Source organism: Pseudomonas parakoreensis (assembly GCF_021602155.1).
Taxonomy (GTDB): domain Bacteria; phylum Pseudomonadota; class Gammaproteobacteria; order Pseudomonadales; family Pseudomonadaceae; genus Aquipseudomonas; species Aquipseudomonas parakoreensis.
The window spans coordinates 173015-229194 of record NZ_BQHY01000011.1; the positions used below are offsets into that span (position 1 = coordinate 173015).

Consider the following 56180-nt stretch of genomic DNA (forward strand, 5'->3'; position numbering starts at 1 on the left):
CGAGCCGCGTGCCACGGCTGAACACCTGAGTGCGCTGTTCTTCGGGAATCCCCGGGCCATCGTCTTCCACGCTCAGGGCGAAGCCGTCCGTTCGTTCGATCACGCTCAGGCGCACCTCGGCATCCGCCCATTTGCAGGCGTTGTCCAACAGGTTGCCGAGCAGCTCCAGCAAGTCCTCGCGATCCCAAGGCAATTGCAGCCCCGGCGGCGCGACGTAGCTCAACGTCAGATGCTCGCCGTGAATCATGTTCAACGTCGCCAGCAGCCCCGGCAGTTCCGCATCACAATCAAACAGCGCGCCGGGCAGTGCATCACCGGATAAACGCGCCCGATTGAGTTCACGATTGAGCCGCTGCTGCACTTGCTCCAGTTGCTCCTTGAGGATCTTGCGCAGCTCCGGATGGGCGTCGAGTTTTTCGTTCGAGGCCAGACTCAGCAGCACCGCCAGCGGGGTCTTCAGCGCATGTCCCAGATTGCCCAATGCATTGCGCGAGCGCTTGAGACTGTCTTCGGTGTGCGCCAGCAAATGGTTGATCTGCGCCACCAGCGGCTCGAGCTCGACCGGCACCTGATCGTCCAGTTGCGAGCGCTGGCCCTGTTGCAACTGGGCGATCTGCTCGCGCGCGCGTTCCAGCGGCTTGAGCGCGCGACGCACCGTCAACCGTTGCAGCAGCAGAATCAGCAGCAAGCCGGCCAGGCCCAGCCCGAGGCCGATCTGGCGCATGCGCTGGAAACTCTCGCGCACCGGGGTGTAGTCCTGGGCGACGCTGATGGAGATTGACTGCCCCAAACGCCGATAATCCGAACGCAACACCAGCAACTGCTGACCGTCCGGCCCCAGTTGCAAATTGCTGTGCAAACCCGGGTGCTCCAGCAGTGGCAGATCCTGATCCCACAGCGAACGCGAGCGCCAGTGGCTGTCGGCAAAATCGATGCGGAAGTAATGCCCGGAAAACGGTCGCTGATAGGCCGGCGACAGGTGCCGCTCATCCAGTTGCAAACCTTGTGGGCCACGCACCAGCGCCACCAGCAGGCTTTCGCTGTCGTTGCGCAGGCCGGCTTCGAGATAACGCTGCAAACCGACTTCGAACAACCACAGGCTGGTTTGCGCCAGTACCAGGCCGACGATCACCATCACGCTGATCAAACCCAGGCTCAAACGGCGCTGGATCGACCTCACGAAGCCTGCCCGCCGAACAGGTAACCCTGGCCGCGACGGGTTTCGATCACCGATTTGCCGAGCTTGCGCCGCAGGTGGTTGACGTGGACTTCGAGGACGTTGGAGTCACGCTCGGTCTCGCCGTCGTAGAGGTGCTCGGCGAGGTGGGTTTTCGACAGGATCTGTTCCGGGTGCAGCATGAAATAACGCAGCAGGCGGAATTCGGCGGCGGTCAGCTGAATCTCGCTGCCGTCACGAATCACGCACTGGCGACCTTCGTCCAGATGCAGGCCGGCGGCCTTGAGCGTCGGCTGGTTGGCCTGGCCCTTGGAGCGGCGCAGCAACGACTGCACGCGCAGGTGCAGCTCTTCAGGGTGAAACGGTTTGGTCAGGTAATCGTCGGCGCCGGCCTTCAGGCCTTCGATGCGCTCGGCCCAGGAATCGCGGGCGGTAAGGATCAGCACCGGAGTCGACAGGCCACCGGCGCGCCATTGCGCCAGCACCTCCAGCCCGGGAACGCCAGGCAGACCAAGGTCGAGAATGATCAGGTCATAGGGCTCGCTGCTGCCCTGATACACCGCATCGCGTCCGTCCGCCAGCCAGTCCATCGCGTAGCCTTGGCGCTGCAGGCCGGCGATCAATTCGTCAGCCAGCGGCACGTGGTCTTCCACCAGAAGCAAACGCATCGGTCAATCTTCCTTGTCTTTAACTAATTCGCCAGTATCGGCCTTCAGGTGCAGCTCGCGCGCCACGCCCTCGACGGTCAGCAGCTCGACTTCATACACGTAGACGTCGTGCTTTTCCTCCAGCTCGACTTCCAAAAGTTTCGCGCCGGGGTAGCGATCCAGCGCCTGTTGCAGCACCTGCTCCAGCGGCAGGATCACCCCCTGCTGCCGCAGCCGCAGCGCCTCGTCCTGATCGAGATCGCGGGCCATCGCCGCCGAGCAAACAATCACAAGCGCCAACGCCGTGCGGCTGGTGGCGCGAACATTAACCTTCATTACGTATCCTGATGATCCTTGAGAACCTGCCCAGTCACCGCGTCTAATTCCAGATCCCACTCCAGCCCTTGTGGATCACGCATTTCGACCTGGTAGACGTACTTGCCGTACTGCTCTTCCAGCTCGGTATCGGTGATGGTCGACCCCGGATGACTGGTCAGCGCCGTGGCGTTGAGCTTCTCGAAGGAGACGATAGTACCAGCGTCGCGCAGGCGCAGGGCTTCGTCGGGGCCAAGATCGCGGGCATGGGCGAGGCTGGCGGTCAGACCGATGATCGCGGCAATGGACAGGGCAGTCAGGGTTTTCATGGATGTCTCCGTATTTTTATGTGCAGCTACGGTGGGCACCTTAGCGGGATCAACTTAACTGAAACTGAATTGCCATCATTGCCCCTGAAGGAGCTGCCGCAGGCTGCGATCTTTGATCTTGCCTTTAAAAATCAAAAGATCGCAGCCTGCGGCAGCTCCTACAGAGATCGGTAACATGTGCTTATAATTGTTCGCGTGCTAACGATCGAGACCGGTATGACTGCCATTCACATCAAGTTCCCCGCCCTCACCCTCAAGGCCGGCCCTCGGGCCATGGCGCGCATTCGTGCCCAAGGCCTGAACGCCGCCGACGTCGGCACCCTGCCCGGTGCGGCCGGCGGGCCGAAGGCGCTGGGGATTCAGGGGCTGGACCTGGCGTTGTTCGGCGAATGGCTGCCGAGCGCGCCGCGTGAGCGCTCGCTGATCGGTGCCTCGGTCGGTTCCTGGCGCTTCGCCAGCGCTTGCCTGCCGGACGCTGCCGAAGGCATTCGCCGCCTCGGCCAGTTGTACGCCGAGCAGAATTTCAACAAAGGCGTGACCATGGCCGAGATCAGCGCGAGCTCGCAGCGCATGCTCAATGACCTGCTCGACGGCCGCGACGCCAGCATCCTCAACAACGCCGACTACCGCCTGAACATCATGGTGGTGAAAAGCCACGGGCGCCTGGCCGACGATCATCGCGGTCGCCTCGGCCTGGCGCTGGGCTCGGTGATCGCCGATAACCTGCGCGGTCGCGCACGGCTGTCGCGGCACTTCGAACGGCTGATCGTTCACGATCCGCGCCTCGCCCCACCGGTGAATGCGTTGAATGACTTTCCGTCACGCTTTGTCGCCCTCAATGCGGGCAACCTGCGCCAGGCGCTGCTGGCGTCCGGTTCGATCCCGATGGTCATGGAAGGCGTGCGCGACCTGCCGGGTGCCGGTGCCGGCACCTTCCGCGATGGCGGTCTGCTCGATTATCACCTCGACCTGCCCTACAGCGGCGATGGCATCGTGCTCTATCCGCACTTCACCGACCGGGTGATCCCGGGTTGGTTTGACAAGACCCTGCCTTGGCGCCGCGCCTCGGTCGAGCGCTTGCAGGACGTGCTGTTACTGGCGCCTTCGAAGGACTATCTGGCGCGCCTGCCCTACGGCAAACTGCCGGATCGTAACGACTTCAAGCGCTTCATGGGCGATGCGCCGAGCCGGCAGAAATACTGGCACGCGGCGATGGACGAAAGCCGCCGCCTGGGCGACGAGTTTCTCGAATTGACCGCCAGCGGTCGCCTCGCCGAGCGCTTGCTGACCCTTTAGTCAGTGTTTTCCCGCATCGCCAAACACAAGCTGGTAAACTCGCCGCCTGCCCGAATCGCTGCGGCGAACGCCACCTGAACAGAGCCGAAAATACTGTGGAAATCTTCAAGGAATTTACTTTCGAATCCGCCCACCGCCTGCCGCACGTCCCGGACGGCCACAAGTGCGGACGCCTGCACGGCCACTCGTTCAAGGTGGCGATTCACCTGAGCGGCGACCTCGATCCGCACACCGGCTGGATCCGCGATTTCTCCGAGATCAAGGCGATTTTCAAGCCGCTGTACGAGCGTCTGGATCACAACTACCTGAACGACATTCCTGGCCTGGAAAACCCGACCAGCGAAGTGCTGGCCAAATTCATCTGGAATGAAATGAAGCCTCTGCTGCCGGAACTCAGCGCGATCCGCATTCACGAGACCTGCACCAGCGGTTGCATCTATCGCGGTGAATGATTGAACACAAATCCCCCTGTAGGAGCTGCCGCAGGCTGCGATCTTTTGACCTTGATCTTTAAAAACAAGATCAAAAGATCGCAGCCTGTGGCAGCTCCTACAGGGAAGAGTGTGTTGTCAGGGAAATAGAGAACAGCCTTCACGGCTGTTTTTTTATGCCTATGCTTTTTGGCTCAAACCCGCCAAGAGGACACCTTGTCCAGGAAAACGCCCCGGAAGCGGTCATCGCCGCCCTGCTCAGATTCCTCTGACCCAACACCCAGCCCTTGTGGGAGCGAGCCTGCTCGCGAAAGCGGAATATCAGCCATTGCAGATGTCGCCTGACGCGCCGCCTTCGCGAGCAGGCTCGCTCCCACATTGGGCCCGGGTGCATTCGGTTGCACCGCTTTCGCGCCAATCCACGTGTCTCGTCTCTACATAACCCGCGCCAACCGGATTTGGCACGACCACTGCAACCTGCTTCGCGTCCCCCCCTCTTCAGCAAGGAACGCCCCATGACGCAGAACGATCCCGGCAACGACTACCCCCTCAGCGAAGTCCCGATGCATGCGCGAAAAGGCCTGGCCTCGACCGCCATGGTGTTACTGGGATTCACATTTTTCACCGCAACCATGTTTGCCGGCGGCAAGCTCGGCGTGGCCTTCAATTTTGGCGAGATGATGGCAGTGATCATCGTCGGTAACCTGCTGCTCGGGCTGTACGCGGCGGGGCTGGGTTATATCGCCTTCAAGAGCGGGCTTAATTCGGTGCTGATGGGGCGTTTCTGTTTTGGTGAGGTCGGCAGCAAACTCAGTGACCTGATCCTGGGATTTACCCAGATCGGCTGGTACGCCTGGGGCACTGCAACCGCCGCGGTGGTGATTGGCAAATACTTCGCGCTGGAGCAAGGCACGGTGCTGGGCCTGATGGTGCTGTTCGGCCTGGTGTTCTGCGCCACGGCGTATGTCGGTTATCGCGGCCTGGAGATCCTCTCGTACATCGCGGTGCCGGCGATGATGCTGCTGCTGATGCTGTCGATGTGGGTGGCGACCGTGAAAGTCGGTGGCCTCGATGGTTTGCTGGCGGTGGTGCCGAGCGGTTCGCTGGACTGGTCGACCGCGATCACGCTGGTGTTCGGCACCTTCGTCAGCGGCGCGACGCAGGCCACCAACTGGACACGTTTCTCACGCTCGGCACGGGTTGCCGTGCTGGCGAGCCTGATCGGATTTTTCATCGGCAATGGCCTGATGGTGCTGATCGGTGCCTACGGCGCAATCGTCTATCAGCAGCCCGACGTGGTTGAAGTGTTGCTGCTGCAAGGCTTCGCCATGGCCGCAATGGCCATGCTGTTGCTGAATATCTGGAGCACCCAGGACAACACCATCTATAACTTCGCCGTCGCCGGTTGCAACCTGCTGCGCACCGGGCGGCGCAAGACTGTGACCCTGGCCGGCGCGGTGATCGGCACCCTGCTCGCGCTGCTGGGCATGTACGACATGCTGGTGCCGTACCTGATCCTGCTGGGCACGGTGATTCCACCGATTGGCGGGGTGATCATGGCCGACTTTTTCTTCCGCTGGCGCGGGCGCTATCCGCGTCTGGCCGACACACGGCTGCCGGCGTTCAACTGGCCGGGGCTGGGGGCTTACGCGGTCGGTACGCTCGCCGCGTTCCACTCGCCGTGGTTCGCACCGCTGGTAGGGATTGCCGCCGCCGCGCTAACGTATGTCATCGTTACCGGCCTGCTCGGCGCCCGTCGCGCCAGTGCGCCACTACCAGACCTATAAGAAGGATTCGCCTGATGCATATCATCAACGCCCGGCTGCGCAACCAGGAAGGTTTGCACGAATTGCACCTGGAAGACGGCCTGATCCGCAGCATCGGCCGCCAGACCGAAGCCCCGACCCTCAACCCCGGCGACCTCGACGCCGGCGGCAATCTGGTGGTGCCGCCCTTTGTCGAGCCACACATCCACCTCGACGCCACGCTGACGGCCGGGGAGCCGCGCTGGAACATGAGTGGCACACTGTTTGAAGGCATCGAGTGCTGGGGCGAACGCAAGGTCACCATCACCGAAGAAGACACCAAAACCCGCGCCAGGAAGACCATTCAAGCCTTGGCCGCTCACGGCATTCAGCACGTGCGCACCCACGTCGACGTCACCGACCCGCAGCTCACCGCGCTGAAGGCGATGCTCGAAGTCCGCGAAGAAACCCGGCATCTGATCGACCTGCAAATCGTCGCGTTCCCACAGGAAGGCATCGAGTCGTACCGCAACGGTCGCGAGCTGATGGAAGAAGCGATTCGCATGGGCGCCGATGTGGTTGGCGGCATTCCGCATTTCGAGTACACCCGCGATCAGGGCGTCAGTTCGGTGAAGTTTCTGATGGACCTGGCCGAACGCACCGGTTGCCTGGTCGATGTGCATTGCGACGAAACCGATGACCCCCATTCGCGCTTTCTTGAGGTACTCGCCGAAGAGGCCCGCAGCCGCGACATGGGCGCGCGGGTCACGGCCAGCCACACCACGGCGATGGGCTCTTACGACAACGCTTACTGCGCGAAATTGTTCCGTTTGCTCGGTCATTCCGGGATCAGTTTCGTCTCGTGCCCGACCGAAAGCATTCACTTGCAGGGGCGTTTCGACAACTTCCCGAAACGCCGGGGCGTGACCCGGGTCAACGAGCTGCTGGAGGCCGGGATGAACGTGTGTTTTGGCCAGGATTCAATCGTCGATCCGTGGTACCCGCTGGGCAATGGCAACATCCTGCGCGTACTCGAAGCCGGGTTGCACATCTGCCATATGCTCGGCTACCGGAATCTGCAGAATGCGCTGGACCTGGTCACCGACAACAGCGCCAAAGCCATGCATCTGGGCGAACGTTATGGACTGGAACAGGGGCGCCCGGCCAACCTGCTGATTCTGTCGGCGGACAGCGATTACGAAGTGATCCGCAGCCAGGGGCTGCCGCTGTATTCGATTCGTGACGGAAAAGTGCTGATGCAGCGGAAAATGCCGGTGGTGGAGTTCAGCAGCCCTCTTGATTGACCGCCATTTCCTGTAGGAGCTGCCGCAGGCTGCGATCTTTGTTTTTGATTCTAAAAACAAGATCAAAAGATCGCAGCCTGCGGCAGCTCCTACAGAATGCTCGCGATCCTGCATGGCTATGCATTGCCCTGTGGGAGCTGGCTTGCCAGCGAAGGCAATCACCGCTTCAACCGATCAAGCAAGCCGTGCCAAACAACCTGACCCGCATCAATTCGCCCCGCTCTTCTTCAAGCAACACCGGCGCCGTCCCGCCCGGCATGACGACGTGCACCTCCCCGCTCGCCACCCAACCCACTGCCCATGCGGCACAGGCCACTGCACTGGCGCTGGTACCGGAAGACGCCGTCGGTCCTTCACCACGCTCGAACACTCGGGCGACGATGCGCTGCGCTGACTCAAGCGCGGCCCATTGCAGATTGACGCCCGCCGGGCATGGCTGGCCGGCGCCCGTCGGCATCGCGTAGGCGATTCGGGTCAGGCCTTCGGCCCATGGCGATTGGCGCATTGGTGAGTTGCTCGGCAATTCGGCGATGTCGGTCAACAACGTTACGCAATGCGGATTGCCGATGCGCACGAACTGACTGTGCTGCCACGCGGAATCGAGTTGTGCCAATGGTGCTACGTGGCTCACCTCATGACCATTGAACACGCACTTTTCAACCTGCTGCGCACCCACCGCTGAAGGCCCGAAGCCCGGTTGACCAAGGTCCAGCCAGAACCCGTTCACGCCTTCGACTACGGCCGGTTTCACCGAGGTTTCCACGGCAACACCCTTGTCGTGATGCACTCGCAGCGACGCCCCTTCCGGCGGCATCAGCCCTTGCTCCAGCAACGACTGGGAAAAAATTGTCAGGCCATTGCCACTGCGCTCGGCCAAGGTGCCGTCAGTGTTGACGATCAGCACGTCGAACGGCGGCGCTGACTGGAACGGGCCGATCAACAGACCGTCGCTGCGGTGCGACTTGCTCCCCACCGGACGCTGGCCCTCGGGCCAGTCGCAACACAGGGCAATGGCCGCCTGACTCCAGGACGGTCTCGACACCGCACACTGCGCGGCTCCCATCGGCAAATCGATCCCCGACTCACGAAGTGCCTGCGGCGAAATCACCCCGTATATATTGCCCCGCGCATCGTAGAACTGCGTCATCACCGCCCCTGTTCGTCTTGTGGAAGCACTCACTTTAAACCGCGATCCCCTGTCGGCGTGAGCCTGCTCGCGATAACGGGCTGTCAGGCGCCCTGTTCATTGCCTTATCCACCGCTATCGCGAACAGTCTCATGCCTACAGGTTAGGATGTCGGCTGCCCCGCCCCGAGACCTGCGATCGAACCTCGCCGCGCGATGACTGTCATTCGGGGGACGCGACGTTTTTTGCCAAGGATCGATATGACCAGCCTCAACCCCCAAGACACTTTTGTCCCCGGACGCCTGCAGCAGATGTCGACGCGCATCGCTTTCTTCATCGCCGGCCTGGGCATTGCCGCGTGGGCGCCATTGGTGCCGTACGCCAAGGCCCGCGCCGGGCTCGACGAAGGTACGTTGGGCCTGCTGCTGTTATGCCTCGGCGTCGGCTCGATTCTCGCAATGCCACTGGCGGGGATTCTCGCCACGCGCTTCGGCTGCCGCAAAGTCGCCACCGGCGGCACCCTGCTGATCTGCGCGGCGCTGCCGTTGCTGGCGACGGTATCGTCGATTCCGGCGCTGATCGCCACGCTGTTCATGTTCGGTGCCGGTCTGGGCACGGTGGATTCGACCGTCAACCTGCAAGCGGTGATCGTCGAAAGGGCCAGCGGCAAGCACATGATGTCGGGCTTTCATGGCCTGTTCAGCCTTGGCGGGATTGTCGGCGCAGCGGGGGTCAGTGCCCTGCTCGGCCTCGGTCTGACGCCGCTGGCAGCGATGCTGGTAGTGGTAGCGGTGTTGGCCGGCGCGCTGTTCAAGTGTGTACCGCACATGTTGCCGTACGGCAGTGAAAGCTCGGGACCCGCCTTCGCCATTCCCCACGGCATTGTGCTGTTCATCGGCGGCATGTGCTTCATCGTGTTCCTCACCGAAGGCGCGGCGCTGGACTGGAGTGCGGTGTTTCTTGCGCAGGAGCGCGGGATCGACACGGCGTACGCGGGATTGGGTTATGCGGCGTTTGCATTGACCATGACGGCCGGACGTTTGATGGGTGACCGGATCGTGCGGACTGTCGGTGCAACGCGGATCATTCTGTTTGGTGGTCTGTTGGCAGCTGCAGGTCTGTTTCTGGCGACATTCGCGCCGAGCTGGGAAGCGGCATTGGTCGGTTACGCACTGGTGGGTGCGGGTTGTTCGAACATCGTGCCCGTGCTGTACACGGCGGTGGGCAAGCAGACGGTGATGCCGGAGAGCATCGCGGTGCCAGCCATTACCACCCTGGGCTACGCAGGGATTCTGGCGGGACCGGCGGTGATCGGCTTTGTCGCGCATGCCAGCAGTCTGAGTTTTGCCTTCGGGTTGATGGCGCTGCTGTTGGTGGCCGTCGCCATCGGCGGCAAAGTTCTCAAGGTCTGAACCCCATCATTGTGGCGAGGGAGCTTGCTCCCGCCGGGTTGCGGAGCGCCCCGAAAAAATCGGGCCTGCTGCGCAGTCCAGCGGGAGCAAGCTCCCTCGCCACAGGGTCAGGCGTTATCAGAAACCGACACTGGCCTGTACAAAGAATGTCCGTGGCGCACCGACATACATCCCCGAGTTGTTGTCGCTGGAACGGGTGAAATACTGCTTGTCGAAGACGTTTTTCACCCCGGCGCCGAGCTTCAGGTTCGACACCTGCGGCCCGAAGTCATACCCGCCGCGCACGTTCCACGTTACGTAGCCGGGAATATCGCCGTACTGCCCGTCTGCCGAGCCTTCGGTGATGTAATTGCCGTTGAAGCTGCCGTCGGCGTTCATGCCGGTGCCAGGGGCGCGCTGTTTGGACTGGGCGAAACCGTCGATGTTGTAGGTCCAGCGGTTGACGTCGTAACGCAGCCCCACGGTCGCCACCTGCCGCGAATAGAAAGGCAGATCACGGCCCTTGAAGCCCGGAATCTCACCCTCGTAGGTCGCGCGGGTGTAAGTGAAACCGGCGTTGGCGGTCAGCCCGTCAAGGCGTGGATCGAGCGCGGCCATGTCGTAATGCACCGACGCTTCGATGCCCTGATGCTTGGTCGCGCCGAGGTTGGTCCAGCCGACATCGTTGCTGATGTATTGCAGTTCGTCATCGAAGTCGATGTAGAACAGCGTCACTTCCCCGCCCCACACGTCATCGTTGTAGCGTGTGCCGATCTCGTAGGTCTTGGCCTTTTCCGGCTCCAGGCCGTTGGCGGTCTGGTCACCCGAGCCGCCCTGGCCGAGCTGGAAATACTGCAGGCTGCCAAACGAGGTTTCGTAGTTGGCGAACAGTTTCCATGCATCCGACAGGTGATACATCACGCTCAGTGCCGGCAGCGGTTCGTTGCTTTCGATGCTGCGGTTTTTCTCCGGCACGCGCTTGCCTGCGGTGTCGAGCACGGCGCGGTCATGCCAGTCGGTGCTGATGTGTTCGAAGCGAATGCCCGGGGTGATGGTCCAGTTGCCGACGTCGATCTTGTTGTCGACGTACACCGAGTTGGCTTCGGTGCCACCGGTACGATCCTGGAACACATGGCCATCGGAGGTCGGGGTGACCACCGGCTGATTGTTGACCAGCGCCAGACGGCTCGACTGCTCGTGCATCGCCTCTTTCAGGTAGCGATAACCGACGCTGACTTCCTGAGTGGTCGGGCCGACATCAAACACCCGCGACACACGCGGCTCGACACCGAGGGTGTAGTAGGAACGCGGGTACGAACTGAGGGTTTTCTGGTCGCGGGCGGCGATGGTGCTGCCGCGAAAGCTGTCGGTGTAATAGGTCAGGATTTCTGCCTGGGTACGCTCGTCGATCTGGCGAATCCACTTGAACGATACGTCCTTGCGCCGACCGCTGAAGTTGTCGTAATCGCGCACCGAGTCGTACGGCTTGTCGTCGTACTGTTTCTGCGTCAGACCGCCGGGCATGTCGGCGCTGGCGTCGTAGTAATGGAAGTTGAGGCTGAAATCGTCCTGATCGGTCGGCGCCCAGTGCGTCTTGAGCAGCACATCGTCGATGTCGTTACCGTTGTTGCGCTCGCGGTAACCGTTGCCGTTGACCCCGGAATACAACAACGCCACACCCATGCCATTGTCGGCGGTGCCGCCGAGGAACGCCGTGTCGATGTGTTTCCAGCCGCCGTAACGGGAGGTTTCCAGGGTGGTGCCGATTTCCCCGGTGGCTTTTTCCGGGATGGCGCGGGTGACGAAGTTGATTACGCCGCCGACGTTCTGCGGCCCATAACGCACGGAACCGGCGCCACGCACCACATCGATGCTGTCGAGATTGCCGGAAGAGATCGGTGCCATCGACAGTTGCGGCTGGCCATACGGTGCGAACGCGGCCGGCACGCCGTCGATCAACACCGTGGAGCGTGGCGACAGTCGTGAAGTCAGACCACGCACGCCAACGTTCAGCGCGATGTCGCTGCCGCCGGTGCCGTTGGAGTCCTGCACCTGCACGCCGGGCACGCGCTTGAGCACATCACTGACGTTCATCGCGCCCTGCTCGACCATGGCTTCGCGGCGGATCACCGTACGCGCACCCGGGTGGTTCTGCACCACTGCGGCATCAGCGTCACCGAGCCAGTCGCCGACCACTTTGATGTCGGTCACACCCAGTTCCAGCGGGCCATTGCTGGCAGCGGTCGCGGCCGGTGCAAGGGTCACCGAGCCCTCATTGATCTGATACTCCAGGCCGCTGCCCTGCAACAACTGACGCAGCGCCTGCTCGGGAGAAAGGTTGCCGTCGACCGCCGGTGCCTGTTTGCCAGCAACCAGCTCCGGGCTGAAGAAAACCTGCAGCGAAGTTTGCTGGCCAAGTTCGCTCAGGGCCTGGCCCAGCGGCTGGGCGCGGATGTGAATGGCTTCAGCGGCGAAGGCCAGCGGTACGGCGGCATTGACCGCCAGCGCGAGAGCCAGCGGCAGCCAAGGGGATTTTTTGTTGTGGGCTGAGGTGTTTTTCACGTCGAACGTAGTCCTGTGGATCGCAAGAGTGTGCGTCTGTTAATGCAAACCAGTTGCAGTTGAACAGGAAGACGATGAACTCGAAAAAAACCTGAATGTTATTTGGAAATTATTTCCTGACTGCCATCGGCCAAGGTGCGTACGGCCACCGGCAGGATGTTTGGCAAGGCCTTGAGCAAGGCGTCGGTATTGTCGGATTTGAACACGCTGGTCAGGCGCAGGTTGGCCACCGTCGTGTTGGCGACCTTCAGCGGTTTGTCGCGATAACGCGAAACCTCCGCCACCACTTCGCTGAGGCTGGCGTTGTTGAACACCAGTCTGCCGCTGCGCCATGCCGTCAGTTCGACGGGGTTGACCGCATAGGCCGCAGCGACTTTGCCCTCGGCGTCGACATGGGTGCCGAAGCCTGCGGTCAGGTTGATGAAAGCATTGTCCGGTGCATTGCGCCCCTGCACCTTGACCGTGCCCTGCTCCACCGCAACCCGGGTTTGCGTGGCATCGCGGCGCACATCGAAACGGGTCCCGGTGACCGTGACCTTGCCACTACCGGTCTCGACCACGAACGGTCGCGCGGTGTCGTGCTGAACGCTGAACATCGCTTCACCTTCACTCAATTCGATGAGGCGCCGATCCTGCTCAAAACGCACCTGCAGACGGCTGCGGCTGTTCAGATCAATCACTGAACCGTCCGGCAACGCCACGTGCTTGCGTTCGCCCAGCGCCGTGGCGAACTCGGCGTGATAGCCGCCCGGATGATTCAAACCACTGAACAGACCGAGCCCTAGCGCCACCGCCAACACACTGGCGGCCACGGCATAACGCAGTAAAGGACGTCGCTCGCGGCGGGTTGACGGTGTTTCAACAAGCGCCTTGAGGCGTGGCGCCGGTAACAGATCGGCGGCGGTCCACAGACCTTGCAGCAACTGTAATTCGTCAAGGTGCTGCGGATGCTGGTTCAGCCAGGCGTCGAAGCGCTGCTGCTCGTCGGCACTGATCAGCGGTTCCTGCAAACGCACAAACCAGCGTGCCGCCTCATCGCGCACCGTTGTTTGCCCGCACGCGCAATCACGGGTATCCATCATGGAATGTCCTGTCGGGCTGGGGATGAAAAGCGGCGGCCGCTCATGACTGCATGCCATCGAGACGGTCGCGCAGGTGCCGCAGGGTGCGAATCATATATTTTTCGACCATGTTCCTGGACAGTCCCAGGCGTTCGGCGATTTCGGCCTGAGTCAGCCCTTCGATCTTCTGCCAGACGAAAATCCTCCGGCAATTGAGCGGCAGTTCCTGCAGCGCCCGTTCGATGGAGTCGGCCAACTGGATCGCCTGCATGTAATGCTCCGGGTCGCCGGTTGACGACACACTGTGATCGATCGCCTGTGACTCCATGGCTTCCCGCCGATCCTCACGCCGATAACCGTCGACCGCGATATTGCGTGCGGTCTGGTGCAGATACGCCCGTGGCTGCTGCACCGCTGCCGAATCGGATTCGAGCACCCGCACGAAGGTGTCGTGCGCCAAATCCTCGGCCTGCGCGCGATTGCGCAGGCGCCGGGTCCAGGTGCCGATCAACTCTTCGTAATGCTCGAAAAAGCCGGGTCTGCGGGGCAGCATGGGGTTCATGACAGCGTGCTGGGGGAAAGAGGCGTGAATAGTAATGCTTCCTATTAAGCCCGGCAATTCATTCCTTGGAAACGCTCGATTCAAGGGTAATCGTCAGTAAAAACGCGCCTTCCCCCACCTATTGTGTAAAATGCCGCCCGGGTGCCACCGCAACAACGCGGCAGGGCAGGTTTAATTCAGCGCAGGTCGGGCCGCCGCGCGGAGTTCCCGTGCCTATGAGCCACGATCCGTCACGCCTGCAGGCTGCCCCTGCCCGTCAGCAGTCGCCGTCTGCTTTGGCCTTTCTTTCCCGATTTTTCGCCGCCGAGTCCGCCGGTGGCCTGATCCTGATGGCCGCCGCCCTCGCCGCGCTGCTGGTCGCCAATTCGCCTTGGGCGGCCACCTACTTCTCGACCCTGCACATCAAAGTCGCTGGTCTGTCGATCGAACATTGGGTGAATGATGGCCTGATGGCGATCTTCTTCATGCTGGTGGGCCTGGAGATCAAGCGCGAAATGCTCGCCGGTCAGTTGTCGACCTGGGGGCAGCGCGCGCTGCCGGGCTTTGCCGCGCTGGGCGGGATGCTGGTGCCCGCCCTGATCTACGTCGCGATCAACTGGGGCAATCCGCAGACCCTCAGCGGTTGGGCGATCCCCGCGGCCACCGATATTGCTTTCGCTCTGGGCGTACTGTCGCTGCTGGGCAAACGGGTGCCAGTGTCGCTGAAAATCTTCCTCTCTGCGCTGGCCATTCTTGATGATCTGGGTGCAGTGGTGATCATCGCGATTTTCTACACCAGCGGCCTGTCGATAAGCATGCTGTTGGCCTCGTTGGCGGTGATCGCATTGCTGGTGATCCTCAACCGCTGCGGCGTCAGAAAGCTGTGGCCGTACCTGATCGCTGGCGCCCTGCTGTGGTTCTTCATGCTGCAATCGGGGATCCACGCGACTCTCGCCGGGGTGATTCTGGCCCTGTGCATTCCGCTGGGTAACCCGGAAGACGAGCACAACTCGCCGCTGCTCTACCTCGAAGAAAAAATGCATCCGTGGGTGGCGTTCGCCGTGGTGCCGATCTTCGGCTTCGCCAACGCGGGCGTGTCATTGAGCGGCATTTCCCCGAGCAACCTGCTTGAGCCGGTGCCGCTGGGCGTCGCGTTGGGCCTGTTGTTCGGCAAGCAGATCGGCATCCTCGGCCTCGGCGCCCTGGCGATTCGCAGTGGTCTGGCGCAACTGCCGCAAGGCGCGAGCTGGCTGCAACTGTACGGCGTCGCCCTGCTCTGCGGGATCGGCTTCACCATGAGCCTGTTCATTGGCGCACTGGCCTTTCCGGGCGCGCCGCATCTGGTCGATTCGGTGAAGGTCGGTGTGTTGCTGGGTTCGATCCTGTCGGCGCTGCTGGCGGTGGTCGTGCTGATGAATGCGGGTAAGGCGAAGGCGTCGAACTGACCTCAAGGTCTCATCGAAATAAATAACAATGTGGGAGCGAGCCTGCTCGCGAAGGCGCTGGTTCAGTCAACAGTTTCGCTGACTGAACTGACGCTATCACGAGCAGGCTCACTCCCACAGTTTTTTACAGCGGTAATGCTCAGCCTTTTTCGTCGATTCCGGCCTGCAGGGTCTGGCTATCCAGGTTGCCACTCAGGGTCACCGGACCGACTTTCAGGTTGCCGTTATCGAACGACACGTTCGGTGCTTTCTCCTCGGCTTTCTGCGGCAGGTCCAGTCCGGCTTTCACGCCGTATTCACGGTTGACCAAGTCACGGCTACCGACCTTTGAACCGCCCAGATCGACCTTGCCTTCAGCCGATGAAATCCGCGCGCCGGTCAGCTGTGTCGCGCCGTCCACCGCAAGGTTCACACCCTGATTGCCACTGATGCCGGACGCCTGCGCCACGCTGTCCTTGTGCGCGTATTCGCCCTGCGCCTTCAGCGTTGGTTTGTAGTCGGTGCCGGCGAGTTTTTCCTTGTCACTCGGCGGATTCTTCTTCGCGGTCAGGCCCAGATCGACATCGACCCTGGCTTGCGTCTTCGAGTCCTGACGGCTGTCGACGGTCAGGTCACCGGCAACCTTGCCACTGACAGTGTTCGCGTCGATCCGCGCGCCCGACAGTTGTGCATCGCCTGCGCTGTTGAGGACCACGCTGTCAGCCTTGATCTGGCTGTTCTGCTGAGTGGTGCCTTGCAGGTAATCGACGCCGACCTTGGCCCCGGCGTTGAAGCCGTGGTCGCTGCTGGCCTTCTCATCGGCAGCGGTCGGAGTCTTGCTGCTCAGGTTGCCACCGGCATTCAGCGCGACGTTCCAGTTGTTGCGCGTCTCGGTGGATTGCGCCGACTCCTGAACCAAACCGCCCTTCTGTGCATTGATGCTGACGTTCGGTGCGCTGACTTGCGTGCCTTGCAGGTGCACCGCATCACCGCTCAACACGACGTTACTCTGGCTGTTGAGCTGACCACCGGTCAGGGTTTGCGAGTGTTCATTGACCCGACCGATGTTGAAGTTGCCGCTCAGATTAGCGCCCTGATCGCGACTCTTCTCGCTGCTGGATTTGCTGCCGCCGCCCTTCAAACCGCCGCCGAGATTGCTGCCGGTCGCGGTGTGCGTATCGGTGGCCGCTTGCAGATCAAGCTTGCCGTCAGCGTGCAGATCGATGCCGCCGGCACTGTCGATCTTCGTACCCTGGTGAACCTGATTGCCACCGCTGCTCAGTTGCACCGGGCCATTACCGCTGATGCTCGCGACGTGAGCCTGAGTGTCAGTGGTCTGCTTGCCGGTGTGATCGAGCTGGAAGCCTGCGCCGAGGTCAACGTTGGTGCCGTCGGTGCCCGGCAAGGTGCCGACCGTCAGCGAGCCGTTGCCGCGCAGGCTGGAGTCGCTGCTGCTCTGGCGGTCACTGGCCTGATTCAGCGCCAGATCGCCGCCGGTCTTGATGCTCACACCGCCCTGCCCGCCGTCGAAACGGCTGCCAGCGAACTGCGCATCTGCGCCAACGTTGATGTTCACGCCCTGATTGCCGGCATACCCGCCGACTACCGCCGTGCTGCTGTCCTTGCTGCTGTAGCTGTTGCCGCCCGCACCGCTGCCGGCGACGTTCACGTCTTCGCCGGTCTTGGTGTAAACGCGCACGTCGACCTTGGCATCGACTGAGTTATCGGTGCTGCCGTGAGTGTTGCTCGCGGCATCGGCAACCAGTTTGTCGACGCTGATGTTGACCTTGCCGTTGCTCGCGCTGTACTGAGTGCCCTGGTCGTGCAGGGTGCCGGCGGTTTTCACCTCGACACTGCCGCCGTCGAAACGACTGACCACGGCGTTGCTGTTGTGCTCGGTCTTGTCAGCGCTGCCGTGACCGATCGCCACGTCGAGACCAACGTTTGGCTGGCCGAGATTGCTCAGGGCTTCCTTGTCCGGCACCTTGCCGTTGAGCACATCCTTGACCGCACCGGCAATCGGGCGGGCGATGTCCTTGTACTCGACATTGGCGCCGATGTCCGCCGACCAGTTGCTCTGGTTATGGCTGCTGCTTTCGGTGTTGCTGGCGGCGCGGTTGTCGATTTCGTTGGCCGCGACGTTCAGACCGTTGCCAGCCTTGACCTGCGCGCCTTCGGTCACCAGCTTGTCGGCATTGATGTTCAGGCTGCCGCTGCTTTGCACGTGGGTGGTTTGCGCGGTGGTTTTGCTGCTGCTGTCTTGCGTGGTGCTGTGGGCAAAATCGACACCACTGCCGGCGCGGTCGAGGCCACCGGTGTAGTAGAAACCACCGCCGGTGCTGGAGGTATCGGTCGAAGTTTTGTGGCTGTCCTGTTCGGCCAGCAACGACACATTATTGCCGCTCAGTGTGGTGTCGCCGGCCGTGGATTTGACTTCACCGCCCTTGATGGTCAGATCGCCGCCGGCCTTTACCTGCACGCTGGCGCCGCTGAGGCTGGAGCCTTGCTGGTTGACGTCGTTGCGGGTGACGGTCTGCTGCTTGTCTTCGTAGTGCACCCCGGCGCGGTATTGCTCCGGCGTTTGCTCTTTGGCGTAGGCATCGAAGCCACGGGTCTCGGTGGTAGAGCTGCTGTCGTGGCTGTTCTGCGTGGAATGCACGTTCACATCACCCGCTGCGTCCGCCGTCAGCGCGCCGCCAGCCTTGACCGTGGAGCCGGCCACTTCGATGTCCTTGGCGCTTTTAAGCTTGAGGTTGCTGTCGGAAACCAGCTCGCTGCGCACCGTGGTGCTGTCCCTGGCGTTCTGCCGCGATTCGTCCTTGGTGATGCCGAAGAACTTGCTGTCCTTGTCGTGGTTGTTGCTGTGCGAGGTGTCCTGCACGCCGTCGATCACCAGCGAACCCTGATCACTGATCACGCTGGCCTCGGTGCCGCCACGGACCTGGCTGCCGCTGATGCGCACATCATCAGCCTTGACGATCAGTTTGCCGGCCGCATTGATTTTGCTGCCCTGATGTCGGGTCTGGCCCTTGTCGGCGTCTCCGGTCTTGCCGAAGAATCCGCCACCAACCAGGTCGCCTGAGTAGCTGTTGTCATTACTGCGACTGGTGCGCGTGGCGGTGGTGACGTCCACTTGCTTGCCCGCCAGTTTCACATCGCCGGCGCTGTTCAGTTCGGCGCCTTCGGAACGCAACAACGCCGCGGTTTGCAGCGCGATATTGCCACCCTTCAACTGGCTGCCAAGGCTGCGCTGCTCCTCGCTGCTGCTGTTCCAGTCAGCCTTCCACAAATGCTTGCGATGGTTGCCCTGATCGGTCTGAGTATGGCGTTCGGTGGCCGCAGTCAGGCGCAGATCACCGCCGCTGTGCACATCGAGATTTTTCGCCGCTTCAACCTTGGCGGCTTTGAGTTCGGTGTCTTTGCCGGAAGACAATTTCGCATCGCGGCTGGCGACGATCTGGCTGCCGTGCTGGCGAGTTTCACTGTCGGTCTGGGTGCGGTCGTAGGTTTCCCAGGTGATGCCGATGGTGCTGTTGCTCCATTTTTCGCGTTTTTCCTGAAGCTTGCGGCTTTCGACGGTACTCAAGGTCAGGTTGCGCTTGGCATTGACGCTGACGTCGCGACCACTGACGTCGGTGGCGGCCAATGTCAGATCGTTGCCGCTGTGCAGGCCGACATCGCCCTGACTGCTGCGAATGCCGGCACGGGTCACGTCGAGGCTGTTGGGGATCGCTTCACCGCTGACGCTGAGGTCGCCAGCCGAACGGATCTGCACGCCGTCACGCCCGGCCACTTGTACCGCGCCCACACGCACGCCCGCGCCTTCGGCGGTGCTGACGATATTGATGCGCCCGGCCTGCATCGCACCGAACAGGCTGGCGTCGATGCGTTGATCGGTGGTGTTGCCCACCGGGTCCACGGTTTTTACCTGACCGCTGGCGTAGTCCACCTGATTGCGCCCCGCCGTGAGGTTGAGTTGATCGCGGGCGTCAATGCGGCCCTGGCTGTCGATACGCGGGGCAATCAGGTTGACCGAACCCTCGGCATTACGCAGGCCGCCACTCTGAATCTGCAACTGACCACTGGCGTCGCGGGTGTTCAGCGCTTGCAGTTTGCCGTCGTTCAATTCAGGACGACCGACCAGCAGACTGGCGTTCGGCGTGTTGATGAAGCTGCCGCCGTTCACCGAGATGCCGTTGGGGTTGGCCAGCACGTAATCGGCAGCGCGGCCGAAGATTTCCTGGGCGCCATTGATCGCCGAAGGGTTACGGCTGATCACCTCGTTGAGGATCACGCTCGCCGCCTGCCCCTGCAGTTGCGGGTTGGCCGCCAGTTGCCCGGCGAGCTGCGATTGCCCGGCCTGCAAGGCGTTGTTCAGCACCAGACCCTGACGGTCGACGTTGTAGTCGAGGAACTGGTTGTGCGACAGGCCCGAGCCGTTGGGCGCGACGATATTGACGATGGGCACGCCGCCCTGAGTCTGCAATTGCGCGGTGCCGCCGGGGCCGGGTGCGACCACCACACCGCCGGCGATAGCGGTCGGCAGGTGCACGGCGAAGAACAGGCTGGCGATCGCCCAGCGCAGTTTGCCCCGAGGAGAAAGATGAAATGCAAAGGTGTGTGCTGGCATAAAAACGTCTCCATGTAAGTACGGCATCACGGCGCGCGATTGAGTGTTGGCCGTGGCTGTCGCGCTCAGATCCGACGGCTGTTTGTTCACTGCTTGATGAGTCTCGGTGGTGCTCATATCTGCAACCCTACGCGCATCAGCCAGGTCTCTGGCTCGTGCTGCAATCCGTTGGGGGTGTTGAGGGCGCGCTGGTAATCGACGTCCACTTGCAGATTCTTCCAGCCCAGATTCAGCCCGACGCTGGCGCCGCTCAGGCGTTGGCGCTGGGCACCGTGATCGGCCTTGAGCCAGCCGTTGTCCAGCGCCACGCGCGGGGTGATCTGCAGCGGCCAGTCGTTGCGCAGGGGCAGACGCAAGGTGTTGCGCCAGATCGCGCCGCTGGCGGCGGATGCGCTGTTGACCCGATAGCCGCGCACTGCCGAATCGTCGGTGCCGAGCAACTGTTCGATGGCCGGCAACGGGTCGGGGCTGTATTGCAAATTGAGCTGACTCTGCCACTGCCACGCTTGCGCGCCGAACTGGCCGTTGCGCCATTGGCTGAGGCCAGCGCGGTACTTGCGAAATTGCGCTTTGGGCAGGTTGTTGACCGCGTGATGGGCGTCGTCATCGGCGCCCAGCCAGCGCAGGCCTTGCGAGTAGGTGAAGTCGAGGTTCCACACCGCACGGTCGAGCCAGAACAGATTGAGTCCGGCTTCGGCCACGGTCAGAGTCGGGCTTTGAATGCCCAGACGGACATTTTCCAGATAGCTGTCGACGTCCTTGTGCGCCAGTTGCAGGTTGGCGCTGAGCTGGCGGCTCTGGTCGCGCCACAACACGCGGTCGGCGCGCAGGCTCAGTTGATCGGTGATGCCGGTGCTGTACAGGGTCGCGCTGGGCAGTTTGAACGGCGCACGATACTCGGCGTGGCTGGCGAACGCGCTGTAGGTCCAGTAGCCGTAGGGAATCGCGTAATACAGGCTGGCGTTGCGACTGTAGCGGTCGCCCTGATTCAACGTGTCGCTGGCGCTGAGGCTCAGCAGGTCGTTGAGTTGCAACGGACTGTCGAAGCTCAGGCTGACGCTGTTGCGATCCCGCCCGGTGCTGGCGCTGCCGAGGTTGTCCATGCCCAGCCCCAACGCCCAGCGCGACTGTCCGGAAGTGCGCGAGCGCAGGATGATTCGCGACGCGCCAGGCTGGCTGCCGGGGGCGATGTCGGCGGTCAGGTCAAGCGAGCGCAAGCGGTTCAACTGATCGAGGCCTTGCTCCAGATCGCGCAGGTTCAGCGGCTGGCCGAGCATGTGCGGGAACGCGCCGCCCAGCGAAACGGGCAGGCTCTGATCGGCCAGTTCGATCGACTCGATGTAGCCTTCGTCCACCATGATGTCCAGCGACTGCCCCGCCGCCGGCGCACTCAACAGGTACGGGCGGCTGGCGATGTAGCCCTGCTCGACATAGATCGCGGTGATAGTCGCCAGCAAATGATTGATCTGGCCGACGCCCATGCACGGCGCCAGCAGCGGTTTGATCCGCGTGTTGAGCTTGTCGCTGTCGAGCAGCGTAACGCCGCCGATACGCGTGCCGCTCAGTGGCCAGCAGCGTTCATCGGGGGTGACGGTTTGCGGGATGGCCGGTGTGGCCGGTGCCGGACCGAACGCACCGCGCTCCAGTTGGCGCTTGCGTTGTTCCATCTGCAGTTGTTGCAAATCGCGCTGTTGCTGTTGCTGCTGGCGCAGCACTTCCTGGCCCGGCGCAACAGAGTCAGCCGCTTGAATCGAGGAGGCACACACACTCAACACAAAGGCCGACAACAGCGGGCAAAGCGTGAAGCGACGACGAGAAACAGCGCAAAGCAAATACGGCACGCAACATCCTTGCAAGCATGAAATGGCGTAATGCCACTTCATCAATGCGAGTGATAGTCAGAGCCTTCCTACACAAATGCAAGACGCTTCCTACAGCGCTTACATTTCTTAAACATTTGATTTTGCTGCGTTCAACGCTAGGCCATCAGGGTTTCCCCGAGGGCTCTCATCGAGTTCTCAAAGACCTGCCCCGCATTACCGGGACTGTCATTTCTCGAAACCGCTCCAAACCCCGAGGCCGGGTAAGCAACTGACGATCGGCACAAAAACATAATTGCCACAAAATATTACTTGCGTCATATTACGACTGTAATAACCACTCGTTACCGCAGGTATTACGCCATGACCGCCATGTCCACCCTCGAGCCCGACCTGTCATCCCCGGTCACCCCCGCCAAACCGCCTTTGCGCAAGCGCCTGCTGCTGACCGGCTCTGGCCTGATCGCGCTGGTCATGGTCGGCGTGTACGCCAGTCATTGGTGGAGCACCGGGCGTTTTCTCGAGGAGACTGACGATGCCTACATCGGTGGCGACGTCACGGTGATCGGGCCGAAGGTTGCCGGCTACATCGAAGAAGTGCTGGTCAGCGACAACCAGTCGGTGAAAGCCGGCGATGTGTTGATCCGACTTGATGCGCGCGACTATCGCGCCAACCTCGCCAAAGCCGAAGGCGCAGTAGCCGCCGAAGAGGCGCTGCTGGCCAACCTCGACGCCACCGAGCAACTGCAGCAAGCAGTGATTGGCCAGGCCCGCGCCGGCATCGATGCCGCCGGTGCCGAAACCGCCCGCTCGCGGGACGACAACGCGCGCTATAAACGCCTGGTCAGCAGCAATGCCGTGTCGGTGGAAAGCGCCCAACGCGCCGACGCCAGCTTCAAGACCGCCCAGGCCTTGAGTGCCCGCGCCCAGGCCGAACTGCTCGCCGCCCAGCGCCAACTGGCGGTGATCGACACCCAGAAACAACAGGCCCGTGCCGCCCTGCAACAAGCCCGGGCCGAGCGTGATCTGGCGCAGTTGAACCTCGGCTACACCGAACTGCGCGCGCCGGTTGATGGCGTGATCGGCAATCGCCGCGCACGGGTCGGCGCCTATGCCCAGGCCGGGTCGCAACAGTTGTCGGTGGTGCCGGCCAGCGGTCTGTGGGTGGATGCCAATTTCAAGGAGGACCAACTGGCGCGGATGAAACCCGGGCAACGGGTGAGCATCCGCGCCGACGTGCTTTCCGGCCAGGAGTTCCACGGCCGCCTCGACAGCCTCGCCCCCGCCACCGGCTCGCAATTCAGCGTGCTGCCGCCAGAGAACGCCACCGGCAACTTCACCAAAATCGTCCAGCGGGTGCCGGTGCGAATTCTGCTCGATCCGGCGGACGGCGTGCTCGGGCATCTGCGGCCAGGCTTGTCGGTCACCGCTGAAGTCGACACCCGCGCGCCCGCTGAATCCAGCGCCGTGGCCGTCGCACCATGAGCACCGCCCTCACCGCCCCGGCGCAACCGTTCAACGCCGCCGACATGGCCACCGCGACCAAAGTATTCGCCTTCGCCACGATGTGCATCGGCATGTTCATTGCGCTGCTGGACATCCAGATCGTCTCGGCCTCGCTGCGCGACATCGGCGGCGGACTCTCGGCCGGCACCGACGAAACCGCGTGGGTGCAGACCAGTTACCTGATCGCCGAAATCATCGTGATCCCGCTGTCGGGCTGGCTGTCGCGGGTGTTCTCCACCCGCTGGCTGTTCTGTGCTTCGGCGGTCGGCTTCACCCTGGCCAGTTTGCTTTGCGGTGTGGCGTGGAACATCCAGAGCATGATCGCCTTTCGGGCGCTGCAGGGCTTTCTCGGCGGCTCGATGATCCCGCTGGTGTTCACCACCGCGTTCTTTTTCTTCACCGGCAAACAACGGGTAATCGCCGCCGCGACCATCGGTGCCGTGGCGTCACTGGCGCCGACCCTGGGTCCGGTAATCGGTGGCTGGATTACCGACATTTCCTCATGGCACTGGCTGTTCTACATCAACCTGGTGCCGGGAGTTTTCGTCGCCGTGGCCGTGCCGATGCTGGTAAAGATCGACCAGCCGGAACTGGCGCTGCTCAAGGGCGCGGACTACTTGAGCATGGTATTTCTCGCGCTGTTTCTCGGCTGCCTGGAATACACCCTCGAAGAAGGCCCGCGCTGGAACTGGTTCAGCGATCAAACGATTCTGACCACGGCATGGATCAGCGGTCTGGCGGGTTTGGCCTTTATCGGGCGCACCTTGCACGTGGCCAATCCGATCGTGGATTTGCGCGCCCTCAAGGATCGCAATTTCGCCCTCGGCTGCTTCTTTTCCTTCGTCACCGGGATTGGTCTGTTCGCGACGATTTACCTGACGCCGCTGTTTCTCGGCCGGGTGCGAGGCTACAGCGCGCTGGACATTGGTCTGGCGGTTTTTTCCACCGGGGTGTTCCAGATCATGGCGATTCCGTTGTACGCCTTTCTCGCCAATCGCATGGATTTGCGCTGGATCATGATGCTTGGGCTGGGCTTGTTTGCGGTGTCGATGTGGGAGTTCAGTCCGATCACCCACGACTGGGGTTCCGCTGAGTTGATGTTGCCGCAAGCGCTGCGCGGGATCGCCCAGCAACTGGCGGTGCCGCCGGCAGTGACGCTGACCTTGGGAGGCTTGGCACCGGCACGCTTGAAGCACGCTTCGGGGCTGTTCAACCTGATGCGCAATCTGGGCGGAGCCATCGGCATTGCCGCGTGCGCGACCATTCTCAATGACCGCACCAACCTGCACTTCACCCGCCTGGCCGAGCATTTGAACAGCAGCAACGAGGCGCTGAATCAGTGGCTGGCGCAGGTCGGTGGCAACCTGGAAACACTGGGTCAGAGTGGTGACGTCGGGATCACCGCCGGTCTGCGTCAGCTGTGGCTGCTGACCTACCGCGAGGCGCAGACCCAGACCTACGGCGATACCTTTTTGATGATCATGCTGTGCTTCATCATCGCCACGGCGATGGTGCCCTTGATGCGCAAGGTGCAACCACCGGCTGCGCCGAGTGCAGATGCGCATTGATGCCTCGCCCGTGTAGGAGCTGCCGCAGGCTGCGATCTTTTGATCTTGTCTTTAAAAGATCGCAGCCTCGTTTCACTCGACAGCTCCTACAGGGTTATGGGTTGCGGCTTAGAGCTGCGGGGTTTTGCGGAAGCCCACGGCCAGGCGGTTCCAGCTGTTGATGGTGCTGATCGCCACGCTCAGGTCGACCATTTCCTTGGGCGTGAATTGCGCGGCGACGATGTCATAGTCTTCGTCCGGGGCGTGGGTCAGGCTCAGTTGGGTCAGCGACTCGGTCCACAGCAGTGCAGCACGTTCGCGCTCGGTGAAGAATGGCGCTTCACGCCACGCGGTCACGGCGAACAGCCGGCGCGGGGTTTCGCCGCCCTTGATCGCGTCAGCGGTGTGCATGTCAATGCAGAATGCGCAGCCGTTGATCTGCGATGCACGCAGCTTGACCAGCTCGATCAGGGTCTTTTCCAGCGGCAGTTTCGAGACCGCAGTTTCCAGGGCCATCATCGCTTTCAGGGCGTCTGGGGAAGCAGTGTAGAAATCGGTACGAGCTTTCATGGTGGAGTTTCCGGGGGCCAGTGAATGTGTGACTAAGGTAGTCCCGCCACTGCCCCGGACAAATAGCCAATCTCCCGGAAGACGAGTAGACCACCGCGTCACACGCGCTGGCGCAACCAGTGCAGAAACCCGGTTTTCGCCACCACGGTCGGCACGTCCTGGGTCAGGGTCTGAGCCTTGTGCAGGCGATAATCGAGCAAGGCTTTCATCGCCTCGTTGATGTCGTGGCGGGCATCCAGGCACGGCTTCAGGTAGGTCTTCTCGATGCGATACAGCGCGCAGAAGGTTTTTGCGGCGAAGGTCGCCGGCACCGACGAATCGGACAGAATACCGGCCTCGCCAATCACTTCGCCCGGCCCCATGCGCCCGGATTCGAACGGGCTGCCATGGCGGGTCAGGGTTACGCTGACCACGCCGGATTCGATGATGAACAAATGATCGCTGACCTCCCCGGCCTCGAGGATCGTTTCCCCGGCGCGGAAGGTTTGCAGGGTCATGTTCTGGCTGAAGGTGTCTTTCTCTTCCTGGCGCAGGGTGGAGAAAATCGGTGAGCTGTCGAGCAGCGCCCGCGGCCGCGAAAGGTTGCCGGTGACGATCGGTTCGACACTCGACAACAGATTGACCCCGGACGCCTGCAGATGCCGGTAAGCCAGATCGAACAACTGATTGCGCACCGGACGTTTCTGGTCCATCGACGACACAAAGCCGCTGATTTCGTATTCGACACCGGTGCTGCTGGCGCTTTTTAGTGCGACGCTCGGCGCGGGATTGTCCAGCAGCGGACGGCAGCCCTGCATCGCCCGCTCCAGCGCATCGATCACCGTATTGGGCCGGGCATGCGGGCTGACCTGGACACTGACGGCCAGGCCGAACATGTTGCTCGGCCGGCTGAAGTTGATGATCTTGGCCTTGGCCGCCAGCGAGTTGGGAATCACCGCCATGCTGCCCTGGCTGGTCTGCAGACGCGTAGCGCGCCAATCGATGTCGATGACCCGGCCTTCGGTGCCGTCGATGGAGATCCAGTCATCGATCTGATACGGCTTGGTAGTGTTGAGCACGATCCCGGAAAACACATCACTGAGGGTGCTCTGCAACGCCAGACCGACAATGATCGCCAAGGCCCCGGACGTCGCCAGCACGCCTTTGACCGGCAGATCGAGCACGTAGGCCAGTGCGGCGATAATCGCGATCAGGAAAATCACCGCCCCGAGCAGATCCTGCAACAGCCGCCCGGTGTGCCCGACCCGCTGCATCATCACCGCGCCGATCAACACGGTCAGGGTGCGCGCGCCGAACAGCCACCAGCCGATCTGCAACCCGGTCGCCGCCAGATGCAACGGCACATTGTCCGCCCACGGCGCCGGCTCCATCGGGTTGAGGCCTTCGTTGAACAGCACCGCGCTGAACAGGCTGAAAATCAGCACCCGCACCAGCAGCTTCCACTCGCTGCCACGGGCACTGATCAGGCGCCACAGGCCCAGATCGAGCAGGATCAGAATCAACGCGCAAAACAACGGATGTTCGGTCAAAAAAGACAACATCAAAGCACTCCGACAGGGCCCAGTCGCGAGAAGATCGCACAGATTGGGCAAGTGTAGGAGTAATTGATTTCAGAGGCAGAACACCCGCGCAAAAACACCAAAAACCAATGGGGAGCGGGCTTGCTCGCGAAGGCGGTGGATCAGTCAGACACGCATCGACTGTAAGTCCGCTTTCGCGAGCAAGCCCGCTCCCACAGGGATGAAATTTACCCGTGCATTTGGCCAAAACGCCCGGACTGGAAGTCGGCGAATGCCTGATGAATTTCCTGCTCGGTGTTCATCACGAACGGGCCATGGCCGACAATCGGTTCGTCGATCGGCTCGCCGCTGAGCAGCAGCACCACCGCGTCTTCACCGGCCTCAAGGGTCAACTGACACCCCTCACGTTCAAACAGCACCAATTGCCCGACACCCGCCGTTTGCGCACCGTTGATCTGCACCGACCCTTTCAACAGCACCAGCGCAGTGTTGCGCCCTTCGTGCAGATCCAGGCTCAGCAACTTGCCGGCATTGAGCCGCAGGTCCCAGACGTCGATCGGCGTGAACGTGCGCGATGGGCCTGTATGCCCCTCGAACTCACCGGCAATCAGCCGCAGGCTGCCGGCGTCGTCCTTCAGCGCGATATTCGGAATATCGCCGTCGAGTATGGTCTGGTAGCCGGGCGCGGCCATTTTGTCCTTGGCCGGCAGGTTGACCCACAGCTGCACCATTTCCAGATTGCCGCCGGTTCTGGCGAAATCATCCGAGTGAAACTCTTCATGCAGGATCCCGGACGCAGCCGTCATCCACTGCACGTCGCCCGGGCCGATGGTGCCGCCGCTGCCGGTGGAGTCACGGTGCTGCACCTCGCCGTCGTAGACGATGGTCACGGTTTCAAAACCACGGTGCGGGTGCTGGCCGACGCCACGGCGCTCGGTGGTCGGAGTGAATGCGGCCGGGCCTGCGTGATCGAGCAGCAGGAACGGGCTGATGTGCTTGCCCAGGTTGTCGTAGGAAAACAGGGTGCGCACCGGGAAACCATCGCCGACCCAATGGCCGCGAGGGCTGGTGTAGATACCGATGATGTTTTTCATGGTTGCCTCCAGAAAAGTGGGTGACGCAATGGATTAAGCTTAAATCCATGACGGTCGGAGGACTAGACGGCAAAAATCAGCTTAAGTGTTCCATCTGCAGGACAGTAGTGCACCTTTCGCGAGCCATTCACAACCCCCTGTAGGTGCTGCGGCACGCTGCGATCTTTTGATCTTGTTGTTTAAAATCAAAAGATCGCAGCGTGCCGCAGCGCCTGCAAGATTCGTGACTTCTGCTCAACAGTGCTTTGCCCCACCAACGGTTTTTCTCAAGGACGCAGACGCGGATACTCCCGCCCATTCTCACTGCAACCCTGGAGTCATCAATGTCTGTTCCCGCTTTTGGTCTGGGTACGTTTCGCCTGCAAGGCCAGGTGGTCATCGATTCGGTGCGCAATGCGCTGGATCTCGGTTACCGCGTCATCGACACCGCGCAGATCTACGAGAACGAAGCCGAGGTCGGTCAAGCCATCGCCGCCAGCGGCATTGCTCGCCAGGATCTGTTCATCACCAGCAAGATCTGGATCGCCAACTTCGCCAGGGATCGCTTGATCGACAGCCTCAAGGAAAGCCTGGGCAAGCTGCAGACCGACTACCTCGACCTGACGCTGATCCACTGGCCATCGCCGGAAGATCAAGTGCCGGTCGCCGAGTTCATGGGCGCACTGCTCGAAGCCAAACGTCTGGGCCTGACCCGGCAGATCGGCGTTTCCAACTTCACCATCGAGCTGATGCAACAGGCGATTGCAGCGGTCGGCGCAGACAACATCGCCACCAACCAGATCGAACTGCACCCGTACCTGCAAAACCGCAAAGTGGTCGAGTTCGCCCAAAGCCAAGGCATCCAGATCACCTCGTACATGACCCTGGCCTATGGCGAAGTGCTCAAGGACCCGCTGATCCAGCAGATCGCCACACGCCTGCAAGCGACCCCGGCGCAAGTCACTCTGGCCTGGGCGATGCAACAGGGCTACGCGGTGATTCCATCGTCGACCCGTCGCGCCAATCTGCAAAGTAACCTCGGTGCTACGGCGCTGACCCTGAGCGACGCCGACATGGCGTTGATCGCCACACTGGAGCGTGGCCAGCGCCTGACCAACCCGAAAGGCATTGCCCCGCAGTGGGACTGATCGTTCAAGTCTGAAGGTGCTGCGCGAGACTGAGCATGGCCTCGCGCAGCATCTCGACCGAGCGCTCGACCACTTGGGCTTCGGCGTCTCGGCAAACCTGCTCAAGGTCCGCACAGGCTGCCGCCACTCGCGCGGCACCGACCATCTGCGCACCGCCCTTGATGTGATGAGCCAGCGTACGCAATTCGCTCAGATTGAGGGGCCGGCATGCGACGTCCAGCCGTTGCAGGTCGTCCAGCAGACTGCACAAGACTTGCTCTCGCAATCGTTGCATCAGCGCATGATCGTTACCGGCCATTTGCTCCAGCGCGCTCAGGTCGAGCTCGGTCAAGGGCAGTGGCGGCTTTGGCTCGCCTGCATTTTCGCTGTGTCCGGCGCCCTGCAATGCCAGCGCCAGATCAGCCAGGCGGATCGGTTTGAACAGGCAGTCATCCATACCGGCCTCAAGACACCGCGCCTTTTCCTCGATCTGCGCATTGGCGGTAAAGCCGATAATCAGACACCGTGCCCGGCCGCTCGCCGCCTCTTCGCCACGGATGGCCCGCGCGAGTTCGTAGCCGTTGCGCCGGGGCATGTTGCAGTCGGTGATCAGCACGTCAAACGCTTGTGCCCGCCAGCGTTGCAGCCCCTGTTCACCGTCTTCGATATCGACGGTGCGGTGGCCGAGCTCACTCAACTGCCAACAGAGCAGCAGCCGGTTGACCGGATGGTCATCCACCACCAGCACGCTCAGCGAGCGCGCCGGCGTGTCCGCCACCGCGGTGCTTGCAGCCTCGGCGGCAAGCGCGGCCAACGATTGCAATTGCAGACTGATCTCGACCTGTGTTCCATGCCCCGGCTCGCTGGCAAGGCGCAGCGTACCGCCCATCATTTCGCAGAGCTCACGGCTGATCACCAAGCCCAGCCCCGAACCACTGCGCGCGGACTGCCCGGGGTTGCCGGCCTGCACAAACGGGCTGAACAGGCGCTGGCGGTCATGCTCGCTGATGCCGATGCCACTGTCTTCGATCACCACCGTCACGCCCACGCTTGCGAGCGGCATCGCGTGCACTGACAGCCGCACGCTGACCTCGCCTTGCTCGGTGAACTTGATCGCATTGCTCAACAGGTTCGACAGCACTTGCTTGAAGCGCACCGGATCAATCAACACGTCAACGTCGCTGCCCGCCCCCAGCTCGATGTGCCATAACAGGCACTTTTGTCGCGCCAGCCCTTCGAATACCCGGCACACCGAAGCCACCAGTTCGCGCAGGTTGGCCCGCTGCGGCGCGAGGGACAACTGCCCGGATTCGATGCGCGCGATATCGAGAATGTCGCCGATCAGCGCAAGCAGTTGCTGACCGGCGCCCGACGCAACCTGAATCGCCAACCGGTCAGTGACACCCTCCTCGGCACGTTTGAGCGCCAGTTCGAGCATGCCGATCAACGCGTTCATCGGCGTGCGGATTTCATGGCTCATGGTCGCCAGGAAAGTCGTCTTGGCGCGGTTGGCATCGTCAGCCGCCTCCTTGGCTTGCTGCAACTGATGCAACCATTGCTGACGCTGACGTAACTGCCGGCGTTGAAAACCGATCCAGGCCAATGCCAGCACCAGCAACCCCGCCGCGGCGACAAACCCCAGAACAATCTCGCGGCGGTGGCGCACCCAATAGCTCTCCTCCACCACCACATCATGGCTCCAGCGCTCGACCAACTCGTCCATCTGCTGAGGTGCGATGCTCAGCAGTGCCTTGTTCAGCAATGTGTGCAGCGCCGTGGCCTGCGGTGCGGTCGCCAACGCGATGCGTGCCGGTTGATCGCCAACGGTGTTGGTGATGCGCAAACGCTCGCGGTACTGGCGGGCAAGCAGAAAGCGCGCCACCAGCAGGGAACTGACCGTTGCATCGGCCTGGCCCTTGACGATCAGTTCCATGCCCTCAGCGGGACTGCGCACCTCCACCAGAGTTAATCGTGGCACGCGCCGCACCAGGTACTCGCGCAACGGATGCCCGCGATAAATGGCCAGTCGTTTACCCTGTAAATCGTCGCGGCTGCGCGGGCTGCCGGCCGTTGTCGCACTGATCAGCACAAACGGGTTGTTCAGATACGCGCGTGTGAACTGCAGCTCGGCTTCACGCTCGCTGCTCGGCGTCACCACCGGCAACACGTCGAGCTCACCGGCCTGGAGCTGTTCGATCTGGCGGTCCAGCGAACGCCCCCGAACCACGTCGAATTGCAAACCGGTGCGCTGGCTGATCAGGTTGAGCAGCTGTGCCGACAGACCACTGAAACGGCCCTCGGCATCAAAAAAACTCAGCGGCGCAAAGTCCTCGATCACCCCCACGCGCACCACCGGGTGCTGCGCCAACCAATCCTGCTCACTGGCACTCAGACGTACCCGCGACTGCGCGGCCATCTGCGCGCGCCCTGCGCTCCAGCGTTGCTCGATAAGCTGACGACGTTCCATGGGAATCGCCGCCAGTGCCTTGTCGATGATGCGTTTGAGGCGTACTTCACTGCGCCGCAGGGCGAAACCGAAGGCGTTGGCATCCAGCCCCGACGGCCCGGCCAATTGCAGGTCATTGCGATAATTGGTGTTGATCAGGTAATTGGTGCTGATCAGATCGCCTAGGTAGCCATCATCGACACCGAAAGCCACTGCCCCCAGTGCGTCCATCGCCGAGGGATAGCGCAGCACCTGCGCCTTGGGATAGAACGCCTGCACACTGGCCAGCGGCAGATAGTCCTCGACCATGGCGATGCGTTTGCCGGCCAGGTCCGCCGGCAACGTTTCGTCTAACCGGGTCACCAGCATCGGCTGATCGTCGGCGTAAGTTCGCGACAGCACAAAGTCGGGGTCGGCGAGTTCAAAGCTGTTGGAGGTGCCCAGCAGGTCGAGTTCGCCCTGTTTGAGCGCAGCCATGACTTGCTCGCGATTGGCGAAACGCTGCACATCGATGCGAACCCCGAGCAGTTGCGCCAGCAGGTCGGCGTAATCGGCGGTGAGCCCTTCCAGCTCGTGTTGATTGCGGGTGATTTCGAACGGCGGATAGTCCGCACCGGAAATGCCCATGCGCAAGACCGGATGCTGGCGTAACCACTGACGGTCACGCTCATCGAGCGCGACAGGGATATTGTCCAGTTCGGCCTGGGCCAACAGTTCCAGGTGCTGCGCCGGCTCACTGGCCCAAGAGGTGGCCGTGATGCTCAACCACAGGACACAGCACCAGCCTTGCAGATTCATCAGGTCACTCAGAGCAGATGATTGCGTTTGGCGAGTTCACGCAAGTGCACCGTCGAGGTGATCCCGAGTTTTTTCATCAAACGGGTTTTGTAGGTGCTGACGGTTTTATGGCTCAGGTGCGTGTCTGCGGCGATCATTTTGTTGGCTTTGCCATGCGCCAATTGCACAAGGATATTCAACTCACGATTGGACAGGTCGTCGATCATCTGTTTTTCGCTGCGGTGCAAAGGGGTCGACGTATAGTCCTTGTCAGACGACGCCGCAAAATAGGCATAGCCTGACATCAACGCCTGAATTGCCTTGTGCAATTGCAGCAACTGGTTGGTTTTGGCCACGAAGCCCAAGGCACCGGCACGCAAGCAGCGGTCCTGATAATACTGCGGGTCTTGAGAGGTGAAGATCAGCACCTTGCATTTGGGGTCAATGGTCTTCAGCCGTTCCAGCAGCTCCAGGCCACCGATCCCCGGCAACTTGAGGTCGAGCACCACCAGGTTGGGTTTGTGCTCACGATTCAGGGCCAGGGCCTCGCTGGCGCTCGCGGCCTCGTGAATCTCCTTGAATCGCTCGGTCTGGAGTACGAGTCTCACGGCTGCGCGCACCACCGGATGATCGTCGACGATCAGCGCTGACTTCATGACGGCTCCCCGTGCAACTACCTGACAAAGGCGCCACAGCGTCGGATGCTGCGGACGCCGTTGCTGTGCAAAGACTGTTACACGGGAACCACGCGGGATCTACCTGTCAGATCTGACAGTTGCAGCAAACGCCAAACCGTGCTCAAGCCCGGCGCTGCAGGGCCGATGCCGGGTTCCAGGCATTCGCTGCGCACACCGGCGAACCATCGGCCCGACCCATCAGGTGCTTGATCGCCGCCAGGTCGGGCAGTGCGACATGGCTGATCTGCATGTTCTCCTGAGCAAAACCTGCCGGCGTCTGCACCGGGGCCGAAGGTTCGTTGTAGATCAGCACATGACGGACATGCGGGTTGTTCAGGAAAAAGCCCGACAGATCCAGCGACCCGGCCGCCAGTTCGGCATTGATGACTACGGCATCGAAGGGGTCGCAGCCGTACTCCACCAGCGTCAGCAACTCCAGCAGACTCTGCACCGGAGCGACGCGGAAGTATTCGAGATGGTTGAACAGCCGCTCGATTTTCATTCGGTGAAAATGCTGCGGATCGGCAATCAGGATGCGCAGGGTTTTATTGATCATGCTCGATGTCCCGAAGCTCGGAGGTGGCGCGCCAAGACTACGCATCTCGCCGGAACAGCTCTGTAGGACCTTTCCTAAAAATCCGCTCATTCGTCTGTTCCTTTGCCGTGGTTGCGCCGTTGCAGCCAGTTCAACAGATCGACCCCGGCCATCGGCCGTGCGTACCAGTAGCCCTGCCCTTGCGTGCAGCCCGGCGCCAGCAGTTCGCGACGTTGCGCGGCGGTTTCGATGCCTTCGATGACCACGCTCATGCCCAGGGCTTCGCCCAACGCCAGGGTGCTGCTGATGGCCGCGCGACAACGGGGTTCATGCGCAAGGTTGTGAATGAAATCGGCGTCGAGCTTGATCTCGTTGAAGGGCAACTGACACAGGCGCTGCAACGAAGAGAATCCGGCGCCGAAGTCATCGATCGACAAGCGACAGCCCATCATCCGCAACCGCACCAGCGTCTCCAGGCTGGTGGCCGGTGCTTCGGGCAGGCCGCTTTCGGTCAGCTCGAAGGTCAGGCCCGAACCGCTGCTTGCCTGTTCGGCCAGCAGGCTGTTCAACGTCGACGTCAGTTGCGCATTGGCCAGTTGCACGGTTTGCAGGTTGAACGCCACGTTCAGGACACAACCGTGCGCCCGGGCGCTGCGCTGCATCTGCAAGTCGCACAGGGCGGTGTCCACCGAATTCATGACAGCGGCGGCGATTGTAATCGCCGAGAGCCACGCCGAATGGCAGCCCGATATGGTTGCCTTATTCGGTGGTACTCGGACTCCAGAACGCCTGCACCACCAGCGCTGAAGTCGAGATTCGCGCCACCAGTGCGTCCAGCTCGTCACCGTCCACCGAGGTGGTCGCCAGCGTCGCTTCGATCTCGATTTCGTCGGCACCGAAGGCATGTACATCGACGTCGCTGGCCGGGTAATTGCTGCGTTCCAGCTCGGCTTCGAGCAGGGCGAACACGGCTTTCTGCTGCGAGCGCCGGGCGATCACGTAAACGATGTTGGTGACTTCGGCCGAGACCACGTCCAGTGGCTGGCGGTTGATGTTGTTGACGATCGGCCGCAGCAAGGTGTTGGCGGCGAGGATGAACAGCGTGCCGAGCACCGCTTCGGCCAACAGATCAGCCCCGGCGCAAGCGCCGACGGCGGCGGAAGTCCACAAGGTTGCGGCGGTGTTGAGGCCACGGACGTTACCTTCCTCGCGCATGATCACGCCTGCGCCGAGAAAGCCGATGCCGGAAACCACGTACGCGACCACCCGCACCGCGCCTTCTGCGCCGCCGAGACGGTTGGCCATGTCGACGAAAATCGCCGCACCGACCGCCACCAGCACGTTGGTGCGCAGGCCGGCGGTGCGTTGCCGGTACTGGCGCTCGAAACCGATCAGGCCACCGAGGATGAACGCCGCGCTGAGGCTGACGAGGGTGTCGAGCAGCGAGGTGAGGTTGAGGTTGTTGATGGCTTGCATGATGAAGCTCCTTGAATAGTCCACAGTCCCTTTGTCGGGCTGGCTGCCAATTCACTTGAAATACCCGTTCCCTGTAGGAGCTGCCGCAGGCTGCGATCTGTTGATTTTGTTTTTAAAAGACAAGATCAACAGATCGCAGCCTGCGGCAGCTCCTACAGGGGCAGCATTACTGCCAGCCGAACCGGCGGATGTAGAAGCCTTTTACCGCCTGGGTCAACGCCATGTACGCCAGCAGGATCATCGGCAGGAACACGAAGTACAGCGACGGCAGTGCCTGCAGTTTGAAGTAGTGCGCCAGAGGCCCCATCGGCAGGAAGATCCCGACCGCCATGATGATCCCGGTCATCACCAGCAGCGGCATGGCTGCACGGCTTTGCAGGAACGGAATCTTCGGCGTGCGGATCATGTGCACGATCAGCGTCTGGGTCAGCAGCCCCACCACGAACCAGCCGGACTGGAACAGCGTCTGGTGATCCGGGGTGTTGGCATCGAACACGTACCACATCAAGGCGAACGTGGTGATGTCAAAGATCGAACTGATCGGCCCGAAGAACAGCATGAAGCGCCCGACATCCGCCGGCTGCCAGCGCTGTGGCTTTTTCAGCATCTCGTCATCGACGTTGTCGAACGGAATGGCGATCTGCGAAATGTCGTAGAGCAGGTTCTGTACCAGCAGGTGCATCGGCAACATCGGCAGGAACGGAATGAACGCACTCGCCACCAGCACCGAGAACACGTTGCCGAAGTTGGAGCTGGCCGTCATCTTGATGTACTTGAGCATGTTGGCGAAGGTGCGGCGCCCTTCGAGCACGCCCTCCTCCAACACCATCAGGCTCTTTTCCAGGAGGATGATGTCGGCGGCTTCCTTGGCGATGTCCACCGCGCTGTCCACCGAGATTCCGATGTCGGCGGTACGCAGCGCCGGCGCATCGTTGATGCCGTCGCCCATGAAACCGACCACATGGCCGTTGCCTTTGAGGATGCGCACGATGCGCTCCTTGTGCGACGGCGTGAGCTTGGCGAAGACGTTGGTTTTCTCTACCGCCACGGCCAGTTCGGCATCGCTCATGCACTCGATGTCGTTGCCCATCAGCAAGCCCTGTTGCGCGAGGCCGACTTCGCGGCAAATCTTCGCGGTCACCAGTTCGTTGTCACCGGTCAGCACTTTGACCGCGACGCCGTGCTCGGCCAGCGCCTTGAGCGCCGGCGCAGTGCTTTCCTTGGGTGGATCGAGGAACGCCACGTAACCGATCAGCGTCAGTTCCTGCTCATCCGCCAGGCTGTAAGTGTCGCGACCTTCCGGCATCGAACGGGCAGCCACCGCCACCACGCGCAAGCCTTCAGCGTTGAATGCTGCGGTGACCTGACGAATCCGGGTCAGCAATTCATCGCTCAAGGCTTCTTCGATTTCGCCGTGCTGCACACGGGTGCACACCGCCAACACTTCTTCCACTGCGCCTTTGCAGATCAGCAGATGCGGTTCACCACGCCCTTCGACCACCACCGACATGCGCCGGCGATTGAAGTCGAACGGGATCTCATCAACCTTGCGAAACGCCGTGCCAACCTTCAGTTCGCGATGGATTTCCACGTGTTCCAGCACCGCCACGTCGAGCAGGTTTTTCAGCCCGGTCTGGTAGTAGCTGTTGAGGTAGGCCTTTTCCAGCACATCGTCGGAGTCTTCACCCCAGACGTCGACATTGCGCGCGAGGAAGATCTTGTCCTGGGTCAGGGTGCCGGTCTTGTCGGTGCACAGCACATCCATGGCGCCGAAGTTCTGGATCGCGTCCAGACGTTTGACGATGACCTTTTTGCGCGACAGGAACACCGCACCTTTGGCCAGCGTCGAGGTGACGATCATCGGCAGCATTTCCGGGGTCAGGCCCACGGCAATCGACAGCGCGAACAGCAGCGCTTCGGTCCAGTCGCCCTTGGTGAAACCGTTGATGAACAGCACCAGTGGCGCCATGACGAACATGAAGCGGATCAGCAGCCAGCTGACTTTGTTCACGCCCAGCTGGAACGAGGTCACCGCGCGGTCAGTTGCGCCCACACGCTGTGCCAACGCGCCGAAATAGGTGCTGTTGCCCGTGGTGAGAATCACCGCCACCGCCGTGCCGGACACCACGTTGGTGCCCATGAACAGAATGTTCTCCAGCTCCAGAGGATTGCGCGTGTCGCGGTCGGCCTGACGGGCAAACTTTTCCACCGGCATCGATTCGCCGGTCATCGCCGCCTGGCTGACGAACAGATCCTTGGCGCTGAGCACCCGACAGTCAGCGGGAATCATGTCGCCGGCGGACAGCACAATCAGGTCGCCCGGCACCAGCTGCTTGATCGGCAGTTCGATGCGCGGCTCGTCGCGGCGCATCACCGTGGCGGTGTTGCTGACCATCGCCTTGAGCGCGTCGGCGGCCTGGTTGGATTTGCTTTCCTGCCAGAAGCGCAGCAGCGTCGACAGCACCACCATGGAGAAAATCACCGTGGCGGCTTTCAGGTCTTCGGTCAGCCAGGAGATCACCGCCAACAGGGTCAGCAGCAGGTTGAACGGGTTTTTGTAGCAGTGCCACAGGTGAGTCCACCATGGCAGCGGCTGCTCGTGTTCGACTTCGTTGAGGCCGTACTGCGCGCGCAGTGCGTCGACTTCAAAATCGGTCAGGCCGTCGGTGTGAGTGCCCAGCGACGAGAGCAGTTCGCCGCTGTCGCGATGGGCCGCATCGACCAGGGTGTTGGCCAGCGTGGGCGGGACTTCACGGCTGACCGTGGTGTCGTTGATCGATTCCAGCAGCGCCAGACGGCGGAAGTGCCGGGCGATGTGGCGTGTGCGCAGGAAGCCTGCGAAAAATTCCTTGAGCGTAAGTTTCATGGCTGTTGCCCCTATGGTCAGCCGGGAAACCGTCGAGCAGGTACGACCATGCCTCGTTCACCGGAAATCCGGCACGGCAAGGCTTGGCGCGCCGGTCAGAAAAGACAGGCGTGTCGATAGGTTTGCGATCGCGACCACACGGTCAAAATCACATACTTTCAGTGTCGATGAGAAGGACGTCGGGACATGGTCTCAACTGACCATGATCGGGATGCCGCTGCTCGCTTTACGGCGAGACAACGGCAGAGAAAGGCTGCGCGTTATCTTGCCGAGAATCTGCCGGTTACCGAGACCGGCCGACAACTGTCACTCGAACAAGTACCCACTGTGGGTCTCCGCTATTGATGAAAACGCGCGAAGCTTACGCCTCGATGATTGGAGAGTAAACCCGCAAAAGGAAGTGTGTCGGGGAATGTGGCGGGTGTTCAGGAAGGGTTCAGGATTCAGATTTTTCGCTGGCCTCCAGGGCCCTATCGCGGGCAAGCCCGCTCCCACAAGAATCTCCAGTGAATACAAGTTTTGCATCCGACACAGATCCTGTGGGAGCTGGCTTGCCAGCGATTGCGGTGTATCAGGCAAAGCAGATTCAGCTGGCCGTCGCCAACAACAGATCCGCCATCGAACGATGCCCACGGTTCTTGCCATGCTCATACAGCGAACCGGCAATCTCGTCGGCACGCACCGGCAACACCGACAGCAAGGTGTCGCTCAGACCATGGCTGGCCTGGCAGAAGCCCTGCATGTAGATGCCGGCCTTGCAGCGTTCGTCGGTGATCAGTTTGTAGTTGCGATCGACCTCGAAGTCACCGAGGTATTGCTCCAGCGGTGCCAACAGTTTGCGGTGCATCTGCCGCTCGTAACCGGTGGCCAGGACCACGGCATCATAGATACGCACGCTGACTTCGCCGGTAGCGTTGTTGCGCACCGCCAGTTCGATGCCGCGTTCGGTGGCGCTGGCGCTCTCCACAGTGGTCAGGGTGCGGAACGCATGGCGGGCGATGCCCGAGACTTTCTGCCGATAGAAGATGCCGTAGATGCGTTCGATCAGGTCGATGTCCACCACCGAGTAGTTGGTGTTGTGGTACTCGTTGACCAGGCGCTCACGCTCGGCGCTGTTTTGCTGGAACACCAGATCGGTGAACTCCGGCGAGAACACTTCGTTGACGAACGGGCTGTCGTCCGCAGGCTTGAGCGCCGAGCCGCGCAGGATCATGTCCACTTGCACCGACGGAAACGAATCGTTCAGATCGATGAAGGCTTCCGCCGCGCTCTGCCCGCCGCCGATGATCGCAATGCTCATCGGTTGATTGTTGATGCAAGGCTGCTTGGCCATCTGCGACAGATACTGCGAGTGGTGGAATACGCGGCTGTCACCCTTCAGCGCCTTGAACGCCTCCGGAATACGCGGCGTGCCACCGGCACTGACCACCACCGAACGCGCGGTGCGCACGAACTGCTGGCCTTCGCTGTCGCGGGAGATCACGCGCAACGCTTCAACCTGATGGTTGTGCAGCACCGGTTCGATGGTCAGCACTTCTTCGCCATAGCGGCTCTGCTCGGTGAACTGCCCGGCGACCCAGCGCAGGTAATCGTTGTACTCCATGCGGCACGGATAGAAGGTGCCGAGGTTGATGAAGTCCACCAGGCGGCCGTGAGCCTTCAGGTAATTGACGAACGAGTACGGGCTGGTCGGGTTGCGCAGGGTCACCAGATCCTTGAGGAAGGAAATCTGCAATTCGCTTTGGGTCGACAGGGTGTTGCCGTGCCAGCTGTAGTCGGCCTGCTTGTCGAGGAACAGCACATCCAGCTCGCCGTGGGTCGGGCCGCGCTCTTGCAGAGCGATGGCCAGCGCCAGGTTCGAAGGGCCGAAACCGACGCCGATCAGGTCGTGAACGATGGGCGATGCAATTGCCTGAGTCATTTCCAGTGTCCTCTGGATGAACCCCCTCAACAAGGGGAAAGGAGAGCCTAAGTGACCCGACTGGCCTTGAGCAGGACAGCAGGTCGTCTGTTGAGTAGGAACGAGGACAGGGAAATAAAATTTAGCGACGGCGGCTCAATGGGCATCCCATTGCTTGATGCGCAGGCGGCAATGCTTCATCGCATTGACGATGTGTTTTTCCACCAGTGCCTTGGAAATCCCCAGCTGTTCGGCGATCTGCGGGTGCGACAGGCCTTCGATCTTGCGCAGCAGAAAACTGTCGCGGCACAGCGGCGGCAATTCTGCCAGGGCGCGCTGGAGCATCTCCAGACGCTGGCCGTGATCGAGGGTGCCGTGGGGCGACGGGGTGAAATAACGCTCTTCGCTGTCGAGCACTTCCAGCGGCTCGACCTGACGCAAGGCGTTGCGCCGATGATCGTCGATCACCAGATTCAGCGCAGTGCGATAGAGAAACGCCCGGGGCTGCTCGATGGGCGTGTCGCTGGAGCGTTCCAGTACGCGCACATAAGCGTCATGCACCACATCTTCGGCGACCTGACGGTTGCCGAGCTTGGCGTTCAGGAAACACACCAGCTCGCGATAGTAGTTTTCCAACATGACTCCCGGCCGCTTCGATGCGGATTCGATCCTTGAGCACACTGATCGACGGCCCCGCAAACACGGGTAGCAAGATAGTGGCAACTTGAGGTGCGTAATTTATAGTAATTCTCATATAGATTTAAAGTGGCGTTTGTCGTTGCCCGCCAAATAGTGCCGTTCTATACCTGTAACATCCTGTGTCTTCGCTTAAATTCCCCTGCGCATTCATCGTTTACAGGACAGCTCCCCGTGTCTGTCGTGCCCTGCGACAGCGTTCAGCGGCTGCGCGCTGTGGCGTGCAGCCGAACGACGGGCCGAATTCCACTGGCCGGAACCCTGCATGAAACGTCCCCGCCCCGCCCGACGCGCCCTGCTCGCAGCCCTGTGTCTGATTCCCGTTGTTGCCTACGCCGCGTGGCAAATCATGCCGCCGGGCCGCGAGCGCTTCGCCACCGTTCAAGTCAGCCGTGGCGACATTGAAAGCAGCGTCACCGCACTGGGCACCCTGCAACCGCGCCGCTATGTCGATGTTGGCGCGCAGGCCTCCGGGCAGATCCAGAAAATCCATGTCGAAGTCGGTGACGTGGTCAAGGAAGGTCAACTGTTGGTGGAGATCGATCCGTCCACGCAGAAGGCCAAACTCGACGCCGGGCGCTTCTCCATCGAAAACCTCAAGGCGCAATTGCAGGAGCAGCGCGCCCAGCATGAGCTGGCGCAGCAGAAGTATCAGCGGCAGCAGCATCTCGCCGCCGGCGGCGCCACCCGTGAAGAAGACGTGCAGACCGCCCGCGCCGAACTGAAAGCCACTCAGGCCCGCGTCGACATGTTCCAGGCACAGATCCGCCAGGCTGAAGCCAGCCTGCGCAGCGATCAGGCTGAACTCGGCTACACGCGGATCTACGCGCCGATGGCCGGCACCGTGGTCGCCCTCGACGCCCGCGAAGGCCAGACCCTCAACGCGCAACAGCAGACGCCGCTGATCCTGCGCATCGCCAAACTGTCACCGATGACCGTGTGGGCCGAGGTTTCCGAGGCCGACATTGGTCACGTCAAACCGGGCATGACCGCCTATTTCACCACCCTCAGCGGCGGTCAGCGGCGCTGGAGCAGCACCGTACGGCAGATTCTGCCGGTGCCGCCCAAGCCGCTGGATCAGACCAGCCAGGGCGGTGGCAGCCCGGCCAGCAGCAGTAAAAGCGGCAGCGCCCGCGTTGTGCTGTACACGGTTTTGCTTGACGTTGATAACGCCGACAACGCCTTGATGGCCGAGATGACCACCCAAGTGTTTTTCGTCGCCAATCAGGCCAAAGGCGTGCTTACCGCACCGGTCGCCGCGTTGCAGGGCAGCACTAGCGCCAACCTGCAGACCGCACAGGTGGTCGCGGCCAACGGCGACATCCAGCAACGCGAGGTGCGCACCGGCATCAGCGACCGGCTCAAGGTGCAGATTGTCGACGGCCTCAACGAAGGCGATCACTTGTTGATTGGCCCGGTCGACGGCAACGGAGGCTGAATGCAAACGCCTCTGATCGACCTGCAGGACATTCGCAAATCCTACGGTGGCGGTGACGCTCCGGAGGTTCACGTGCTGCGCGGCATCGACCTGTCGATCCACGCCGGTGAATTTGTGGCGATTGTCGGCGCTTCCGGCTCCGGCAAATCGACCTTGATGAATATCCTCGGCTGCCTCGACCGCCCGACCTCCGGCGAGTACCGCTTCGCCGGGGAAAACGTCGCCGGCCTCGACAGCGACGAGCTGGCCTGGCTGCGCCGCGAAGCCTTTGGATTTGTATTCCAGGGCTATCACCTGATTCCGTCCGGCTCGGCCCAGGAAAACGTCGAGATGCCGGCGATCTATGCCGGCACCCCGGCTGCCGAGCGTCACGCCCGCGCCGCCGCCCTGCTCGACCGCCTCGGCCTCGCCTCGCGCACCGGCAATCGTCCGCATCAGTTGTCCGGTGGCCAACAGCAACGGGTGTCGATTGCCCGGGCGTTGATGAACGGTGGCCACATCATCCTCGCCGACGAACCCACCGGCGCCCTCGACAGCCACAGCGGCAAAGAGGTGATGGCGCTGCTCGATGAACTGGCGAGCCAGGGCCACGTGGTGATCCTCATCACCCACGACCGCGAAGTCGCGGCCCGGGCCAAACGCATCATCGAAATCCGCGACGGCCTGATCATCAGCGACAGCGCCCGCGACAACCCAGAAGCTCAGACCAGCGCCAACCCCGGCGCCCTGCAAGCGGTGGATCTGCGCCAGCGTCTGGCCGACGGCGCCGAAGCCACCGGCGCCTGGAAAGGCGAACTGGTCGATGCCCTGCACGCCGCGTGGCGAGTGATGTGGATCAACCGCTTTCGCACAGCGCTGACCCTGCTCGGGATCATCATCGGCGTGGCGTCGGTGGTGGTCATGCTGGCGGTCGGCGAAGGCAGCAAACGCCAGGTGATGGCGCAGATGGGCGCGTTCGGTTCGAACATCATTTACCTGAGCGGCTCGGCGCCCAACCCGCGCACGCCGCCGGGGATCATCACCCTCGACGAGGTGCACGCCCTGGCCAGCCTGCCGCAAGTGCAGCGGATCATGCCGGTCAACGGTGCCGAGGCCGGCGTGCGTTATGGCAACGCCGACCACTTGAGTTACGTCGGCGGCAACGACACCCACTTCCCGGCGATCTTCAACTGGCCGGTGGTGCAAGGCAGTTACTTCACCGAGGCCGATGAGCAGAATGCTGCAGCCGTCGCGGTGATCGGCCACAAGGTCCGCAGCAAACTGCTCAAGGATGTGCCGAACCCGATCGGCCAATTCATCCTGATCGAGAATGTGCCGTTCCAGGTGGTCGGCGTGCTCGCGGAAAAAGGCGCCAGTTCCGGCGACTCCGACAGCGACAATCGCATCGCCATTCCCTATTCGGCGGCCAGCGTCCGGCTGTTCGGCACACGCAATCCGGAATACGTGGCCATCGCCGCCGCCGACGCGCGCAAGGTCAAGGACACCGAGCACGCCATCGAGCAACTGATGCTGCGCCTGCACAACGGCAAGAAGGACTTCGAACTGACCAATAACGCCGCGATGATTCAGGCCGAGGCGCGCACCCAGAACACCCTGTCGCTGATGCTCGGCTCGATTGCCGCGATCTCGCTGCTGGTCGGCGGGATCGGGGTGATGAACATCATGCTGATGACCGTGCGTGAGCGGACTCGCGAGATCGGCATTCGCATGGCCACCGGCGCACGTCAGCGCGACATCCTCCGGCAGTTCCTCACCGAAGCGGTGATGCTCTCGGTGGTCGGCGGCCTTGCCGGAATCGCCCTGGCGCTGCTCGTCGGCGGCGTGCTGATCCTCAGCGAAGTGGCCGTGGCTTTTTCGTTGATGGCGGTGCTCGGCGCCTTCGGTTGCGCCCTGGTCACCGGTGTTGTCTTCGGCTTCATGCCTGCCCGCAAAGCTGCCCGGCTCGACCCGGTCACGGCCCTTACCAGTGAATGATCGATCTATGAAACCGCGTCTCAGCCTGTTGACCGTGTGCCTGTTGCTCAGCGCCTGCGGCAGTCCCGTCCAGCGTCCCGACAGCGGCGTGCAGCCGCCCGCTGCCTGGCAATCGGCGCCGGCGGCCAGCCTTGCGCGCAACAACCCGCAATGGTGGACGCAATTTGGCAGCCCGGAACTGGATCGCCTGATCGAACAGGCGCGCGTCGGCAGTTTCGACCTCGCGGCCGCCGTTGCTCGCGTGCGTCAGGCGCAGGCGGGTACCGTCATCGCTGGCGGCTCACAGCTGCCGGAGGTCAAGGCCGGCCTGAATGCCAATCGGCAGAAACTGCTGCGCGGCAATGGCTACAGCCAACTCGATGCCAACAGCAGCAACAAGGCGGTGGACTATTTCGATACCAACCTCAGTGCCACCTACGAAATCGATTTCTGGGGCGGCAAACGCGCGTCGCGCGACAGTGCCCAGTTCGCCCTGCAGGCCAGCGAATTCGACCGGGCGACGGTCGAGCTGACAGTGCTCAGCAGCGTTGCCAGCACGTATGCGCAAACCTTGTCGCTGCGTGAGCAGAGTCGCATCGCCGAACTCAATCTGGCCAACGCACAAAGCGTGCTGAAACTGGTGCAGACGCGGTTTGATTCAGGCTCCGCCACCGCACTGGAACTGGCCCAGCAGAAAAGCCTGGTCGCCGCCCAACAATGGCAATTGCCGCGCGTGCAACAGCAAGCCCAGGACGCGTTGATCAGCCTCGCCGCCCTGCTTGGCCGACCGGTGCAGCAACTGTCGGCGACAGAGTCCTTCGATCACCTGCAATGGCCAGATATCGCCGCCGGCGTCCCCAGCGAGTTGCTCACCCAGCGTCCGGACATCGCACGCGCCGAAGCACAACTGGCCGCCGCCGAAGCTGACGTCAAAGTCGCTCGCGCGGCCATGTTGCCGGCACTGACCCTGACCGCCCAACTCGGCTCAGGCGCCAATCAGTTCGACGATTTGATTCGCAGCCCTTTCTACAACCTGACCGCCGGACTGGTCGCACCGATTTTCAATAACGGTCGCCTCGGCGCTGAGCGCGACAAGGCCACGGCGCGCCAGCAAGAGCTGCTGGAAACCTACCGTGGGGCGATCATCAACGGGTTCGCCGATGTGGAAAAAGCGCTCAATAGCATTCGTCGCCTGGATGAGCAGCGGCTGTGGCAGAACGAAGAACTGAATCAGGCGCAGACCGCGTTCGACATCGCCCAGAGCCGCTACCGGGCCGGCGCCGAAGACTTGCTGACCGTGTTGGAAACCCAGCGCACGCTGTACGCGGCCCAGGATCAGCATGCACAACTACGGCTGTCACGAGTGCAGGCGAGCATTGCGCTGTACAAGGCACTTGGCGGCGGGTGGCAGACGCTGTAATCGAATCAACACAACAACCCTGTGGGAGCTGGCTTGCCAGCGATGAGGCCAGCACTCCCGACATCAACGTTGCCTGACCCGATGCTATCGCTGGCAAGCCAGCTCCCACATTGATTGACGGTGTTGCCACTCTCTCGGGCTGACACATAACCCTGTGGGAGCTGGCTTGCCAGCGATGAGGCCAGCACTGCCAACATCAACGTTGCCTGACCCGATGCTATCGCTGGCAAGCCAGCTCCCACATCGATTGGCGGTGTTGCCGCTCTCTCGGGCTGACACCTGAACCTGTGGGAGCGAGCCTGCTCGCGCATGATCGATGACGCAGCCCTCAAGCCGGGCTGGTTTTAGCCTTCAGATTGCGCGCATACCATGGCCGTTGCGGCACGCGACGGAACAGGCCGGCGAGTTTTTCCTCGTCGGTGATGAAGGTGATGCGCAGCGCCAGCTTCATGGTTTCCGGATCCATCTCCACCGACTTGCCCACCTGCAATCCCGGCGTGGTACTGCAACCATGGGTGATCGGCCCGAGCCACGGGTCATCGACTTCCACCCAGCGCCCCGGGGCAAACCATGGCACGCCATTGACCTGCAGCCGCGTGACTTCGCCCGGGTGAAAACGCTCGTGGGCGCGGAACCAGTCCTCGATGCGATCATCGATCCAGCCATGGAAATGCCAGAACGTCGGGTTGACGTGGGAAGAAAACGGATCGCCAAGGAAGTCGTTTTCGGCGTTGTACCAGCGGGCCGCGAAGTCCGCCGGATCGCGGGCAAATGGCACCGGCTGACCGTTGGACGGATCGCGCGGCACGGAGGCCCAGCGCATGTGCAGCCAGTCGTGCAGGCCCAGTTCGACTTCGGAGCCAAACTGGCCGAGGGTGAGCCGGGCCAGATACGCCGGATCGCGGTACTGCGACTCCCAGACCTGGAAGTTGCTTTCGTAGGTTTCGGCGGTCTTGATGTCGCTGACCCATTGGCTGAATTCGTCATCGCCCGCCGCCGTCCAGGTGGGTGGCAAGGCTGAGCCGTCGTGGTTGTCGAAATAGCGGGCGAAGCCGACGCGGTCGCGGATCAGCTCCGGCTGCGGCAGCGGGAAGAATTCCCACGACGGCAGATCCTGCATCGACCGCGCCGTCCCGAGCATGTGCCGGTGCATGAAGAAAAAGTCCACGCCCGAACCATTGCGATCCTTGCGCGGGCCACGGGCATCGCGCTCCTTGTCGCGCGGGCCGGGCTGCCAGCCGATACCGCGCAAGGCTTCGCGTTTGTCCTCGGGCAGCTTGTGCCACTTGTCCCGGGTCGCATGCCACAACTGGTGAAACAGGCGATGCTCGGGCGAGATCAACCACGCCAGCAACGTCGGGTTGAGCGGCGTGCGCTCGCGCGCTTCGGGAAACAGCCGCTTGACGGCGACAAAGCGGTTGTCCTGCGCCGGCAAGGCCAGCGACCGGTCCAGGCGCAAGGCCTTGCCGCTGAGGGTGCCACTGCCGGCATTGCCGAAGTCGGCCCAGACCTCATCGAGGATCATCTCCAGCTCATAGCTGATCTGGCCATCGGCACCGATCAGGCGCCAACTCAACTTCGCCGCATCGGCTTTCGCGAGGTCGCCAAGAATCCGGTAACGCGGGGTTTCAGCGGAACGCAGGCGCTCGGGCGTGTCGAGAAAACCGCACACCCCGCGCCCCTTCTGGCCGATGTCGAGAAACACTTGCAGACCCTTGGGTGGCAAGCCTTCGAGACCGGCATCGGCACCTTCGAAACGGATATCCCACACCCCGCGCAACGCATTTGCCAAGCGCTGCCCGGCCCTGTCCGCGACGTCGAAAGACGCTTCGCCCGGGGTGATCGTCGGGTCCGGCTTCGTCCATTCACGATGCCCGAAATACGCCGCAGGCACGGCAGCGCCGGTCAGCGCCAGGCCCGCCATGAACCATCGTCGAGAAATCTTCATTGCCCTACCTGTGTCAGCCATGAAGCAGGCTTTATCCAAGCTAGAACGTTTGTTGCGCGGGTAAATTTATGTGGGTTTGAAAAGATCGCAGCCTTCGGCAGCTCCTACAGTGATCGCGTTCCAATGTAGGAGCTGCCGCAGGCTGCGATCTTTTAACCTGGCAACCTAAATTCCACGGCCAACCACTCGTTCTTCCCAGATAGCGAAGGCCCCCGCGCCTGCACCTCGATGGCGAACCTGACTGAGATGGCAATGACAAAACCACGTTCGAAAAAGGCTCTATTCATCGGCCTGCCGTTGGCCCTGGCGATCAGCGCCGGTGCAGGCTTTGCCGTGTGGCACCACTGGTTCAAGGACGACCTCGGCTACCCGGCCAAAGTCATGAAGCAGGCCGATGAGCTGCACGAACGCATGCTGTCTTTCGACAGCCATGTCAGCCTGACGCAAAATTTCGGCACCGACGGCCACGAGGCCGACAAGGACGGCGACGGCCAGTTCGACCTGGCCAAGGCCAGCCGTGGACGCCTGTCCGGCGCCGCGCTGACCATCTTCGGCTGGCCGGAAATGTGGAACGGCCCGAACGCCCCGCACAAGCCGACCCCCGGCTTCGTCGACGAGGCACGCAACCAGCAGGAAATCCGCTTCAAGATCATCTCCGGCATGGTTCGCGATTACCCCAATCAGGTCGCCATCGCCTACACCCCCGACGACTTCCGGCGCTTGCACGGCGAAGGCAAATTCGCGATTTTCATCAGCATGCTCAACGCCTATCCGCTGGGCCACGACCTCAACCTGCTGGACCTGTGGACGGCGCGCGGCATGCGCATGTTCGGCTTCAGCTACATCGGCAACAACGACTGGGCGGATTCGTCGCGACCGCTGCCATTTCTCAATGATTCGCCGGACGCCCTCGACGGTCTCTCGGATCTGGGCAAGCAAGCGGTCAAGCGCCTCAACGATCTGGGCGTGATCATCGACGTCTCGCAAATGTCGACCAAGGCCCTCGAACAAGTTGCGCAACTGAGCCGCACGCCGCTGGTGGCCTCGCATTCGGCGCCGCGCGCGATGGTCGACATTCCGCGCAACCTCAGCGACAAGGAAATGCAGCTGATCAAAAACAGCGGCGGCGTGGTGCAGATCGTTGCGTTTTCGCAGTACCTGCGTCCGCTCACCCAGCAAACCCAGGACAAGCTCAACGCGATGCGCAAGGACTTCGACCTGCCGCCGCTGCCGAACCTGGCGATGGCGTTGATGCCGGGCGACCCGATCATTGCCGCGTGGTCGGAGCAGAAGTTCGGCCAGTACGCCAGTCGCCTGTACGCGATCCTCGAAGAGGAACCGAAAGCCAGCCTCAAGGATCTGGGCGATGCCATCGATTACGCGGTGCGCAAGATCGGCATCGACCATGTCGGCATCAGCTCCGACTTCAACGAAGGTGGCGGCGTCAAAGGCTTCGAGAACGTCGGCGAAATTCGCAACGTCACCGCCGAGCTGATCTCGCGCGGTTACTCCGAAGCGGACATCGCCAAGCTCTGGGGCGGCAACTTCCTGCGGGTCTGGGATCAGGTCGAGAAAGCCGCGAAACCGGCACTGGCCGCTGCGCCGGGAACTGCCAAGCCATGAGCAATCGTCGTGAGTTCTTGAAGCAGGCGGGGATTCTCGCGGCGGCGCTGCCACTGGGCGCGAGCCTGCCGAATGTCGCCGGTGCCGCGAGCGCTGCGCCCGTGACTGGCAACAAGTGGGCGCAGTTGCAGCAGCTGTTCGATCAGGATCCGGCGTATCTGCACTTCTCCAACTTTCTGATCACCTCACACCCGAAACCGGTGCGCGAGGCGATTGAGCGGCACCGCGCCGCCCTCGACAACAATCCCGGCCTGGCCATGGATTGGGACCACGGCGTGATCGAACAGCGCGAAGAGAACGTGCGGGTCTGGGCCGGTCGCTATCTGCAAGCCGACGCCAGACAGATCGCCCTGACCGGCAGCACCACCGAAGGTCTGGCGACGATCTACGGCGGCGTGCACGTGCGCCCCGATCAGGAAATCCTCACCACCGAACACGAGCACTACGCGACCCACACCATCCTCGCCCTGCGCACCGAACGCGACGGCACCCGGGTGCGCAAGATTCGCCTGTTCAAGGATCCGTACAACGCGAGCAAAGCAGAAATCCTTGCTGCCATCGACAGCGCCATCCGTCCCGAAACCCGGGTGTTGGGCATGTGCTGGGTGCATTCGGGCAGCGGCATGAAACTGCCCATCGGTGAAATCGGCGCCATCGTCGACCGGCACAACCGTGGGCGCAGCGACGCCGAGCGCATCGTTTACGTGGTCGACGGGGTGCATGGCTTCGGCGTAGACAACCTGAACTTCGCGCAAATGAACTGCGACTTCTTCATCGCCGGCACCCACAAGTGGATGTTCGGCCCACGCGGCACCGGCATCGTCTGCAGCCGCTTCGCCGAAGTCAGGTACGTGACCCCGATCATTCCGACGTTCTCCGAAGCCACGGCGTTTTCCACCACCATGACGCCTGGCGGCTATCACTCGTTCGAACACCGCTGGGCGCTGGACGAAGCGTTCAAATTGCATCTTGAGCTGGGCAAGGCCGAGGTCGAGGCGCGCATTCACGCGCTCAACAGCTACCTGAAACAACGCCTGCAGCAACGTCCGCAGATCGAACTGGTCACGCCGCTGAGCCCTGAGCTGTCCGCCGGTTTCACCTTCTTCCGGGTCAAGGGCAAGGACAGCGACAAGATCGCCGCGCACCTGATGGCCAAGCGGGTGGTGGCCGATGCCGTGCACCGCGACGTCGGCCCGGTGATCCGCACCGCGCCAGGTCTGCTCAACGACGAAGAGCAAATCGACCGTTTGCTGGCCGTGCTCGATCAGGCCCTTTGACCCGGACGCTCCCTTTTTCCCTTTTAGCGAGACTCGCAATGAACAGTGAACTGCGTCGATTTTCCTTGAAGGCGCTGCCGGCGCTGATGCTCACCGCCCTCGCCGCCAGCCTGCTGCCGGGTGCCGCGCAGGCCGCCACCCCGCCTGCGCCGGGCAAGGTGTTCAAGGACTGCAAGGACTGCCCGGAAATGGTCGTGCTGCCCACCGGCACGTTTACCATGGGCACCCCGGAGGATGAGGTTGGCCGCGAGCCGGATGAAGGGCCGATGCACCCGGTGACGTTTGCCAAACCGCTGGCGATCAGCCGTTTCCAGATTCTGCGCGGCGAGTGGGACGCCTACCTCAAGGACAGCGGCTACAAGATGCCCGACGGCGACACGCGCCCCGGTCGCGCGTGCAAGGCCGGGATCCCGGATTATCAGGGCAGCGACCCGCGCAAGCAGTACACCGACAATCACCCGGCGGTGTGCATGGATTTCCCGGAGGCCGAAGCTTACGTGGCCTGGCTGTCGAAGAAGACCGGCCAGCCCTATCGACTGGTCAGCGAATCGCTGCGTGAATACGCCGCCCGCGCCGGCAGCACGGGCCCGTTCCCCTTCCCGTTCGACGAAGGCAAGGAATACAGCATCGCCAAACACGCCAACACTTACGGCGCCGCCGATGGCTACAACTTCACCGCGCCGGCCGGCAGCTTTCCGGCCAACGCCTTCGGCGTCTACGACATGCACGGCAATATTTATGAGTGGACCGCCGATTGCTACAACGACAACTACGTCGGCGCGCCAAGCGATGGCAGTGCCTGGCTCAGCGGCAAGTGCGAAGTGCGGCGCATCCGGGGCAACGACTGGGGCGAGGCCCCGGTGTTTTCGCGCTCGGGCAACCGCAACGCCACCTACACCGACACCCGTGGCGACTGGATCGGCTTCCGGGTCGCCCGCGATCTGTAAGGCCATCGCCCGGCTAAATTAGCCATCCCGCCAGTCGTTCTACAGGTGGGCGCGATCCTCCATGGCGCGCCCGCCGCCCTCTACGTCATCCAGGCGAACCCCACGCGCAGTGCCGGTGTTCGCCGCTCCTTCAAGCAGGGAACCTCCATGAGCAAACCAACACGCGGGGTGATCAATGAATTGTTCGCCCTGCTCAAACCCTTTCGACTGATCGTCAGCGTGTCGATCCTGCTCGGCATGGTCGGTGGCCTGAGCGTCACCGCGTTGCTGGCGACCATCAACAATGTGCTGCACGCCGAGGGCGCACTGACCAGCACCATGGTCGCGGTGTTCGCCGGCCTGTGCCTGCTGGCGCTGACCAGCTCGATCTTTTCCGACATCGGCACCAATTTCGTCGGCCAGCACATCATCGCCACATTGCGCAAAGAGCTCGGCGAGAAAGTCCTCTCGGCGCCGATCGAGCAGATCGAGCGCTACCGCAGCCATCGGCTGATTCCGGTGCTGACCCACGATGTCGACACCATCAGCGACTTCGCTTTCGCCTTTGCGCCGCTGGCGATTTCCCTGACCGTGACCCTCGGTTGCATGGGCTACCTGGCGATGTTGTCGTGGCCGATGTTCCTGATGATGGCGGTGGCGATCCTGATCGGCACGGTCATTCAGTACATCGCGCGCGGGCGCGGCATGCAGGGTTTCCTCAAGGCCCGCGACTACGAAGACGAGCTGCAGAAGCACTACCACGCGGTCGCCGAGGGCGCCAAGGAACTGCGCATCCACCGCCCGCGCCGGCATCGCATGTTTGTCTCGGGCATCGAAGGCACGGCAGACAAGATCTGCGCGACGCAGGTGCGTTCGGTAAACATTTTCGTGGTCGCCAAGACTTTGGGTTCGATGCTGTTCTTCGTGGTGATCGGCCTGGCGCTGGGCCTGCAATCGCTGTGGCCGAGCGCTGACAAAGCGGTGATGAGCGGCTTCGTGCTGGTGCTGCTGTACATGAAAGGGCCGCTGGAACACATCATCGGCACCTTGCCGATCGTCAGTCGCGCGCAGATCGCGTTCCGCCGCATTGCCGATCTGTCCGAGCAGTTTTCCTCGCCCGAACCGCACCTGTTGCTCAGCGATCAGGGCCATCAAAAGACCCCGGTGCACAGTTTGGAACTGACTGATGTCTCTTACAGTTTCCCGACGGTAGAAGGCGCCAAGCCGTTCCGGCTGGGGCCGGTAAACCTGAAAATCGAACAGGGCGACATCATTTTCATCGTCGGCGAAAACGGCTGCGGCAAGACCACGCTGATCAAATTGCTGCTGGGTCTGTACGCGCCACAGCAAGGCGAAATCCGCCTCAACCAGCAGCTCGTCGACGCCAGCAACCGCGACGATTACCGCCAGTTGTTCACCACGATTTTCGCCGACTATTACCTGTTCGACGATGTAGTCCAGGGCGATACCCATATCCCGGAAGACGCCAACAGATACCTGGAGCGCCTGGAAATTGCACATAAGGTCAGTGTGCGTGACGGCTCGTTCACCACCACCGACTTGTCCACCGGCCAGCGCAAGCGTCTGGCCCTGATCAACGCCTGGCTGGAGGAACGTCCGGTGCTGGTGTTCGACGAGTGGGCCGCCGATCAGGACCCGACTTTCCGGCGGATTTTCTACACCGAGCTGCTGCCGGACCTGAAGCGTCTGGGCAAGACCATCATCGTCATTTCCCACGACGATCGTTACTTCGATGTCGCCGACCAACTGGTGCGCATGAGCGCCGGCAAAGTGGTCACTGAGCTGCAACCCGCCTGACTGTGAAAAATTTGTAAAAAAAATGGCAGTGAGCTTTCCGGTTTTCGGAAGGCTCAACGTCTTACTAACAGTTAATAGAAATAGTTCTCAGTCAACACTTTGAAGAGTAGAAGAACAATGCCCGCACCGCACGGACTCCACCCGCTCGCCAAGGCTCTGCTGATCCGCCGCTCCTTCCGTTGCACCTTGCCAGCGTTCTGCGCCATGGCCCTGACCGTACCGATGGCCGGCCAGGCCCAGGCCGCTGCCGTGGCGATCAATATTCCTGCACAGTCGCTGGGGAGCGCGCTGCAGGAATTCGGTCGCCAGACCAACCTCCAAGTGCTGTACAGCCCGGATGAGGTCAGCGGCCTGCGCAGCAGCACGGTCAGTGGCAACCTGGAACCGACCGCCGCCATCGCGCAACTGCTGCAAGGCACTAACATCGCCTACAGCGTCGAGGGCAACAACGTCGCCTTGCGTTCGCGCAGCAGCGGTGGCGCCAGCCTCGATCTGGCCCCGACCAGCATTTCCGCCACGGCAGAATCGGCCTGGGGCCCGGTAGACGGGATCGTCGCCAAACGCAGCGCCACCGGTTCGAAGACCGATTCGTCGCTCAAGGAAATCCCGCAGACCATCAACGTCGTCACTCAAGACGAAATCAAGATGCGCGGCTCGAAGACCGTCACCGAAGCTCTGCAATACACGCCGGGCATGACCGGCGGCGGTTTCTCGGACCGGGTGAAGATCTTCGACGAACCGACATCCCGTGGCTTCTCCCCTACTCCGCTGTACCTCGACGGCCTGCACATGCCTTACGGCGGCGGCAGCACCGGCGGTTCGCTGCAGATCGACCCGTACACCCTGGAGCGCGTCGAAGTGCTCAAGGGCCCGGCCTCGGTGCTGTACGGCCAGAACCAGCCTGGCGGTATCGTCAACATGGTCAGCAAGCGTCCGACCGCGACCCCGCTGCACGAAGTGAAGCTCGGTGGCGGCAGCTATGACCGCAAGTACGGTGCCTTCGACCTCGGCGGCCCGATCGACGATCAGGGCGAATTCCTCTATCGCCTGACCGGTGTGGTCAACGACAGCGGCTCGGCCATCGACTACGCCAGCCAGAACCGCATGCTGCTGGCGCCAAGCCTGACCTGGCTGCCTAACGATCAGACCACCATCACCGTGTTCGGTCAGTACCAGAAAGACCACGACGTACCGGAAGCCCAGGGCCTGCCGGCCAACGGCACCGTGCATCGCAGCCAGGCCGGGCGCATCAGCCGCAGCCTGTTCCTCGGTGAGCCGGACGTGAACAAGTACCACCGCGAGCAGTTCGTGGTCGGTTACGAGATTGCCCACGAACTCAACGACGTCTGGACCCTGAAGCAGAACGCGCGTTACGCCGACATCAACGACCAGTACGTGGCGCCGCTGCACGGTTATGCGTTCCCGACCAACCCGGTCACCGGCCTCAACGACGGCAGCTACCAGAGCCGTTATGCGGTGGACTGGTCGCAGCACAACAAGGTCTACGGCATCGATAACATCGCCCAGGCCAAGTTCAACACCGCCGATGTCGAGCACACCGTGCTGCTGGGCGTGGACTACTACCACTACAATTCGAAATTCCTCGGCCTGTACGACCGCACCGCTCCAGGACTGGACCTGTACAACCCGGTGTATGGCAGCCAGATCAATTTCCGCCAGCCGTACAAATGGGACAACACCATCACCCAGACCGGCCTGTACGCTCAGGATCAACTGCGCTGGAACCAGTGGTTCCTGACCCTCGGTGGTCGGTATGACTTCGCCGAAACCGACAACAAGCAACCGCTCAGCGGCGGCCACAGCAACCAGAAGGACGAGAAGTTCACCGGGCGTGCCGGCCTGGGCTACGAGTTCGACAACGGCATCACGCCGTACGTCAGCTACGCCGAATCGTTCCTGCCGCAAACCGGTACCGACATGAGCGGCAGCGCCTTCGAACCGACCACCGGTAAGCAGTACGAAGTCGGCGTCAAGTACGAGCCGAAGTCGATCGACGGCTTCATTCAGCTGTCGGCGTACCAGATCGACCAGGACAACATGCTCACCACCGACCTCAACAACCCTGGTTTCAGCACCCAGAGCGGCTCCGTGCGTTCGCGCGGTATCGAGCTGGAAGGCAAGGTCAACGTCACCCGCAACCTGCGCGTGCTGGCGGCGGTGTCGCGTAACCAGACCAAGTGGGAGAAAGACAACGACGGTCGCGAAGGTCGCACCCTGGCCATGCGTCCACCACTGACCGCCTCCGCGTGGGTCAACTACGACTTCGACATCTCCACCGCCCTCGCCGGTTTCGGCATGGGCCTGGGCGCCCGCTACGTGCGCAGCAGCTACGGTTCGGATTACGAGTCGGACTCGTTCCAGATTCCGTCCTACACCGTGTATGACGCCATGGTCTCCTACGACCTGGAAAAATCGCCGCTGCATGTCAAAGGCGTGAAGCTGCAAGCCAACCTGCAAAACCTCACCGACGAGAAATATGTGGCAGCGTGCAACGGTACCCTCGATTGCTACTACGGCGAAGGCCGGACCATGACTGCTGACGTGACCTACAACTGGTAATACGTTTAGCGCTCACTGAAACGCCGGCATTTGCTGGCGTTTTTTTTTGGGGGCTGATTGGGGCTTGGCGGCCTTTGGGCCGACCAGGCTCTTGGGGTTTTGGGGGCATATCCGTTGCTGCGGTTATGGCCGCTTAGGGTTCCGCCCTTACGGCGGGTCACTTTTTCCAAACGCCGAAAAAGTAACCAAAAAGGCTTCCCCCGGCGTACGGCACTTCGCTGAGGCTCAGTGTTCCCTCGCTACGGTGTCCATCCGGGGGCATCGCCTACGGTTTGCTTCGCTGCACCTCCTCTCGATGTATGCGGCTTCGCCGCATGGCGCTACGCGCCTACCCCCCGGATGGACACCTTCGCTCGGCCTGCCGAAGGGGCTGAAGATCAAAAGCCAGATCAAGAGCCAAAGCCAAAGCCAAAGCAGATCAAAAGATCGCAGCCTTCGGCAGCTCCTACAGGGGATTGGGTGTTTTCAGTTAGAGATTGGTCGGCTGTCAGGCCGCCATCGCTGGCAAGCCAGCTCCCACAGTGGGATCGGGTGTTTTCAGTCAGAAATTGGTCAGCTGTCAGGCCGCCATCGCTGGCAAGCCAGCTCCCACAAAAGTCACAGCAGACCGCACCCGCTTTTCACCACTCAACACGATGAGCGTTAGCTCGAGTACCGCTCTTGATCTGAGGGCCCGTCGGCA

General features: G+C 62.0%; 39 protein-coding genes (1 of these 39 cut by a window edge). 17 read left to right on the top strand and 22 right to left on the bottom strand.

Features of this window, described 5'->3' with window-relative positions:
* The 4 genes in view from L6D63_RS18890 to L6D63_RS18905 are tightly spaced (at most 3 nt apart) and all read right to left on the bottom strand, a layout consistent with a single transcriptional unit that may run on beyond the window.
* Positions 1 to 1180, bottom strand: the 5' portion of a protein-coding gene (locus L6D63_RS18890; RefSeq protein WP_095667022.1) for a sensor histidine kinase. Its footprint begins 134 nt before the window's first position; 1180 of the gene's 1314 nt are visible here — the first part of the coding sequence; the start codon lies at positions 1178 to 1180; its stop codon lies beyond the left edge, outside the window.
* Positions 1177 to 1845, bottom strand: coding sequence for a response regulator transcription factor (locus L6D63_RS18895; RefSeq protein ID WP_131670086.1), 669 nt, complete (start codon positions 1843 to 1845; stop codon positions 1177 to 1179). The genes L6D63_RS18890 and L6D63_RS18895 overlap by 4 nt, the downstream gene beginning before the upstream one ends.
* Positions 1846 to 1848: 3 nt before the next feature.
* The gene (locus L6D63_RS18900; RefSeq protein ID WP_041070842.1) at positions 1849 to 2160 is read right to left on the bottom strand and encodes a PepSY domain-containing protein; all 312 of its coding nucleotides are present in this window, start codon (positions 2158 to 2160) and stop codon (positions 1849 to 1851) included.
* Positions 2160 to 2468, bottom strand: coding sequence for a PepSY domain-containing protein (locus tag L6D63_RS18905; RefSeq protein WP_131670085.1), 309 nt, complete (start codon positions 2466 to 2468; stop codon positions 2160 to 2162). Before L6D63_RS18905 ends, L6D63_RS18900 begins: the two co-directional genes overlap by 1 nt.
* A 216-nt stretch (positions 2469 to 2684) precedes the next feature.
* Between L6D63_RS18905 and L6D63_RS18910 the strand changes: the two genes are divergently transcribed.
* The 4 genes from L6D63_RS18910 to codA all read left to right on the top strand — a co-directional run bounded on the left by L6D63_RS18910 (position 2685) and on the right by codA (position 7244).
* On the top strand, positions 2685 to 3764 hold the full coding sequence (locus L6D63_RS18910) for a patatin-like phospholipase family protein (protein WP_121184624.1): 1080 nt from the start codon (positions 2685 to 2687) through the stop codon (positions 3762 to 3764).
* 95 nt (positions 3765 to 3859) lie between these two features.
* Entirely contained in the window at positions 3860 to 4216 is a 357-nt protein-coding gene (gene queD / locus L6D63_RS18915) for a 6-carboxytetrahydropterin synthase QueD (RefSeq protein WP_003223505.1), read from the top strand.
* A 494-nt stretch (positions 4217 to 4710) separates the two neighbouring features.
* Entirely contained in the window at positions 4711 to 5982 is a 1272-nt protein-coding gene (codB, locus tag L6D63_RS18920) for a cytosine permease (protein WP_131670084.1), read from the top strand.
* A 14-nt stretch (positions 5983 to 5996) separates the two neighbouring features.
* Positions 5997 to 7244, top strand: a complete 1248-nt coding sequence (codA, locus tag L6D63_RS18925; protein ID WP_236170372.1) for a cytosine deaminase — start codon at positions 5997 to 5999, stop codon at positions 7242 to 7244.
* A gap of 166 nt (positions 7245 to 7410) precedes the next feature.
* On the opposite strand, the gene L6D63_RS18930 is transcribed toward codA, so the two are convergent.
* Positions 7411 to 8391 carry a diaminopimelate epimerase gene (locus L6D63_RS18930; protein WP_131670082.1) on the bottom strand — a complete coding sequence of 327 codons (981 nt, stop codon included), beginning with the start codon at positions 8389 to 8391 and terminating at the stop codon, positions 7411 to 7413.
* A 239-nt stretch (positions 8392 to 8630) separates the two neighbouring features.
* On the opposite strand from L6D63_RS18930, the gene L6D63_RS18935 reads away from it, so the two are divergent.
* A complete protein-coding gene (locus L6D63_RS18935) occupies positions 8631 to 9782 on the top strand; it encodes an MFS transporter (protein ID WP_041070818.1) in 1152 nt (383 codons plus the stop codon).
* 117 nt (positions 9783 to 9899) lie between these two features.
* On the opposite strand, the gene L6D63_RS18940 is transcribed toward L6D63_RS18935, so the two are convergent.
* The 3 genes from L6D63_RS18940 to L6D63_RS18950 all read right to left on the bottom strand — a co-directional run bounded on the left by L6D63_RS18940 (position 9900) and on the right by L6D63_RS18950 (position 13946).
* Positions 9900 to 12323 (bottom strand): TonB-dependent siderophore receptor, encoded by a 2424-nt coding sequence (locus tag L6D63_RS18940; RefSeq protein ID WP_131670081.1) that lies wholly within the window; start codon positions 12321 to 12323, stop codon positions 9900 to 9902.
* 98 nt (positions 12324 to 12421) lie between these two features.
* Positions 12422 to 13405, bottom strand: coding sequence for a FecR family protein (locus L6D63_RS18945; RefSeq protein WP_131670080.1), 984 nt, complete (start codon positions 13403 to 13405; stop codon positions 12422 to 12424).
* A 40-nt stretch (positions 13406 to 13445) separates the two neighbouring features.
* Positions 13446 to 13946 carry a sigma-70 family RNA polymerase sigma factor gene (locus L6D63_RS18950; protein WP_047295156.1) on the bottom strand — a complete coding sequence of 167 codons (501 nt, stop codon included), beginning with the start codon at positions 13944 to 13946 and terminating at the stop codon, positions 13446 to 13448.
* 215 nt (positions 13947 to 14161) lie between these two features.
* Between L6D63_RS18950 and nhaA the strand changes: the two genes are divergently transcribed.
* The gene (gene nhaA / locus L6D63_RS18955) at positions 14162 to 15370 is read left to right on the top strand and encodes a Na+/H+ antiporter NhaA (RefSeq protein ID WP_095667029.1); all 1209 of its coding nucleotides are present in this window, start codon (positions 14162 to 14164) and stop codon (positions 15368 to 15370) included.
* 139 nt (positions 15371 to 15509) lie between these two features.
* On the opposite strand, the gene L6D63_RS18960 is transcribed toward nhaA, so the two are convergent.
* Together L6D63_RS18960 and L6D63_RS18965 are read right to left on the bottom strand one after the other, a co-directional pair.
* On the bottom strand, positions 15510 to 19979 hold the full coding sequence (locus L6D63_RS18960; RefSeq protein ID WP_131670079.1) for a hemagglutinin repeat-containing protein: 4470 nt from the start codon (positions 19977 to 19979) through the stop codon (positions 15510 to 15512).
* A 113-nt stretch (positions 19980 to 20092) separates the two neighbouring features.
* Positions 20093 to 21820, bottom strand: a complete 1728-nt coding sequence (locus L6D63_RS18965; protein ID WP_131670078.1) for a ShlB/FhaC/HecB family hemolysin secretion/activation protein — start codon at positions 21818 to 21820, stop codon at positions 20093 to 20095.
* Positions 21821 to 22162: 342 nt separating this feature from the next.
* Here L6D63_RS18965 and L6D63_RS18970 point away from each other — a divergent pair, with 342 nt between their 5' ends.
* On the top strand, positions 22163 to 23284 hold the full coding sequence (locus tag L6D63_RS18970) for an HlyD family secretion protein (RefSeq protein ID WP_131670077.1): 1122 nt from the start codon (positions 22163 to 22165) through the stop codon (positions 23282 to 23284).
* On the top strand, positions 23281 to 24873 hold the full coding sequence (locus L6D63_RS18975) for a DHA2 family efflux MFS transporter permease subunit (RefSeq protein WP_131670076.1): 1593 nt from the start codon (positions 23281 to 23283) through the stop codon (positions 24871 to 24873). Before L6D63_RS18970 ends, L6D63_RS18975 begins: the two co-directional genes overlap by 4 nt.
* Before the next feature lie 108 nt (positions 24874 to 24981).
* Here the strand turns inward: L6D63_RS18975 and L6D63_RS18980 are convergent, their stop codons facing one another.
* From L6D63_RS18980 to L6D63_RS18990, 3 genes are all read right to left on the bottom strand, one after another.
* Positions 24982 to 25422, bottom strand: a complete 441-nt coding sequence (locus tag L6D63_RS18980) for a carboxymuconolactone decarboxylase family protein (protein ID WP_086794853.1) — start codon at positions 25420 to 25422, stop codon at positions 24982 to 24984.
* A 98-nt stretch (positions 25423 to 25520) separates the two neighbouring features.
* Complete coding sequence (locus L6D63_RS18985) at positions 25521 to 26963, bottom strand: mechanosensitive ion channel domain-containing protein (RefSeq protein ID WP_047295170.1); 1443 nt, start codon at positions 26961 to 26963, stop codon at positions 25521 to 25523.
* A 206-nt stretch (positions 26964 to 27169) separates the two neighbouring features.
* Positions 27170 to 28036, bottom strand: coding sequence for a pirin family protein (locus L6D63_RS18990; RefSeq protein ID WP_095667035.1), 867 nt, complete (start codon positions 28034 to 28036; stop codon positions 27170 to 27172).
* Positions 28037 to 28359: 323 nt separating this feature from the next.
* On the opposite strand from L6D63_RS18990, the gene dkgB reads away from it, so the two are divergent.
* Positions 28360 to 29163, top strand: coding sequence for a 2,5-didehydrogluconate reductase DkgB (gene dkgB, locus L6D63_RS18995; protein WP_131670075.1), 804 nt, complete (start codon positions 28360 to 28362; stop codon positions 29161 to 29163).
* Positions 29164 to 29167: 4 nt separating this feature from the next.
* Here the strand turns inward: dkgB and L6D63_RS19000 are convergent, their stop codons facing one another.
* From L6D63_RS19000 to L6D63_RS19035, 8 genes are all read right to left on the bottom strand, one after another.
* Positions 29168 to 32386, bottom strand: a complete 3219-nt coding sequence (locus L6D63_RS19000; protein WP_131670074.1) for a transporter substrate-binding domain-containing protein — start codon at positions 32384 to 32386, stop codon at positions 29168 to 29170.
* Between the two features lie 8 nt (positions 32387 to 32394).
* A complete protein-coding gene (locus tag L6D63_RS19005) occupies positions 32395 to 33021 on the bottom strand; it encodes a response regulator transcription factor (RefSeq protein WP_047295178.1) in 627 nt (208 codons plus the stop codon).
* 142 nt (positions 33022 to 33163) lie between these two features.
* Positions 33164 to 33598 carry a chemotaxis protein CheY gene (locus L6D63_RS19010; RefSeq protein WP_131670073.1) on the bottom strand — a complete coding sequence of 145 codons (435 nt, stop codon included), beginning with the start codon at positions 33596 to 33598 and terminating at the stop codon, positions 33164 to 33166.
* Positions 33599 to 33684: 86 nt separating this feature from the next.
* Complete coding sequence (locus L6D63_RS19015; RefSeq protein ID WP_348529927.1) at positions 33685 to 34266, bottom strand: EAL domain-containing protein; 582 nt, start codon at positions 34264 to 34266, stop codon at positions 33685 to 33687.
* Positions 34267 to 34336: 70 nt separating this feature from the next.
* Complete coding sequence (locus L6D63_RS19020; RefSeq protein WP_007968289.1) at positions 34337 to 35053, bottom strand: MgtC/SapB family protein; 717 nt, start codon at positions 35051 to 35053, stop codon at positions 34337 to 34339.
* Positions 35054 to 35219: 166 nt separating this feature from the next.
* Entirely contained in the window at positions 35220 to 37919 is a 2700-nt protein-coding gene (gene mgtA, locus L6D63_RS19025) for a magnesium-translocating P-type ATPase (protein WP_095667039.1), read from the bottom strand.
* A gap of 586 nt (positions 37920 to 38505) precedes the next feature.
* Positions 38506 to 39840 carry a lysine N(6)-hydroxylase/L-ornithine N(5)-oxygenase family protein gene (locus L6D63_RS19030; protein WP_095667040.1) on the bottom strand — a complete coding sequence of 445 codons (1335 nt, stop codon included), beginning with the start codon at positions 39838 to 39840 and terminating at the stop codon, positions 38506 to 38508.
* Positions 39841 to 39975: 135 nt separating this feature from the next.
* Entirely contained in the window at positions 39976 to 40458 is a 483-nt protein-coding gene (locus L6D63_RS19035) for a sigma-70 family RNA polymerase sigma factor (protein WP_047295188.1), read from the bottom strand.
* Between the two features lie 322 nt (positions 40459 to 40780).
* On the opposite strand from L6D63_RS19035, the gene L6D63_RS19040 reads away from it, so the two are divergent.
* From L6D63_RS19040 to L6D63_RS19050, 3 genes are read left to right on the top strand one after another with little or no spacing between them, the layout of a single operon-like run.
* Positions 40781 to 41953 carry an efflux RND transporter periplasmic adaptor subunit gene (locus L6D63_RS19040; RefSeq protein WP_095667041.1) on the top strand — a complete coding sequence of 391 codons (1173 nt, stop codon included), beginning with the start codon at positions 40781 to 40783 and terminating at the stop codon, positions 41951 to 41953.
* The gene (locus L6D63_RS19045) at positions 41954 to 43927 is read left to right on the top strand and encodes a MacB family efflux pump subunit (RefSeq protein WP_131670072.1); all 1974 of its coding nucleotides are present in this window, start codon (positions 41954 to 41956) and stop codon (positions 43925 to 43927) included.
* A gap of 7 nt (positions 43928 to 43934) precedes the next feature.
* The gene (locus L6D63_RS19050) at positions 43935 to 45326 is read left to right on the top strand and encodes an efflux transporter outer membrane subunit (RefSeq protein ID WP_131670071.1); all 1392 of its coding nucleotides are present in this window, start codon (positions 43935 to 43937) and stop codon (positions 45324 to 45326) included.
* A 328-nt stretch (positions 45327 to 45654) separates the two neighbouring features.
* Here the strand turns inward: L6D63_RS19050 and pvdP are convergent, their stop codons facing one another.
* Entirely contained in the window at positions 45655 to 47274 is a 1620-nt protein-coding gene (gene pvdP / locus L6D63_RS19055; RefSeq protein WP_131670070.1) for a pyoverdine maturation tyrosinase PvdP, read from the bottom strand.
* A 252-nt stretch (positions 47275 to 47526) separates the two neighbouring features.
* Between pvdP and pvdM the strand changes: the two genes are divergently transcribed.
* The 5 genes from pvdM to L6D63_RS19080 all read left to right on the top strand — a co-directional run bounded on the left by pvdM (position 47527) and on the right by L6D63_RS19080 (position 55498).
* On the top strand, positions 47527 to 48897 hold the full coding sequence (gene pvdM, locus L6D63_RS19060) for a pyoverdine-tailoring dipeptidase-like protein PvdM (RefSeq protein ID WP_047295198.1): 1371 nt from the start codon (positions 47527 to 47529) through the stop codon (positions 48895 to 48897).
* Complete coding sequence (pvdN, locus tag L6D63_RS19065; protein ID WP_121184583.1) at positions 48894 to 50174, top strand: pyoverdine-tailoring periplasmic protein PvdN; 1281 nt, start codon at positions 48894 to 48896, stop codon at positions 50172 to 50174. The genes pvdM and pvdN overlap by 4 nt, the downstream gene beginning before the upstream one ends.
* Before the next feature lie 38 nt (positions 50175 to 50212).
* Positions 50213 to 51121 carry a dihydropyoverdine dehydrogenase gene (gene pvdO / locus L6D63_RS19070; protein WP_121184581.1) on the top strand — a complete coding sequence of 303 codons (909 nt, stop codon included), beginning with the start codon at positions 50213 to 50215 and terminating at the stop codon, positions 51119 to 51121.
* A 147-nt stretch (positions 51122 to 51268) separates the two neighbouring features.
* Positions 51269 to 52918, top strand: coding sequence for a cyclic peptide export ABC transporter (locus L6D63_RS19075; RefSeq protein ID WP_131670069.1), 1650 nt, complete (start codon positions 51269 to 51271; stop codon positions 52916 to 52918).
* 117 nt (positions 52919 to 53035) lie between these two features.
* Complete coding sequence (locus tag L6D63_RS19080) at positions 53036 to 55498, top strand: TonB-dependent siderophore receptor (protein ID WP_095667048.1); 2463 nt, start codon at positions 53036 to 53038, stop codon at positions 55496 to 55498.
* The last annotated feature ends 682 nt before the right edge of the window (positions 55499 to 56180 follow it).

Coding starts and splice junctions, on each gene's coding strand:
- L6D63_RS18930 (WP_131670082.1), bottom strand. CDS start 8,391: ATGACGCAGTTCTACGATGCGCGGGGCAATATATACGGGGTGATTTCG.
- L6D63_RS19075 (WP_131670069.1), top strand. CDS start 51,269: ATGAGCAAACCAACACGCGGGGTGATCAATGAATTGTTCGCCCTGCTC.
- codB (WP_131670084.1), top strand. CDS start 4,711: ATGACGCAGAACGATCCCGGCAACGACTACCCCCTCAGCGAAGTCCCG.
- L6D63_RS18935 (WP_041070818.1), top strand. CDS start 8,631: ATGACCAGCCTCAACCCCCAAGACACTTTTGTCCCCGGACGCCTGCAG.
- L6D63_RS18985 (WP_047295170.1), bottom strand. CDS start 26,963: ATGTTGTCTTTTTTGACCGAACATCCGTTGTTTTGCGCGTTGATTCTG.
- dkgB (WP_131670075.1), top strand. CDS start 28,360: ATGTCTGTTCCCGCTTTTGGTCTGGGTACGTTTCGCCTGCAAGGCCAG.
- L6D63_RS18945 (WP_131670080.1), bottom strand. CDS start 13,405: ATGATGGATACCCGTGATTGCGCGTGCGGGCAAACAACGGTGCGCGAT.
- L6D63_RS19040 (WP_095667041.1), top strand. CDS start 40,781: ATGAAACGTCCCCGCCCCGCCCGACGCGCCCTGCTCGCAGCCCTGTGT.
- codA (WP_236170372.1), top strand. CDS start 5,997: ATGCATATCATCAACGCCCGGCTGCGCAACCAGGAAGGTTTGCACGAA.
- pvdP (WP_131670070.1), bottom strand. CDS start 47,274: ATGAAGATTTCTCGACGATGGTTCATGGCGGGCCTGGCGCTGACCGGC.
- L6D63_RS18910 (WP_121184624.1), top strand. CDS start 2,685: ATGACTGCCATTCACATCAAGTTCCCCGCCCTCACCCTCAAGGCCGGC.
- L6D63_RS19045 (WP_131670072.1), top strand. CDS start 41,954: ATGCAAACGCCTCTGATCGACCTGCAGGACATTCGCAAATCCTACGGT.
- L6D63_RS19050 (WP_131670071.1), top strand. CDS start 43,935: ATGAAACCGCGTCTCAGCCTGTTGACCGTGTGCCTGTTGCTCAGCGCC.
- L6D63_RS19080 (WP_095667048.1), top strand. CDS start 53,036: ATGCCCGCACCGCACGGACTCCACCCGCTCGCCAAGGCTCTGCTGATC.
- L6D63_RS19000 (WP_131670074.1), bottom strand. CDS start 32,386: ATGAATCTGCAAGGCTGGTGCTGTGTCCTGTGGTTGAGCATCACGGCC.
- pvdM (WP_047295198.1), top strand. CDS start 47,527: ATGACAAAACCACGTTCGAAAAAGGCTCTATTCATCGGCCTGCCGTTG.
- L6D63_RS18960 (WP_131670079.1), bottom strand. CDS start 19,979: ATGCCAGCACACACCTTTGCATTTCATCTTTCTCCTCGGGGCAAACTG.
- L6D63_RS18990 (WP_095667035.1), bottom strand. CDS start 28,036: ATGAAAAACATCATCGGTATCTACACCAGCCCTCGCGGCCATTGGGTC.
- pvdO (WP_121184581.1), top strand. CDS start 50,213: ATGAACAGTGAACTGCGTCGATTTTCCTTGAAGGCGCTGCCGGCGCTG.
- L6D63_RS19005 (WP_047295178.1), bottom strand. CDS start 33,021: ATGAAGTCAGCGCTGATCGTCGACGATCATCCGGTGGTGCGCGCAGCC.
- L6D63_RS18975 (WP_131670076.1), top strand. CDS start 23,281: ATGAGCACCGCCCTCACCGCCCCGGCGCAACCGTTCAACGCCGCCGAC.
- L6D63_RS18950 (WP_047295156.1), bottom strand. CDS start 13,946: ATGAACCCCATGCTGCCCCGCAGACCCGGCTTTTTCGAGCATTACGAA.
- pvdN (WP_121184583.1), top strand. CDS start 48,894: ATGAGCAATCGTCGTGAGTTCTTGAAGCAGGCGGGGATTCTCGCGGCG.
- L6D63_RS19030 (WP_095667040.1), bottom strand. CDS start 39,840: ATGACTCAGGCAATTGCATCGCCCATCGTTCACGACCTGATCGGCGTC.
- L6D63_RS19035 (WP_047295188.1), bottom strand. CDS start 40,458: ATGTTGGAAAACTACTATCGCGAGCTGGTGTGTTTCCTGAACGCCAAG.
- L6D63_RS19010 (WP_131670073.1), bottom strand. CDS start 33,598: ATGATCAATAAAACCCTGCGCATCCTGATTGCCGATCCGCAGCATTTT.
- mgtA (WP_095667039.1), bottom strand. CDS start 37,919: ATGAAACTTACGCTCAAGGAATTTTTCGCAGGCTTCCTGCGCACACGC.
- L6D63_RS18895 (WP_131670086.1), bottom strand. CDS start 1,845: ATGCGTTTGCTTCTGGTGGAAGACCACGTGCCGCTGGCTGACGAATTG.
- L6D63_RS18905 (WP_131670085.1), bottom strand. CDS start 2,468: ATGAAAACCCTGACTGCCCTGTCCATTGCCGCGATCATCGGTCTGACC.
- L6D63_RS18900 (WP_041070842.1), bottom strand. CDS start 2,160: ATGAAGGTTAATGTTCGCGCCACCAGCCGCACGGCGTTGGCGCTTGTG.
- L6D63_RS19020 (WP_007968289.1), bottom strand. CDS start 35,053: ATGCAAGCCATCAACAACCTCAACCTCACCTCGCTGCTCGACACCCTC.
- L6D63_RS18970 (WP_131670077.1), top strand. CDS start 22,163: ATGACCGCCATGTCCACCCTCGAGCCCGACCTGTCATCCCCGGTCACC.
- L6D63_RS18980 (WP_086794853.1), bottom strand. CDS start 25,422: ATGAAAGCTCGTACCGATTTCTACACTGCTTCCCCAGACGCCCTGAAA.
- nhaA (WP_095667029.1), top strand. CDS start 14,162: ATGAGCCACGATCCGTCACGCCTGCAGGCTGCCCCTGCCCGTCAGCAG.